Annotated in this window: 55 protein-coding genes (2 of these 55 cut by a window edge); 19 read left to right on the top strand and 36 right to left on the bottom strand. The window is 33.5% G+C overall.

The features are described from left to right. Positions 1-751, top strand: partial view of an integrase core domain-containing protein gene (locus QLQ95_RS18790; RefSeq protein ID WP_320493490.1) — the 3' portion only. 224 nt of this gene lie to the left of the window's left edge; only the last 751 of its 975 coding nucleotides appear in the window; its start codon lies beyond the left edge, outside the window; it ends in the stop codon at positions 749-751. A gap of 113 nt (positions 752-864) precedes the next feature. Here the strand turns inward: QLQ95_RS18790 and QLQ95_RS18785 are convergent, their stop codons facing one another. The 6 genes from QLQ95_RS18785 to aspA all read right to left on the bottom strand — a co-directional run bounded on the left by QLQ95_RS18785 (position 865) and on the right by aspA (position 7,799). Beyond that, positions 865-1,812 carry a bestrophin family protein gene (locus tag QLQ95_RS18785; RefSeq protein WP_095927631.1) on the bottom strand — a complete coding sequence of 316 codons (948 nt, stop codon included), beginning with the start codon at positions 1,810-1,812 and terminating at the stop codon, positions 865-867. A 106-nt stretch (positions 1,813-1,918) separates the two neighbouring features. Next, on the bottom strand, positions 1,919-2,641 hold the full coding sequence (locus QLQ95_RS18780; protein WP_095927632.1) for a hypothetical protein: 723 nt from the start codon (positions 2,639-2,641) through the stop codon (positions 1,919-1,921). 82 nt (positions 2,642-2,723) lie between these two features. Continuing rightward, complete coding sequence (locus QLQ95_RS18775; RefSeq protein WP_482501090.1) at positions 2,724-4,106, bottom strand: HAMP domain-containing sensor histidine kinase; 1,383 nt, start codon at positions 4,104-4,106, stop codon at positions 2,724-2,726. 1 nt (position 4,107) lies between these two features. Next, on the bottom strand, positions 4,108-4,782 hold the full coding sequence (locus QLQ95_RS18770; RefSeq protein ID WP_250835739.1) for a response regulator transcription factor: 675 nt from the start codon (positions 4,780-4,782) through the stop codon (positions 4,108-4,110). Positions 4,783-4,946: 164 nt separating this feature from the next. Beyond that, positions 4,947-6,233, bottom strand: coding sequence for a BamA/TamA family outer membrane protein (locus tag QLQ95_RS18765; RefSeq protein WP_095927635.1), 1,287 nt, complete (start codon positions 6,231-6,233; stop codon positions 4,947-4,949). Between the two features lie 156 nt (positions 6,234-6,389). After that, entirely contained in the window at positions 6,390-7,799 is a 1,410-nt protein-coding gene (aspA, locus tag QLQ95_RS18760; protein ID WP_482501089.1) for an aspartate ammonia-lyase, read from the bottom strand. A gap of 158 nt (positions 7,800-7,957) precedes the next feature. On the opposite strand from aspA, the gene QLQ95_RS18755 reads away from it, so the two are divergent. Further along, complete coding sequence (locus QLQ95_RS18755; protein ID WP_095927637.1) at positions 7,958-8,536, top strand: pentapeptide repeat-containing protein; 579 nt, start codon at positions 7,958-7,960, stop codon at positions 8,534-8,536. Positions 8,537-8,555: 19 nt separating this feature from the next. Here the strand turns inward: QLQ95_RS18755 and QLQ95_RS18750 are convergent, their stop codons facing one another. The 6 genes from QLQ95_RS18750 to glyA form a co-directional block, all read right to left on the bottom strand. Continuing rightward, on the bottom strand, positions 8,556-9,965 hold the full coding sequence (locus QLQ95_RS18750) for an MFS transporter (protein WP_482501087.1): 1,410 nt from the start codon (positions 9,963-9,965) through the stop codon (positions 8,556-8,558). 40 nt (positions 9,966-10,005) lie between these two features. After that, positions 10,006-10,572 carry a TetR/AcrR family transcriptional regulator gene (locus QLQ95_RS18745; protein ID WP_482501085.1) on the bottom strand — a complete coding sequence of 189 codons (567 nt, stop codon included), beginning with the start codon at positions 10,570-10,572 and terminating at the stop codon, positions 10,006-10,008. A 106-nt stretch (positions 10,573-10,678) separates the two neighbouring features. Further along, positions 10,679-11,176 (bottom strand): GNAT family N-acetyltransferase, encoded by a 498-nt coding sequence (locus QLQ95_RS18740; protein ID WP_482501084.1) that lies wholly within the window; start codon positions 11,174-11,176, stop codon positions 10,679-10,681. A gap of 2 nt (positions 11,177-11,178) precedes the next feature. Continuing rightward, a complete protein-coding gene (locus tag QLQ95_RS18735; RefSeq protein ID WP_482501082.1) occupies positions 11,179-12,219 on the bottom strand; it encodes a GMP reductase in 1,041 nt (346 codons plus the stop codon). A 171-nt stretch (positions 12,220-12,390) separates the two neighbouring features. Continuing rightward, a complete protein-coding gene (locus QLQ95_RS18730) occupies positions 12,391-12,984 on the bottom strand; it encodes a MiaE family protein (RefSeq protein WP_338838960.1) in 594 nt (197 codons plus the stop codon). A 135-nt stretch (positions 12,985-13,119) separates the two neighbouring features. Then, a complete protein-coding gene (gene glyA, locus QLQ95_RS18725; protein ID WP_248726427.1) occupies positions 13,120-14,394 on the bottom strand; it encodes a serine hydroxymethyltransferase in 1,275 nt (424 codons plus the stop codon). 109 nt (positions 14,395-14,503) lie between these two features. On the opposite strand from glyA, the gene fahA reads away from it, so the two are divergent. Further along, positions 14,504-15,790: a fumarylacetoacetase gene (gene fahA / locus QLQ95_RS18720; RefSeq protein WP_095927644.1), complete on the top strand. Its 1,287-nt coding sequence runs from the start codon at positions 14,504-14,506 to the stop codon at positions 15,788-15,790. Between the two features lie 101 nt (positions 15,791-15,891). Here the strand turns inward: fahA and QLQ95_RS18715 are convergent, their stop codons facing one another. Then, the gene (locus tag QLQ95_RS18715) at positions 15,892-17,076 is read right to left on the bottom strand and encodes an endonuclease/exonuclease/phosphatase family protein (RefSeq protein WP_482501079.1); all 1,185 of its coding nucleotides are present in this window, start codon (positions 17,074-17,076) and stop codon (positions 15,892-15,894) included. 214 nt (positions 17,077-17,290) lie between these two features. Beyond that, positions 17,291-18,331, bottom strand: coding sequence for an agmatine deiminase family protein (locus QLQ95_RS18710; RefSeq protein ID WP_482501077.1), 1,041 nt, complete (start codon positions 18,329-18,331; stop codon positions 17,291-17,293). Between the two features lie 184 nt (positions 18,332-18,515). Between QLQ95_RS18710 and QLQ95_RS18705 the strand changes: the two genes are divergently transcribed. After that, a complete protein-coding gene (locus QLQ95_RS18705) occupies positions 18,516-20,033 on the top strand; it encodes a choice-of-anchor I family protein (RefSeq protein WP_482501075.1) in 1,518 nt (505 codons plus the stop codon). A 202-nt stretch (positions 20,034-20,235) separates the two neighbouring features. Next, positions 20,236-21,495 (top strand): OmpA family protein, encoded by a 1,260-nt coding sequence (locus QLQ95_RS18700; RefSeq protein WP_428238857.1) that lies wholly within the window; start codon positions 20,236-20,238, stop codon positions 21,493-21,495. 276 nt (positions 21,496-21,771) lie between these two features. On the opposite strand, the gene QLQ95_RS18695 is transcribed toward QLQ95_RS18700, so the two are convergent. The 6 genes from QLQ95_RS18695 to clpB form a co-directional block, all read right to left on the bottom strand. After that, positions 21,772-22,662: a carbon-nitrogen hydrolase gene (locus QLQ95_RS18695; RefSeq protein ID WP_095927649.1), complete on the bottom strand. Its 891-nt coding sequence runs from the start codon at positions 22,660-22,662 to the stop codon at positions 21,772-21,774. A gap of 232 nt (positions 22,663-22,894) precedes the next feature. Next, on the bottom strand, positions 22,895-23,305 hold the full coding sequence (locus QLQ95_RS18690) for a hypothetical protein (protein WP_482501072.1): 411 nt from the start codon (positions 23,303-23,305) through the stop codon (positions 22,895-22,897). A 352-nt stretch (positions 23,306-23,657) separates the two neighbouring features. Further along, positions 23,658-24,542 carry a DUF808 domain-containing protein gene (locus tag QLQ95_RS18685; RefSeq protein WP_320492670.1) on the bottom strand — a complete coding sequence of 295 codons (885 nt, stop codon included), beginning with the start codon at positions 24,540-24,542 and terminating at the stop codon, positions 23,658-23,660. A gap of 397 nt (positions 24,543-24,939) precedes the next feature. Next, the gene (locus tag QLQ95_RS18680; RefSeq protein ID WP_482501070.1) at positions 24,940-25,980 is read right to left on the bottom strand and encodes a hypothetical protein; all 1,041 of its coding nucleotides are present in this window, start codon (positions 25,978-25,980) and stop codon (positions 24,940-24,942) included. A 23-nt stretch (positions 25,981-26,003) separates the two neighbouring features. After that, complete coding sequence (locus QLQ95_RS18675) at positions 26,004-26,495, bottom strand: T9SS type A sorting domain-containing protein (protein ID WP_482501069.1); 492 nt, start codon at positions 26,493-26,495, stop codon at positions 26,004-26,006. Positions 26,496-26,638: 143 nt separating this feature from the next. Then, positions 26,639-29,236 (bottom strand): ATP-dependent chaperone ClpB, encoded by a 2,598-nt coding sequence (clpB, locus tag QLQ95_RS18670; protein WP_320492669.1) that lies wholly within the window; start codon positions 29,234-29,236, stop codon positions 26,639-26,641. 203 nt (positions 29,237-29,439) lie between these two features. On the opposite strand from clpB, the gene ytxJ reads away from it, so the two are divergent. Continuing rightward, a complete protein-coding gene (gene ytxJ / locus QLQ95_RS18665; RefSeq protein ID WP_250835720.1) occupies positions 29,440-29,829 on the top strand; it encodes a bacillithiol system redox-active protein YtxJ in 390 nt (129 codons plus the stop codon). A 133-nt stretch (positions 29,830-29,962) separates the two neighbouring features. Here the strand turns inward: ytxJ and QLQ95_RS18660 are convergent, their stop codons facing one another. Further along, entirely contained in the window at positions 29,963-31,126 is a 1,164-nt protein-coding gene (locus QLQ95_RS18660) for a hypothetical protein (RefSeq protein WP_482501066.1), read from the bottom strand. Further along, positions 31,123-32,124, bottom strand: coding sequence for a DUF2157 domain-containing protein (locus tag QLQ95_RS18655; protein ID WP_482501064.1), 1,002 nt, complete (start codon positions 32,122-32,124; stop codon positions 31,123-31,125). The genes QLQ95_RS18660 and QLQ95_RS18655 overlap by 4 nt, the downstream gene beginning before the upstream one ends. A gap of 257 nt (positions 32,125-32,381) precedes the next feature. Here QLQ95_RS18655 and QLQ95_RS18650 point away from each other — a divergent pair, with 257 nt between their 5' ends. After that, the gene (locus QLQ95_RS18650) at positions 32,382-33,698 is read left to right on the top strand and encodes a T9SS type A sorting domain-containing protein (protein ID WP_482501062.1); all 1,317 of its coding nucleotides are present in this window, start codon (positions 32,382-32,384) and stop codon (positions 33,696-33,698) included. Between the two features lie 85 nt (positions 33,699-33,783). Here QLQ95_RS18650 and argH read toward each other — a convergent pair whose 3' ends face one another. The 10 genes from argH to QLQ95_RS18600 all read right to left on the bottom strand — a co-directional run bounded on the left by argH (position 33,784) and on the right by QLQ95_RS18600 (position 44,650). Further along, positions 33,784-35,064, bottom strand: coding sequence for an argininosuccinate lyase (gene argH, locus QLQ95_RS18645; RefSeq protein WP_482501061.1), 1,281 nt, complete (start codon positions 35,062-35,064; stop codon positions 33,784-33,786). Between the two features lie 91 nt (positions 35,065-35,155). After that, positions 35,156-36,226 (bottom strand): M20 family metallo-hydrolase, encoded by a 1,071-nt coding sequence (locus tag QLQ95_RS18640; protein WP_482501060.1) that lies wholly within the window; start codon positions 36,224-36,226, stop codon positions 35,156-35,158. A 284-nt stretch (positions 36,227-36,510) separates the two neighbouring features. Then, positions 36,511-37,284, bottom strand: coding sequence for an acetylglutamate kinase (argB, locus tag QLQ95_RS18635; RefSeq protein ID WP_482501058.1), 774 nt, complete (start codon positions 37,282-37,284; stop codon positions 36,511-36,513). Between the two features lie 103 nt (positions 37,285-37,387). Beyond that, complete coding sequence (locus QLQ95_RS18630; protein WP_095927663.1) at positions 37,388-38,335, bottom strand: N-acetylornithine carbamoyltransferase; 948 nt, start codon at positions 38,333-38,335, stop codon at positions 37,388-37,390. Positions 38,336-38,419: 84 nt separating this feature from the next. Then, positions 38,420-39,181, bottom strand: coding sequence for a glutamate 5-kinase (gene proB, locus QLQ95_RS18625; protein ID WP_320492661.1), 762 nt, complete (start codon positions 39,179-39,181; stop codon positions 38,420-38,422). Positions 39,182-39,278: 97 nt separating this feature from the next. Next, positions 39,279-40,472, bottom strand: coding sequence for a glutamate-5-semialdehyde dehydrogenase (locus QLQ95_RS18620; RefSeq protein WP_482501055.1), 1,194 nt, complete (start codon positions 40,470-40,472; stop codon positions 39,279-39,281). Between the two features lie 85 nt (positions 40,473-40,557). Continuing rightward, positions 40,558-41,697, bottom strand: a complete 1,140-nt coding sequence (locus QLQ95_RS18615; protein WP_320492659.1) for an aspartate aminotransferase family protein — start codon at positions 41,695-41,697, stop codon at positions 40,558-40,560. A gap of 86 nt (positions 41,698-41,783) precedes the next feature. Continuing rightward, on the bottom strand, positions 41,784-42,761 hold the full coding sequence (gene argC, locus QLQ95_RS18610; RefSeq protein WP_095927667.1) for an N-acetyl-gamma-glutamyl-phosphate reductase: 978 nt from the start codon (positions 42,759-42,761) through the stop codon (positions 41,784-41,786). Beyond that, positions 42,754-43,947 carry an argininosuccinate synthase gene (locus QLQ95_RS18605; RefSeq protein WP_095927668.1) on the bottom strand — a complete coding sequence of 398 codons (1,194 nt, stop codon included), beginning with the start codon at positions 43,945-43,947 and terminating at the stop codon, positions 42,754-42,756. The genes argC and QLQ95_RS18605 overlap by 8 nt, the downstream gene beginning before the upstream one ends. Positions 43,948-44,002: 55 nt before the next feature. After that, positions 44,003-44,650 (bottom strand): GNAT family N-acetyltransferase, encoded by a 648-nt coding sequence (locus tag QLQ95_RS18600; RefSeq protein ID WP_095927669.1) that lies wholly within the window; start codon positions 44,648-44,650, stop codon positions 44,003-44,005. Between the two features lie 201 nt (positions 44,651-44,851). Here QLQ95_RS18600 and QLQ95_RS18595 point away from each other — a divergent pair, with 201 nt between their 5' ends. Then, positions 44,852-45,019, top strand: a complete 168-nt coding sequence (locus QLQ95_RS18595; protein ID WP_162615021.1) for a hypothetical protein — start codon at positions 44,852-44,854, stop codon at positions 45,017-45,019. 102 nt (positions 45,020-45,121) lie between these two features. Here QLQ95_RS18595 and QLQ95_RS18590 read toward each other — a convergent pair whose 3' ends face one another. Then, positions 45,122-47,392 (bottom strand): M1 family metallopeptidase, encoded by a 2,271-nt coding sequence (locus QLQ95_RS18590; RefSeq protein WP_095927670.1) that lies wholly within the window; start codon positions 47,390-47,392, stop codon positions 45,122-45,124. Positions 47,393-47,577: 185 nt separating this feature from the next. Between QLQ95_RS18590 and QLQ95_RS18585 the strand changes: the two genes are divergently transcribed. The 3 genes from QLQ95_RS18585 to QLQ95_RS18575 all read left to right on the top strand — a co-directional run bounded on the left by QLQ95_RS18585 (position 47,578) and on the right by QLQ95_RS18575 (position 49,651). Next, entirely contained in the window at positions 47,578-48,429 is an 852-nt protein-coding gene (locus QLQ95_RS18585) for an aldose 1-epimerase family protein (RefSeq protein WP_482501052.1), read from the top strand. A gap of 8 nt (positions 48,430-48,437) precedes the next feature. Then, entirely contained in the window at positions 48,438-48,986 is a 549-nt protein-coding gene (locus QLQ95_RS18580) for a GNAT family N-acetyltransferase (protein ID WP_482501051.1), read from the top strand. A gap of 110 nt (positions 48,987-49,096) precedes the next feature. Further along, positions 49,097-49,651: a DUF3575 domain-containing protein gene (locus tag QLQ95_RS18575; protein ID WP_482501049.1), complete on the top strand. Its 555-nt coding sequence runs from the start codon at positions 49,097-49,099 to the stop codon at positions 49,649-49,651. Positions 49,652-49,653: 2 nt separating this feature from the next. Here the strand turns inward: QLQ95_RS18575 and QLQ95_RS18570 are convergent, their stop codons facing one another. Both QLQ95_RS18570 and QLQ95_RS18565 read right to left on the bottom strand, forming a co-directional pair. Beyond that, a complete protein-coding gene (locus tag QLQ95_RS18570) occupies positions 49,654-49,878 on the bottom strand; it encodes a VF530 family protein (RefSeq protein ID WP_482501047.1) in 225 nt (74 codons plus the stop codon). A gap of 110 nt (positions 49,879-49,988) precedes the next feature. Then, positions 49,989-50,627 carry a hypothetical protein gene (locus tag QLQ95_RS18565; protein WP_482501045.1) on the bottom strand — a complete coding sequence of 213 codons (639 nt, stop codon included), beginning with the start codon at positions 50,625-50,627 and terminating at the stop codon, positions 49,989-49,991. A 141-nt stretch (positions 50,628-50,768) separates the two neighbouring features. Here QLQ95_RS18565 and smpB point away from each other — a divergent pair, with 141 nt between their 5' ends. The 3 genes from smpB to QLQ95_RS18550 all read left to right on the top strand — a co-directional run bounded on the left by smpB (position 50,769) and on the right by QLQ95_RS18550 (position 53,038). Next, positions 50,769-51,224, top strand: coding sequence for an SsrA-binding protein SmpB (gene smpB, locus QLQ95_RS18560; protein ID WP_095927676.1), 456 nt, complete (start codon positions 50,769-50,771; stop codon positions 51,222-51,224). Positions 51,225-51,306: 82 nt separating this feature from the next. Beyond that, complete coding sequence (locus QLQ95_RS18555) at positions 51,307-51,945, top strand: hypothetical protein (RefSeq protein WP_095927677.1); 639 nt, start codon at positions 51,307-51,309, stop codon at positions 51,943-51,945. An 85-nt stretch (positions 51,946-52,030) separates the two neighbouring features. Then, positions 52,031-53,038: a helix-turn-helix domain-containing protein gene (locus QLQ95_RS18550; protein WP_095927678.1), complete on the top strand. Its 1,008-nt coding sequence runs from the start codon at positions 52,031-52,033 to the stop codon at positions 53,036-53,038. A 28-nt stretch (positions 53,039-53,066) separates the two neighbouring features. Here the strand turns inward: QLQ95_RS18550 and QLQ95_RS18545 are convergent, their stop codons facing one another. Further along, on the bottom strand, positions 53,067-53,708 hold the full coding sequence (locus QLQ95_RS18545) for a protein-L-isoaspartate(D-aspartate) O-methyltransferase (protein ID WP_095927679.1): 642 nt from the start codon (positions 53,706-53,708) through the stop codon (positions 53,067-53,069). 246 nt (positions 53,709-53,954) lie between these two features. On the opposite strand from QLQ95_RS18545, the gene QLQ95_RS18540 reads away from it, so the two are divergent. The 5 genes from QLQ95_RS18540 to QLQ95_RS18520 all read left to right on the top strand — a co-directional run. Next, on the top strand, positions 53,955-54,920 hold the full coding sequence (locus QLQ95_RS18540) for a Gfo/Idh/MocA family protein (RefSeq protein ID WP_095927680.1): 966 nt from the start codon (positions 53,955-53,957) through the stop codon (positions 54,918-54,920). A gap of 93 nt (positions 54,921-55,013) precedes the next feature. After that, complete coding sequence (locus QLQ95_RS18535; protein WP_482501043.1) at positions 55,014-55,901, top strand: 3-hydroxyacyl-CoA dehydrogenase family protein; 888 nt, start codon at positions 55,014-55,016, stop codon at positions 55,899-55,901. Between the two features lie 15 nt (positions 55,902-55,916). Continuing rightward, complete coding sequence (locus tag QLQ95_RS18530; protein ID WP_095927682.1) at positions 55,917-56,411, top strand: hypothetical protein; 495 nt, start codon at positions 55,917-55,919, stop codon at positions 56,409-56,411. 5 nt (positions 56,412-56,416) lie between these two features. Further along, entirely contained in the window at positions 56,417-57,070 is a 654-nt protein-coding gene (locus QLQ95_RS18525; RefSeq protein ID WP_095927683.1) for a YggS family pyridoxal phosphate-dependent enzyme, read from the top strand. An 82-nt stretch (positions 57,071-57,152) separates the two neighbouring features. After that, positions 57,153-57,671, top strand: the 5' end (the start) of a protein-coding gene (locus QLQ95_RS18520) for an exonuclease domain-containing protein (protein ID WP_095927684.1). The gene runs 843 nt beyond the window's last position; the window shows 519 of its 1,362 coding nt (coding positions 1-519); its start codon is at positions 57,153-57,155; its stop codon lies beyond the right edge, outside the window.

Raw genomic sequence — 57,671 nt, 5'->3', positions numbered from 1 at the left:
TCCAAAATACAAGACAAGACGTCCTGTGCCATTTATAGAGCGAAAAGTAATTGAATTAAGAGAAAAAGGAAACAACAAATATGAAATTGTTAGTATCTTAAAGCCCAAATTAGGAAGGAGCACTCCTTCATATTCTGGAGTTTATAATATTTTAAAACGCAATAATATAAATAGGCTAACTCCGAAGATTAAAAAGAATCATCAAAAAATAATCAAGGAAAGAATGGGTCAGCTTGGTCACATTGATTGTCATCACTTAAGCAAGAGCATCATAAAAGGAGAGAATCGAAGATTGTACCTAGTGTGCATAATTGATGATTACAGTAGGATTGCCTGGGCGGAATTAATTCCCGACATTACTAGTTTAACAGTTATGTTTGCAGCATTAAAATGCTTAAACATCTTAAGTGATCATTATGAAATAAAATTTGAAGAGATTTTATCTGACAATGGGCCTGAATTTGGAATCAAAACCAGCCAGCAGAAATATAACCATCCTTTTGAGAGAATGCTTATGGAATTAGGGATTATCCATAGACACACCAAACCTTACAGACCACAGACAAACGGAAAGGTTGAACGCTTCTGGAGAACTCTTGAAGATGATCTGCTTAGAGAAACTGATTTTGATTCTTTGGAAGAGCTAAAAGAAGAATTATTACAATATTTATATTACTATAATCACGAAAGGCCACATCAGGGAATTGATGGAAAAAAGCCAATCGAAATGATAAATCCGTTACCGAAATAAGTGACTTTTACAGAAATGACAAGACTGTAAGAATATTTTTTTTACAAAAAAAACTGGACAGCGCAACTACACACTGTCCATCCAACAATTAAAAGCAGACCAAAATTAATTAGTTATAAGACAAAATAAGCGTCTTTTTCGACTTTCTTAGGTTCGTCTTTCAAATCAAATTCTTTCAGGATATCAAATTCGCTTTGATATTCGTTTAGCATTTGTTTAATATTTTTTTCAATTGTATTTGCAATTGCGGTAACTGGAGTATCTGTTGGTCTGTTTTCAAACGGATCTTGCAAATGAATCGCCATTCTTTCGATCAAAAAGAAAGCAGCGCCAATAGCAGTAATCAACGGAATTGCAAACCAGCTTAGAACGCTCGTTAATCCGAAAGGCAATAGAAAAATGAACAAACACAAAGTCAATCTAATGTACATACTGTATGTTGTTGGGAAAATTGTATTTTTAATTCGCTCACATTTCCCCATTTCATCACATAATCTAGACAGAGTGTTATCGATTTCAACCTGCTGATACATGTTGATTTTCTTTTCGTTTTTAGCAGTTCGTAAATCTCTTGCATGCAGCATCAAAATTGCATTTGGAACGTTTTGATGATTTTTGATATATCTGATTTCTTCTTCGCTAATTAAGCCTTCAATCGGTTTTATCGCATCTCTATTTCTAAGCGACTGACCTAAACTGTAACACCAAGCAATTTGTCTTTTAGCAAAATTTTCTTTGAATTCGCTTGCTTCAACAGAGAAATCTGGATCTTCGTAAAACGTTAAAACCTGACGAATCAAAGTTCTTGAGTCGTTTACAACAGCTCCCCAAACAATTCGTGCTTCCCACCATCTGTCATAAGCCTGATTTGATTTAAAAGCTAACAGTAAGGAAATTATGGTTCCGATCATGGTCGGAATGGCAATCGGGATATCTACAGGAAGATTGATGAAATAATGATGAAAAATCTCAAATAGTATGGTATATGCTAATACCAATACAATTTCTACTTTAATTTTCCCGAGAACGTACTTCATTGGTATTCTTTTCTTTAATAACATATTTTCGGTTTTAAATTAATATTTTTTAAGAGGCTAAGGGTCTAAGGGCTAAAAAATTAAAAAAACTTAGAGACTTAGTACCTTAGAATCTTAGAACCTAAGATTCTCAAACCATCTCTTCGTACAATGAAAGAACAGGAAGGCCTAATTTTTCATTGACATTTTCTTTTTTCGATTTTTTAAATTTGATTTTTTCGCCTTTTCTGGTTTCTACCAACATATCAATATTATGTTTTGAAATGGCTTCAGATAAGAATGGAGCAACTTTTTCATAGTCGTCTTCAAAACTGGCAGTTTGACTTACAATTTCAAAAGAGAAATTGGCGCTCAAAAAATCTTGAACATCTTTTACATGAATGTTCATACTAGAATTTTCTACGTAAAGTGCTTTATGGAAAACTTCTTTATTGATCTCTGTGCTTAAATGTAGAATTGGGCATTTTTGATTTCCTGCCAATTGCACCAAATACTGATGAATTCTTTTGGTTTCTTGTTTATAAGAATGGGTAAGAATGACCAATTTGACTGAAAAAGCTTCAATTAGCCTTTTAAAAATCGGTGCTGAAAGTCCGTATTGGTTGTGAACTTTTAATTTTATGTTTGAAGTGTGTTCAACAATATATCGGCAGGTTTCTAGAACTTCTTCCTGACTTCTGGTAAGTCCAGATTTCATTTCTCTCAAAAAACCAGAAGAAGAAAACGTATCGGGCGCTTCTGAAACTAATACTAAAATAATTTCTGATTCCGTATTTTTGGACTGATTCACCGCAGATTTAACAGCAGAGATTGTATCATCTTTTAAAGTCGTAGGTATAAGAAAGTTTTTCATAAGTACATCTTTTAGTTTATACTTACAAAATAACTGTCCGCAAATTAGACCTTAATTAATCTAAAATTAGAATTTTCTAAAATTAAACATTAGATTTTTTAATGTTGCCTTTTTTAAAGATAATTGTGACAATTGTTCCTTTATTTTGCTCCGATTGCACTTGAAGTTCGCCATCATGCATTCTAATGATTTTAGAAGCTAATGGAAGTCCCAAACCATATCCTATATACTTGGCAGCGATTTTACCCCTAAAGAAAGGCTCGTACAAATGCGGAATATCCTCAGGCGGAATTCCGATTCCGATATCATTAATCGATATTTTAATCATTTCTTTATTAGCAGAAAGACTCACAAAGACTTCATTGTTATCAGAATACTTTACTCCGTTGGTAATAATATTATTAATTGCCAATTCTAAAAGTGGTTTATTGCATGGCAGCAATAATAGATTAGAATCTTCTGGAGCAAAATTAAGTCTAATGCTTACGCGATTGTCTGGATAAATTTTATCTAAATCTGATTTTACATCCAATAACAATTCGTCCATTCGAGCAATATCAGACACTTGCTTTTGTCCGTCATAACCCGTTTGAGTCAATTTCAGCAAGCTTTCCGTTAAGTTTCCTAATCTTGAAGCCTGACTGTAGATATTTTGTAGCGATTCTATATATTCTTGTTGCTCTCTTTCCTTCAGCAGCATGATTTCTGCTTCGGCAATAATAGTTGTAATTGGCGTTTTTAATTCGTGAGATGCATTATTAATAAAGTTGGCTTGGATCTCGAAAGACGTTTCCAAACGATCCAGCATATTATTAAAAGTATTGGTCAAATCTGAAATTTCATCAGAATTTTTAACCTCTGGCAAACGATTATGAAGATTAGAAGCACTAATTCTTTTTACTTCTTTTGTAATTCTTGCCACTGGATCGACAACACGTTTTGCTAAAAATCGCCCTAAAAGAAAAGCCAGAATCACAAAACCGATTCCGCCAAAAAGCATAATTTTAACAATATAAACGGTCGTATCTTTTCCTTTTCGATCTCTCGCGCCAACAATTACAATATATTTTTGATTGTTTTCTTGAAAAATCTGTCCCAAATAATATTTGTTATCTCTTTCAAAAGAATCCCTTCCTGTTCTTAAAATATTGGTATAAAAAGAATTTGGAAGATTTAGATTGGTATTATAATCAAAACTATTGTGACTGTTTATTTTCAATACATATTCTTCTTCCTCGATCAATTCTTCAAGACCATTCTTTTTAAGGTTCTTGTAATATTTGATCTTTTCTGGGTCTTTTTGAAAATGAATAGAAGAAACAATTTTTGCTCTATCGTCCAGACGCTTCAAAAAATGGTATCGATTGTTTTCTCTAAACAAGAAAAACACAATGATACACAATAGCGAAGTACTAAAGGTAGAAAGGGCAACGTAATTAAAAGTAATTTTTTTTCTAATATCCATATTATGGTTTTATAACATACCCCAAACCTTTCATAGTATGAATAAGTTTAGACGAATAAGGCTTATCTATCTTTCTTCTTAAGTATGTAATATAGACATCAACAACGTTGGTATTCATATCAAAATTAATATCCCAAACATTATCCAAAATCTGATCGCGCGATACGATTCTACCTGTGTTTTTAGCCAAATAATATAAAAGTTTAAATTCTTTGGCGGTTAAAATGATGTTTTCTCCATCTCTTTTAACGGTTTTGGCGCGTCCGTTTATTTCTAAATCAGCAATTGTGATCGTATCAATTTTTTCTGTTTCCTGTTGCGATCTTCTGTAAAGCGCATTTACTCTGGCATCTAATTCGCCAAATTTAAAAGGCTTAACCAAATAATCATCGGCACCAGCATTTAATCCTGTTACAATGTTTTCTGAAGTTCCTAAAGCTGTTAAAAGCAAAATTGGCACAAAGTTTTTTGCTGCGCGAAGTCTTCTGCAAATTTCAATTCCATTAACATCAGGAAGCATAACATCCAAAATCACTACATCGAAGGTATAATTATGAATCATCTCCATAGCCGTTTTACCGTCCATTGCAACGCTTACTTCATTATTATTTTCTGCAAATCCTTTTCTTAATATTGATAATAGATTTGGTTCGTCTTCAACTATAAGTAATTTCATCTTAAGAAGTTTGTATATACAACAAAAATAAGAATACAATTTAACATAATTTGGCACATCAATACAAATTATGATTTAATTATGAAGAATCAAAAAAGCAGACACGATAGCCTGCTTTTTGATATTATTTTGCACGTAAAGTTTCTGATTCCTAATTTTTGAGATTAAAAAGTCTCTCCAGCATTCAAATAGAATCCTTTAGAATTGTTCCCCCACGCATAATCCAAAATCAGATTTGTTTTGGAAGCTTTATCAATTAAAATTCTCAAACCAACACCAGCCGCTGGTTGTATTGATTTAAATAATTTTAAATCATTATCAGAATTACTGGCGGTTACAAAATTGGTAAAAACCGTACCGCTTAACAATTGATTGCATGTAATGGGAAACCTAAATTCTGTAGACAAATAAACCAACCCATTTCCTCTAAATAATCCCTGTGTATACCCTTCTCCGCTCCTGCTGCGCTGATCCCAGCCAATTGCAGGAAGATTTAAATACGGAACTTTTCCTCTAGTCACAAATTGCCCGTAGGTCCAAATAGCTAAAATATAATGCGGATTTTTATGAGAAACAGGAATAAAATGGCGGTATTCTGCAAATAGAACATTGCTATAATCCTGATTATTAAACAGAACAGGATTAAATCTATAATTTATATTGGCAAACCAACCTTTTGACGCATTTACTTGATTATCACGAGAATCATGAACCAGATTCAGGCTAACTCCATTTAAAAAATATTCAGAATTATCAAATCCGTATTTTTGGCTGTAATTGTAATGATAGGTATATTTTCCGTTTGCAACATCCAATTCCTCATCTTGTATCCTTGAGTACCAGTCAATATTAATACCCCCTCCGACATAGTAGTTCTCTTTAACCTCAAAAGAAACCGTTTGATGGAACTTCAAATAATTATAGTCCATTGCCTGAGCAAGAGAATCTACACTAAACCCTGGTGGACGGTCACGTCTGGGCGGAATAATATCGGTTCCTAAACCATAATTAGGTTGCGAAAACAAATATAATCGATAATCTCCACTCAAAAAGATTTTATTATTTTTCAGCAGAATATTATTTTTAATGTTAACCAGCCACTGATTTTTTACCGTATAAGTAATCCCTATGTTGGCAATTGAGTATTTATCTTTTTCTTCTTTTCCTTTAAAGGTATACTGAGCCACAGCACCAAAAAAGAAACCCGTTGCAGGCTGTGAACCAATTGCGGGAATTAATAAAAAGAAATTGTTCTTTGTGGGTTTAACAACCAAAGCATCGTCTTTTTTCTTAAAAAGATCAAATAATGTTTTAGGAGGACAGATTGTTGGAGTTTCAATTTCAGAATTTTTAATTTCCTCTTGAGCAGATAAATTAAAAGAAATAAGAAGTAATAATCCTAAGATTTTAGACTTGTACTTAACGGCATTATTTTGAAAAAAAAGTACCATTTACAAAGTTTTGTTTTAAAAATAAAATCAAGCTCATTGTAAATATAAGTCTTATTTTCAACATCTTAAGCAATGAAACAAAATAATTTAAAAAACATTTTAACAAAAAAAGCCGTCAAAAAAAATTGACGGCTTTAATTTATACTATTGTTATTTTTATTTAGTGATAAATTTTGGATGAATTAGATTTTCTAAAGAATAAATCTCATCCCATTTTTCCTGTGTAATTAGTTTTCGTTCTAAAACAGCAATTTGATGCACGCTTTTACCCGTTTTTAACGCTTCTCCAGCAATACTTGCACTTTCTTCGTAACCAATAATCGGATTCAATTGGGTTACAATTCCGATACTATTCATAACCATATTATAGCAATGATCAACGTTTGCAGTGATTCCGTTGATACATTTATCAATTAAAGTCTGAATGGCATTTGAAAGATAATCTAACGAAGTAAACATCGCAAAAGCAATAACAGGCTCCATTACATTCAATTGCAATTGTCCTGCTTCTGCTGCCATTGTAACCGTTAAATCTTGCCCAATCACATAAAAACAAGTCTGATTGACCACTTCTGGAATTACCGGATTTACTTTTCCTGGCATAATAGACGAGCCGGGTTGACGGGCAGGAAGATTAATCTCGTTTAAACCCGTTCTTGGGCCTGAACTTAATAAACGTAAATCATTACAGATTTTAGAAATCTTAACCGCAGAACGTTTTAATGTTCCCATAATCTGAACGTAAGCCCCTGTGTCTACCGTTGCTTCAATCAAATCTGGCGAAAGCGTTAAAGGAATTCCAACCTCATCTGCCAAATATTTTACACAGATTTCTGGATAACCTTCTGGAGCATTTACTTTTGTTCCAATCGCCGTTGCGCCCATATTAATTTCCAACAATAATTCCTGAGCATTTTTCAAACGCTGAATATCTTCGCCAATTGTTGTCGCGTAAGCTTTAAACTCTTGGCCTAAAGTCATTGGAACCGCATCTTGAAGCTGCGTTCTTCCCATTTTTAAAACTTCTTTAAACTCCTCGCCTTTTTTAGCGAAAGCAACTTCTAGACCCGCTAAAGTTTTAATGAAAGTTTCCATCTTCAGGTACAACGCAATTCTAAACGCCGATGGATATGCATCGTTTGTAGACTGAGAACAGTTTACATGATTATTGGGATGAAGGAAATTGTATTCTCCTTTTTTATGACCTAAATATTCTAGTCCGATATTGGCAATAACTTCGTTCGCATTCATGTTTACAGAAGTTCCCGCGCCACCCTGAATTAAATCACTCACAAATTCCTGATCAAATTTACCAGCAATAACTTGATCGCTTCCGTAACAAATTGCTTCTGCTATTTTTGCATCAATAGCACCACAATCTTTGTTGGCTAAAGCTGCCGCTTTTTTTACATAACCTAAAGCTTTGATAAATAAAGGTTCTTTTGAAATTGGAATGCCTGTAATATTAAAATTCTCTACAGCTCTAAAAGTCTGGATTCCGTAGTATAAATGATTCGGAATTTCTAATTCCCCTAAAAAATCATGTTCCTTTCTTGTTGGTTCCATATAATAAAAATTGATATGTTTTAACTTAAAAAATAAGTGTAAAGCTACAGCATTTTATGGATTAAAAATGGGAATGGAATCAAAATCATTTATAATTTGTTCGCATTTTTCTATGGTAAATTATTACCTTTTCACCTTCAAATAATTATCGAAAAAGGTTGAAAAAAGAAAGCGAATATTTTCTTGATAAAGAATACAATACGATTGTTTACGCCAAAGATGATCTTAATTTTAAAGACTTCGAATGCTGTGTTTTTAACAATTGCAACTTCTCTGCTTGCACTTTTTTGGCTGTTACTTTTATCGATTGTGTTTTTAATGACTGTATTTTTAGTGAAGCAAAAATTAATTATGTCGCTTTTAGAACCGTAACTTTTAATCGTTGCGAAATTAAAGAAGTGAATTTTGCCATGTGTGACAAGCTTATTTTTGAAGTTCGCTTTAATGATTGCATCCTTGACTTTTCTAAGTTTTATACTTTAAAATTAAAAGGAACTCCGTTTTCCAATTGCAGTTTAATAGCGGTAGATTTTATGGCCGCTGATTTAACCAGCGTAATTTTCGATAATTGCGATTTATATCGTTCTGAATTCAACAAAGCCATTGCCAACAAAGCCGATTTTAAAACGAGTTATAATTATACTATCGATCCTTCTAAAACTAAATTGAAAAAAGCTGTTTTTTCTTTGAATGAAGTGAAAGGATTATTATTTAAGCATGATGTGATTGTGAGTTAATCATAACCCTATTTATTTTTCACTTTTCTTTTCTTTTTTTTGGAAGAGCCGATTTTGGCAGCAAAAATAAAATCAGAAGTACACTTATTAAACAAAACAAATGAATAAATGTGCCATAGAAAAAAGCGTTATAAAAATGCTTGAAATCTGTATTTCCTTTTACAAAATAGTAGAATACACTTCCTGTCAATGTAATTCCTAATGCACCAAACAATTGTTGTACCGTAGAATAAACACCTGATGCATTTCCAATCATATTTTGAGGCAGATCTTTCAAGGCAATATTAGCGAATGAGGGTAAAACCAGCGCTACGCCAATACCATGCAGAAACATTATTAAATATCCTCTAAAATTAACTATTGGATAATAAAAAAGAAAAAGCTGCAAAATGATTGCTGAAATGAGAAGCAGCACACCAAAAATCAATACCGATTTACCAAAACGCAGTACTAGTCTAGCTGATAAAAATGACGCCATAATAAATCCGCTTCCCTGAAATACAATAAAATATCCTGCCTGCATGGGAGAAAGCTGAATCCCTTCTTGTAAAAAAACAGCAAGTACAAAAAAGTAGGCATCAAGCATTAACATAAAAAGAGCAGACGCTGAAACCGCCATATTGAAATTCCGGTTCTTAAACAGCTCAAGGTTTAATAAAGGTTCTCTTTTATTTGATTTCCTTTTTATCTGCCTGAATATAAAAACACAAATAAATACGATTGATACTGGCAATGTAATTTTAACGAAACCGTTTTGTTCTAAACCAACAGCCATGGAAAAAACCAATAATGCTAGTCCAATACATAATATAAAAGCACTCAAATAATCCATTTGTAAAGAAGAATAATCTCGGGACGGATTAAGATAACGAATGGCCAGCAAAATCCCTGAAGCACAAATAGGAATATTAATAAGAAATATATACCTCCAGGATTGATCAATTAAAAACGGTTTGAGTTCTACCAGAAAACCACCCAGAAACTGTCCCAGCATAGTGCCAATTCCAATCGCAATTCCATACCAGCCCATCGCATAAGTGCGCTCTTTATGATCTTTAAAAAGAACTTGTATATAAGACAAAACCTGAGGAGACATCAATCCTGCGCTTATTCCCTGAAAAAACCTCAAAATAATAAGCTGGTCAGTTGAATATGCAAAACCACAGCCTGCAGAGCTAATCATAAATAAGAGCATTCCTAAAACAAAAATTTTCTTTCTGCCGAAATAATCTCCAGTCTTACCACCAATTATAAGGAAAGAAGCAAATCCAACCATATACATGGCTACAACTAACTGAATTTTTCCATTACTTGAACCAAGCCCACGTTGTATTGACGGAATAGCAACGTTTACAATAAATATATCTAAAATGGTAAGCAAATGTGCAAGTAGCAATATAAGGAGCGAAATGTATTTTCTATTTTTCATAATATATAGAATAGTCTATCTATTTTTAGTTAAAAAAAAATCAGAAAAACTGATTTATGGCTTTTTTTACTTCTTTTAGATCATTAGTATTACCGTTTATACTTGCCGAAACTACAGCTCCTTCTATCATTAAAAAAATACTGTTTTGCAGTGCATTTTTTTCTATTAAAAGCGTTTTTACTGTACTAATTTCGTCAACTAATCCATTAATGTACTCACGCTGGCGCTCTTTATGTGCCAGAACAAACTGTTCTATTTTTTTATCTTCTCTACCTATTTCAGCATTTATTTTTATGAAATGGCATCCGGAAAAATTTGATTCTTCCTGAAGTTTAATACGGTAATCTATCAATTTTAAAAGCTTTTTTAACGGCTGTTTCTCGTCTTTCAAATAGTCATCTAGATTGGCAAAATATTCTGTTTCCTGCTGCTCCAAATAATGGTATAATAAATCACTTTTAGATTGATAATGCTTATAGAGCGAACCAATAGCAATATCTGCCTCAGCAATAATCTGGTTAATTCCTGTACTATTAAATCCCTGATGATAAAACAGACGAGACGCTGTATCAAGTATTCGTTCTTTTACACTGCTTTTCTGTTTCATTTTTTTTATCAAAGATAAAATAAAAATAGATAGAGTTATCTATTTTATTTCAAAATAAAAAAAATCACAAAAGTTGTGATTTTAAATTTCATTGATTATGAATTATTTACAGAGCTTTCCCCATCACATAATCTTCCATTAAATATCCATTCCCAATTTCTATATCAACCGTTTCTTTGATATCAAAACCTAGCTTTTTATAGAAATTTAATGCAGTATTAAAGCGATTTACGTTTAATAAAAGCTCTTTTGAATTATTCTCTAAAGCCATTTTTGCAATTTCTTCAAAAACAATTTTACCATAACCTTTTCCTTGTGTTTCTGGTAAAAGGTAAATTTTATGAATTTTGGTAATCGCTTCGCTTTTATAATTATGCTCAATTCCAATAAATCCGATTACAGCATTAGAATCTGAAATCAAATAAAAAAGCTGTTCTTTATTCTGGATTTGTTTTGATAATGCTTCATCAGAATAAATCAAATCCAACATATAATCCAGCTGCTCTTTTGTTAAAATTTCGCCATACGTAATCGGCCAAGTTATGTGCGCTATTTCTTGAATTTTAGCAATATCTTCAACAAATGCTTCGGTAATTTTAATCATATTTATTTTGTAAAAACTTGATTTTCTTGCTCGCTTACGAGGATGAAAGTCGTTCGTTTAGTCAATTCTTTTAATCTTGAAGCTCCTACATAAGTGCAAGTACTTCTTATTCCGCCTAATATATCTAAAACAGTGTGAATCACATCTCCTTTAAACGGAACCTGAACTGTTTTTCCTTCGCTTGCTCTGTATTCTGCAACACCTCCAGAATGTTTATCCATGGCAGTTTTAGAACTCATTCCGTAAAATTGTTTGAATTTCTCTCCTTTGACTTCTATTAGTTCACCGCCGCTTTCTGTGTGTCCTGCGAGCATTCCACCCAACATTACAAAGTCTGCTCCAGCACCAAAAGCTTTGGCAACATCACCCGGAGTTGAACAGCCGCCATCGCTGATAATATGGCCGCCTAAACCGTGAGCGGCATCGGCACATTCGATAATTGCAGATAATTGCGGATAACCAACGCCTGTTTTAACGCGAGTTGTACAAACAGAACCAGGACCAATTCCAACTTTTACGATATCAGCACCAGCTAATAGAAGTTCTTCGGTCATTTCGCCAGTAACTACGTTTCCTGCAATAATGATTTTATCTGGATATTGTTTTCTAGTTTTCTTTAAAAATTGAACAAAATGTTCCGAATAACCGTTGGCAACATCAATGCAGATAAATTTCAGCAACGGATTTGCAGAAATTATTGCACCTATTTTATCAAAATCTTCTTTTCCTGTTCCTGTGCTTACAGCAATATAATCGTAAAAATCAAGAGTTACGTTCTTTAGAAATGCATTCCATTCTTCTAAAGTGTAATGTTTATGAATGGCCGTAAAGAGTTTTTCTTTTGCTAAAACTTTCGCTATTTCAAAAGTTCCAACCGTATCCATATTGGCAGCCATTATTGGAATTCCTGTCCAGCTTGCTGTACTGTGCAAAAATTTGAAATTTTGTTCTAGTGAAACTTCAGATCTGCTTTTGAGCGTTGATCTCTTAGGTCTAAACATTACATCCTTGAATCCTAATTTCAGGTCCATTTCTATTCTCATAGTTCGAGATTTTGGTTACTCTCAAATGTAAGGAATTTTATATTGGGGACTTTAGATTTTAGATTAACAAAAACTTGAACTTTTGAACAATTGATTTACTTTGCGTGGGCTTCGACTTCACTCAGCCTGACAAACGTGAAAACTGAAAACTGCGACTGAAAACTTAAAAAACTACCCGTGAATCGTTTCTCCTTTTCCGTAATTGGTAATGATTGATTCTTCAAATTCTAACCATTCTCTCCAGCGCTTTTCAACGTCTATTCCTTTGCCGTATTTACGAGCGTATGTGATAAAAGTGGTATAATGTCCTGCTTCGCTTTCCATTAATTCTCTGTAGAAAATAGCTAATTCTTCATCTTTAATATTCTCAGAAAGCACTTTAAAGCGTTCACAGCTTCTAGCTTCGATCATTGCTGAGAATAATAATCTTTCTACAAGTCCAGAAACACGACTTCCGTCACCGCTTCTTTTCATGTATTGATATAGTTCGTTTACATAATCATCTTTACGCTCACGCCCTAGTTTTAGTCCTCTTTTGATGATGATATTATGAACCTGTTCAAAATGATCTATTTCTTCTTTAGCTAAAGCCAATAAATCTTTTACTAAATCTTGATGCTCCGAATTATTCGTAATAATCGTAATCGCGTTTGTTGCTGCTTTCTGTTCGCACCAAGCGTGATCTGTCAAGATTTCTTCAATGTTTTTCTCAACAATATTTACCCATCTTGGGTCGGTTGGCAATTGTAATCTTAATACGCCCATTTCTTTTAATTTGTTTCAGGTTTATTTTGTTTCAGGTTTCAAGTTTATTTATAAACGAAAAAAGTTTAAAGTTTCATAATGCGCTTATTCACGCATTACAAAACTTTAAACTTGAAACCTTAAACTTTAAACTAATTAATACGCAAAAATTGGTCTTTCGCTCATTAATTCATTTACTTCTTCAGCAACTTCTTCGATAACATCCTCATTTGTATGATCAGTAAGAACTTTATCGATTAAAGCTACGATAGTTTCCATATCTTTTTCAACTAAACCACGAGTTGTGATTGCAGCTGTTCCAACACGAATTCCAGACGTGATAAATGGAGATTTATCGTCAAAAGGAACCATATTTTTGTTTACTGTAATTTCAGCTTTCACTAATGCGTTTTCAGCTTCTTTACCAGAAATATTTTTATTTCTTAAGTCAATAAGCATCATATGGTTGTCAGTTCCACCAGAGATAATGTTGTAACCTCTTTTTACGAAAGCATCAGCCATTGCATTTGCATTTTTTTGCAATTGCATTGCATAAGTAAAGAACTCATCTTTAAGAGCTTCACCAAAAGCAACCGCTTTAGCAGCGATAATGTGCATTAAAGGTCCACCTTGATTTCCTGGGAAAACAGCTAGATCCAATAATGAAGACATCATTCTGATTTCTCCTTTTGGAGTTGTTAACCCTTGTGGATTTGGGAAATCTTTCCCCATTAAAATAAGACCTCCACGTGGTCCTCTTAATGTTTTGTGAGTTGTTGTAGAAACAATATGACAATGTGGAATTGGATCGTTTAATAATCCTTTTGCGATAAGACCAGCTGGGTGAGAAATATCAGCAAATAAGATCGCTCCTACGCTGTCAGCAATTTGTCTGAAACGAGCAAAATCCATATCACGAGAATAAGCCGAAGCTCCAGCGATGATTAATTTTGGCTGTTCTTTGGTTGCAATTTCTTGAATTTTATCATAATCTAAACGACCAGTTTCAGCATCTACACCGTAGAAAACTGGACGGTATAAACGTCCTGAGAAGTTTACTGGAGAACCATGAGTTAAGTGACCACCATGAGATAAGTCAAAACCTAAAATAGTATCACCAGGATTTAAACAAGCGTGATAAACAGCTGTGTTTGCTTGAGAACCTGAGTGAGGCTGTACGTTTGCATATTCAGCGCCAAATAATTCTTTAGCTCTGTCAATAGCAATTTGCTCAATAACGTCAACTACTTCACAACCGCCGTAGTATCTTTTACCAGGATAACCCTCTGCATATTTATTAGTTAAAACAGACCCTGCTGCTGCCATTACTTCATCACTTACAAAATTCTCAGAAGCAATAAGCTCTAGTCCGTGAATTTGTCTTTCTTTCTCCTCTTGGATAAGATCAAAAATTTGTTCGTCGCGTTGCATTTTTTTGTTTTTCGTTAATTTCACGCAAAAATACAAAAAAACGTTTGTCAAACTGCTAGATTATGATATATTTGACAAGTAATTTTTCAACAAATAATTAACATTAAACATGCCAATAACTGCCAACGATACCAGTAGAAAATCATGGTTAGAAGTGCCAGAAAATAGCGACTTCCCCATTCAGAATATTCCTTTCGGTGTATTTCTTACTAAAGAAAATGTCGTTACCGTAGGAACGCGAATTGGCGATTACGCCATAGATTTAGGTGCTTTACAGCAATTAAACTATTTTGAAGGAATAGAATTAACCGATGATATGTTTATGCAGGATACGCTAAATGATTTTATTTCTGACGGAAAAAAAACATGGCGTTTAGTTCGAAATCGTATTGCAGATATATTCGACGAAACTAATCCACAATTAAGAGATTCAACAAAACATAGAGATATTGTTATATTTAAAATTGAAGATGTAGAGATGCAACTTCCTGTTTTAATTGGTGATTACACCGACTTTTATTCTAGTAGAGAGCACGCTACAAACGTGGGTAAAATGTTCCGAGATCCAGACAATGCTTTGTTGCCCAACTGGCTTCATATTCCGGTTGGATATCATGGAAGAAGTTCTACCATTGTACCATCTGGAATTCCAGTTCACAGACCGATGGGACAAACTTTGCCAGCTGGACACGACACGCCTGTTTTCGGTGCTTCACGTTTAGTAGATTTTGAATTAGAGACTGCTTTTATTACAACAGATGTAAATGTAATGGGCGAAAATATTTCAACTTATGAAGCTGAAGATTATATTTTCGGAATGGTTTTACTAAATGACTGGAGTGCTCGCGACATTCAGAAATGGGAATATGTGCCACTTGGGCCATTCTTAGCTAAGAACTTTGCGACTTCTATTTCACCTTGGATTGTGACTATGGATGCCTTGGAACCTTTTAGAACAAAGGGCCCTAAACAAGATCCAACACCACTTCCGTATTTGCAGACCAAAGGAAAAAAAGCTTTTGACATTCATTTGGAAGTTTCTTTAAAACCTGAAAATCAAGAAGAAGAAACTATTATTTCAAGATCTAACTTCAAATATTTATACTGGTCAATGAGTCAGCAATTAGCACATCACACTTCTAATGGATGCCGTGTAAACTCTGGCGACATGATGGGTTCTGGAACAATTTCTGGTCCAACTCCTGATAGTTTTGGTTCTATGCTAGAATTAACTTGGGGAGGAAAAAATCCATTGAAGTTAAAAGACGGAAGCGAACGTAAATTTATTGAAGATAATGATACTGTAATTATTCGTGGGTTCTGTGAAAATACGGAAGTAAGAATTGGTTTTGGAGAAGTTTCTAGCCAATTGCTACCTCCTTTCATTAAACAATGAAGAGCAGATAAAACTGAAGAGATATAAAACAAAAAACCTTGGTTATCCCAAGGTTTTTTTATGCTTTATTTAATCTCGTAAATTAAAAGGCAAAGTTTTATTTATTCCAAAACCACCTTTACCCAAACCAAACGATGATCTGAACTTGATTCGCGTTTTTCAACCAATTCCGACATTAATTCGCCTTTGGCAGGCCAGAATACACCGCTGTTGAGAACCCTAAATCCAAGTCTGGATGGCAATACATAATCTGCACGCATTCTCCAAAAGGCTGTATGATTAACTCCAAAAGGATTTTCAGGACTAAATTCAGCACCACCTTTACTAGCAGGCGTAAAGTCGTTATTAATTTTCGGACTCTCAACTAAAGATTTTATACCTTCTCTAATAGCATCCCCTTCAACTGGTGAAGCGTTTTGATCACCCATTATAACAAATCGAGAATCTGGAGACAAACCTCCTTTTACCCCTTTATCATCATAAATATACGAGGCCGAATTATCTGAAATATAATCTCTCCAAAATCGGATTTCATCATGATTTCTTTTCCCATTGCGATCTTCAGCACCGTCAAAAGTAGGAGGAGTTGGATGACTGACTAAAACATGAACTGTTTTATTGCCAATCTCTACAGGAACATCCCAGTGAGATTTTGAAGATAATGGAAATTCCTTCCATGCTTTTTTGCTATACCAATCCGATCCATCTGTTTTTTTGGTAAGCAATGCTCCTGGCATATCTTTCCATTTAAAATGTTGAAAAGTACGAACCGCCTTAACATCAATAGGATATTTAGACAAAAGCATCATTCCATATTGACCAGGATACATGCCAAATGCCCATGCATCATTTCCAAAACTATCCAACTTTCCATCATTGTTCAAATCGTAAGGACTTGGCTGACCCGTATTCACTGTCGAATAATAGTAATAAGGATAATCAATAGCTGTTGCTCCGCCTTGGCTCACATTCAAATAATTTTTAATAAACGCCTTTACACCAAGTTCAGGATCTTTAATATAATCAAATTCGTTTAGCAGAATAACGTCTGGCCTAACGGTCTGAATAATTTGAGCAATATTTCTGATTTGAGTATTATGCCCTGAATTAAGCTGATAAATCAATATCTGCTCCGATTTTCCCATTGCGCCTTTCGGAGAATAATTATCAGATTCCATACTCACATTGTAGGTCGCAAATGTAAGTTCTGGTTTTTCCTGCGACTCAGACTGTGAAAAAAGAACTCCGGAAGAAAGCACGGAAAGGATAAAAAATATTTTCTTCATATAAAATTAAATCTGCATTTCTGCATTATTGAACATACGAATATAAGAAGGATACGGGGACACACGGCAAATCTGTCTGTTAAATATACAACAAAAAAAAGCTGCCACTTTTGGTGACAGCTCAAATAATATAAGAAAGTCTCTGTATATCTGATAATTTTATCACAGATTAAAAAGATCAAAAGTGATTTTTTTTAATCTATGGCTACAATTTTTATGCAGGAATCTGCTGACTTAAACAATGCAAAGTTCCGAATCCCCAAATAAAATCAATACAACTTATACCGATTACTTCGCGATCAGGGAAACATTCTGACAATATATTTAAAGCTACGCGATCATTACTGTCATTGAATGTCGGCACTAAAACACAATTATTCAAAATCAAGAAGTTTGCATAACTTGCTGGTAAACGTAAATCTTCAAAATCTACACGTTTTGGCATTGGTAACGCTACAATTACTGGCGCATTTCCGTTTTCTAATTTTGCATTTTGCAAACGTTTCAAATTATCCTGCAAAGGTTTATAGTTTGAATCGTTTTTATCTGTTTCTACAATCGTAACAATGGTATCTTCATTTACAAATCGGCATAAATCGTCAATATGACCATGTGTATCATCGCCTTCAATTCCATCTCCTAACCAAATTACATTGGTAACTCCAAGATATTCTTTAAAAACGGCTTCATAATCTTCTTTGGTAAAACCAGGATTTCTCACCTGAATGGTTGGATGCATTAGACACTCTTCAGAAGTTAGTAAAGTTCCTTTTCCGTTTACATCAATTGCTCCTCCCTCAACAATTACAGGTTTTCCTTTGTACATCACCTGAGTTAAAGGAACATCAATAAAATCTGCCACTTTACCAGGAACAAACTTATCTAACTGATAGTTTTTATATTTTGCCCAGCCGTTAAAATTAAAATTCAATGCTTCTCTTTTCGAACCGTTTTTTACGATAATTGGTCCCGAGTCACGCATCCAGCTTCTATTGGTTTTATGAATAATATAAGAAACGTTGTTAAGGTTTACACGAGCTCTTTCAAGCATATCGGCTACTTTTTCTTTTAGCTTTTCATCGGCAACCACTAAAAAAACAGTTTCAAAAGCCGCTACTTTTTTAATAAACTCTACAAAAGCCCATTGAACAGCTTCGTATTTTCCTGGCCAATCGTTACCATTGTGCGGAAAACACAATACAATTCCTTGTTGCTTTTCCCATTCTGCTGGAAATCTTCTATTATCTGTTGACATAAATACGTTCTAATTTAGAAAGTGCAAAGATAAGCATTCGTTAGGATTTTAAAACATTTGAACCAAAATCGTGTGTTATTTCACAAAAAATATCCTGCAAAAATTAAGTTAAAGATTAAATAATACAGCCTTAATATTTAACAGAGAGGCCAGAATTACTTTTGCAAAAACTAAAAACTAACACATGAAAAATTTATCAATCTCATTATTAGCTGTTCTTTTTATATTAGCAAGCTGTAACAATGATGAAAATTCGAACAACGAACCAGAAGTTGTTGTAAACGAAAACCCTGGAACTTTTAAAGAAATTGGCTCTATTACAATTGGCGGAGAAGCTGCTGCAGAAATCTCTGCTTACTGCGAGAAAACAAAAAGACTTTTTACTGTAAACAACAGCGGTGTAAACCAAATTGACGTTATCGATATCGCTGATCCAACAAAACCTCTTAAAGTCGGAAAAATTGATTTAGTTGCTTATGAAGGCGCTGCAAACAGTGTTTCTGTTTTTGACGGAAAATTGGCTGTTGCTTTAGAATCTACTGCAAACAAACAAGGAAACGGGAAAGTAGTAGTCTTTAATACTTCTGATTACAGTTTAATCAAACAAGTTACAGTTGGTGCATTGCCAGATATGATTACTTTTTCTCCAGATGGAAAATATATCATGACAGCTAACGAAGGCGAGCCAAATACCGATTATTCTCAAGATCCAAACGGAACAATTTCTATTATTGAAACTAACACTTACAATGTCACAACTTTAGATTTTAGCTCGTTTGCGGGTCAAGCAGAAGCATTAAAGAAAGACGGATTTAGAGTTTCAAAATTTGCTAAGAGTTTCGCTCAAGATATCGAACCAGAATACATTACTATTTCTGACGATTCTAAAACTGCTTGGGTGACGCTACAAGAAAATAATGGCGTTGCAAAAGTAGATTTAACTTCAAAAACTATTACAGCCATTTATCCTTTAGGTTTAAAAGATTACAATATTGCTGAAAATGCAATCGATGTAAGCGATAGCGATAATAAAATTGCCTTTAACCCATGGAAAGTAAAAGGTCTTTATATGCCAGATGCTATCAGTCATTATACGGTAAATAATATTCCTTATTTTGTTACTGCTAATGAAGGTGATGCAAGAGAATACGCAGCTTACACTGATGTTAAACGTATGAAAAGCATGACACTTGACGCAACCGCTTTTCCAGATGCTGCTACTTTAAAATTAGATACTAATTTAGGAAGATTAAACCTTGTTACAGATATGGGAGACACTGACGGAGATGGAGATCTAGATCAAATGGTAAGTTTTGGAGGAAGATCATTCTCTATTTGGAATGGAAACACTGGAAAAATCGTTTTTGACAGTAAAAATGATGTTGACAAAAAAACGAATGAAATTGGCACATACGACGATAAAAGAAGTGATGACAAAGGTTCTGAGCCAGAAGCTGTAGTTGTAGCAAAAATGGGAACTCAAAACATTTTATTTGTTGGTTTAGAAAGATCTGATGCGTTTATGGTTTATGATGCTTCAAATCCAACTTCTCCACAATATTTACAAACTGTAAAAACAGGAGACGCACCAGAAGGCTTATTATTCATTCCGGCTTCAAAAAGTCCTACAAAAAGAAGTTTGCTGGTAGCAAGCAGCGAAGGAGACGGATCTGTTAAAATTTATCAGCCAGATTTGAAATAATTAATACTTTTTCAGGATAGCAAAAGGACAAAATGTGAATTTTGTCCTTTTTTTATACTTTCTATTGTACTTATTTTAACGTATTTACATAATTAAATGCCAAAAGATGGGAATTATGTAAGGGTATATACAACGCATTCTAAGATTCGACTTCTAATTTTGTTCATGAGTTTAAAATAAAAACAATTTAATTTTTGATATCATGAAAAAGAAATTAGTATCAGCATCCTTATTATTACTATCATTTGCTGCAGGCGCTCAAAATATGGCTACCACTTCTACCAAACCTAATGTAGATCAAGAATACAACAAATGGTCGATCGAACTAAATGGTGGTGTTAACAAACCAACCAGAACAATGACTCCAGGTTATACTACTGAATCATTGAACTTTTTTCACGGAGATTTAGGTGTAAGATATATGTTTAATCCAAAATTTGGGGTAAAATTAGACGTTGGTTACGACCAATTTAAAGAGAAAAAAGACACTCCAGATTTTGAAAGCCGTTATGTTAGAGCAAGTTTACAAGGGGTTGTTAATGTTGGACGTGCTTTAAATTTTGAAACTTGGACAAATACAATCGGTCTTTTGGCGCATGGTGGTTTTGGGGTTTCTCAAATTAGTACCGAAACAGGATTTGGAGGACAAGATTACATGGCTCACGGAATTGCCGGTTTAACTGGACAAATTAGATTAAGCGATCGTGTAGCTTTAACAGGAGATCTTACTGGAATTGTAAACGGAAGACAGAATTGGAACTTTGACGGAATGGGCAATACAACAACTGGTTCTTTTGACGGCGTTTTATTGAATGCTTCTGTTGGTTTGACTTTCTACTTAGGAAAAAATCAGAAACATGCTGACTGGGTTGGTGAAGAAGATAGAATTGGTGAATTGGAAAAAAGAGTGGACTTAATCGAAACTGGTCTTATCGATTCAGACAAAGATGGAGTTGCTGATTTATACGATTTAGAACCAAATAGCATTGCAGGAGTTGCTGTTAACACAAAAGGACAATCTATTGACACGAATCAAAATGGTGTGCCAGATGAGTTAGAAAGCTATTTAGACAAAACTTACGAAAAGAAAGGCGCTGGAACGGCTACAAACAATACTGTTGAAGAATTAATTAACGGTGGTTATGTAAACGTTTACTTCGATTTTAATTCGTCTAAACCTACAAACGCATCTTTATCAGGCGTAGATTTCTTAGTGAAATACTTGAAAAACAATCCAGGAAAATCAGCCGATATTATTGGTTATGCTGACGAAATTGGAAATTCAAACTACAACACTGAATTATCTAGAAAAAGAGCTGAGGCTGTTAAAAAAGTAGCCGTAAATGCAGGAATTGACGCATCAAGATTGAATGTAATTGCTAACGGAGAAGATACTTCTGTTAACAAAAATTCTAAAGAGGCACGTCAGATCGTGAGAAGAGTTACTTTCCAAGTGAAGTAATACATATAAAGCTAAAAACAAGAAAAGGAGCTGTTTCATTTTTGAGACAGCTCTTTTTCATTATTTTAGAAGAACTCCTTACAAAGTTTTTTATAACATATTTTTTTACAATTTAGTACATGTCGCTCCGCTGGAGCTTTTTTATGGGTCGTAGTGAAATTCTATAAATGTTTTGCTCCTCCGGAGCTCATTCTTTAATATTTCGCTTCTCCGATGCTCACAAAAAAAAGGGCAAAATGATATTTTGCCCTTTTTATATATTTAAAAAAAATCTAATTATTTATCAATTGCTCTTTTGGTAATATCTCCAAAAGCATCGATTCTTCTGTCTCTAAAGAATGGCCAGTTTTGACGAACGTTTTCTTGCAAATCCAAATCAACTTCAGCAATTAAAATTTCTTCTTTATCATGAGAAGCTTGAGCTAAAATTTCTCCTTGTGGTCCTGCAATGAAAGAAGCTCCCCAGAACTGAATTCCTTCTGTTCCTTCAAGATATTTTTCTAAACCAATTCGGTTTGCTGCTGCCACGAAAACACCATTTGCTACTGCATGTCCTTTCATAACGTTCATCCAAGCACCATATTGGTTTTCTCCGTATTGTTCTTTTTCTTTAGGATGCCACCCAATTGCTGTTGGGTAAAATAAAACCTCAGCACCTTTAAGAGCTGTAATACGAGCTGCTTCTGGATACCATTGATCCCAGCAAATTAAAGTTCCAACAGTACCTTTTTTAGTTTCGATTGCTTGGAAACCTAAATCACCTGGAGTGAAATAGAATTTTTCGTAAAAATGAGGATCATCTGGAATATGCATTTTACGATACAAACCAGCTTCTGTTCCATCAGTATCAATGATGTAAGCACTGTTATGATAGATCCCTGCCATTCTTTTCTCAAAGAAAGGAACAATAATTACTACTCCTAATTCTTTTGCCAATTCGCTGAATGCAATAAATGAAGTACTGTAAAGTGGCTCTGCTAATGCAAAATTATCTACATCTTCGCTTTGGCAGAAATAATGACTGCTATATAATTCAGGAAGTAAGATTACCTCAGCACCTTGACTTGCAGCATCTCTTACCCAGCTGATACATTTTTTAAGATTGTTTTCGGCAACATCATTCAGATTTAACTGAATAACCGATATTTTATACTTTCTTTTCGCCATGACATAAAATTTAGAGTGCAAAAATAATACTTTTTAAAGGAATGGCAAAATGAAGCAATCAAGGGTAACATGAAATTAAAATCATCATAAATATGCCAGTTTTTAAGATTATAAAATAATAAATTACAACATAATACTACGTCTAATACTGCATTAAAAAAAAAGCCATTTACAAAAAACTAAATCTTTGCAAAATGGCTTTCAACCTAAAAAAATTCAACTAAGCTTGTTGTTATTCAATCACTACTTTTTGAGTAAGGAATTCTGTTTCTGATTTTTTAAATTTGATTTCGAAAGTTCCTTTTACTTTAGATGAAAATTTGTAAACTGTTTTCTTAGAATCTGGAACTTGTTGCGTGCAAACTTCTGATGGGTATTTTGCAATTACTTGAAGACCTTTTTCAGATCCGATAGTTACTTCCGAGATCTTATCAAATTCAGCACAAGCGTTATCTACTACATACGTTACATCGTAGCTTAATTCATCGTTTACTTTCCCTGTTGCCGGCCCTTTAATTTCGGTTACCAAAGCTGCTTTTGTTCTTGGAGCTGGTGTGTTGTTATCATCATCGTTACTGCATGAAACAAATCCAATTGATAAAAATAATACTACTAAAACTGATTTTAATCTAGAACTTTTCATATAAAATAATAATTAATTGTTAATTACTATGAAGACGTGCCAAGGTTGCTTTGGTTGCTTTGATAAAATGTTAAAAATTCTCAACAAAACATTAAAACATTGTAAATCAAAAAATTATTCATCTAAAAAAGATTAAAAAAAAAACGTTATTTCTTATGAAAATAAAAATCCCTAGGATAGTTATGCACAATCAAAGCGATATCATTTTTCCTGCTAGTAGTTGCAGAAAAGATAGTCCCGATTGCTATCGGGCGGACAAAATATTCTTCAGAAATGATTTGATCTGCCCCTAAAAATAAAAAAAACACCAGTGCTAACTGATGTTTCCTTTAATGTATGTTCTTGATTTTTATTAAGCTGTTTTCTTCTTAAAAATCTTTTTGAATAGATTTACAAAAACTAAAACAACAAACCCTAGAGTTAATCCCACTGTAAATTCTTTAATGATAGAAGGGATTTTAATTTCTTCTGACAGATGATGAAAAAATGGAATATAATGCACAAATATTCCTCCTGCCACTAAAAGCAATGCAATTGTACCAATTACAGTTAGACCTTTTATAACAAGCGGTAACGCTTTTACTAATAAATTTCCAATAAATCGTGATGGACTTTTTTCGCTTTTGCTATATTTTATAAGCTTATAACCTGCTTCGTCCATACGAACAATAAGCGCTACAATTCCGTACACTCCTATTGTCGCAACTAATGCGATTATCGAAGTTACAATTATCTGCTGTGTCAGCGGTTCTTCTATTACAGTTCCCAATGCTATAATTACTATTTCTACAGATAATATAAAATCGGTAATGATTGCTGATTTTATTTTTCCTTTTTCAATTACTAGAATTTGTTCTTCTGTTAAATCCTCATTGGTAATTCCTTCTGATTCATCGTGCTTGTGAGGAAAGACAAATTCGTAAATTTTTTCGGCTCCTTCGTAAGCTAAAAACAATCCTCCAAGTACCAAAATTATTATAATTGCAATTGGCAAAAAAGCACTTAGTAAAAATGCAATTGGAAGAATAATAATTTTATTCAATAAAGAGCCTTTACTTATTGCCCATAAAACCGGTAATTCTCTTGAAGACGCAAATCCAGAAGCTTTTTCGGCATTTACTGCCAAATCATCTCCTAGAATTCCAGCTGTTTTTTTTGCAGCAACTTTACTCATTACTGCAACATCATCCATAATTGCTGCGATATCATCTAATAGAACAAAAAAACCTGAAGCCATTTTTAAATTTATTTTTATTTTTAGTGATGCGAATCTAGACATTTTGACTTAATCTGCCCAATAATCTTACACCAAAATTTGTGTTTTTATTCGTAATTTTCTGTATTGTGGTTTTAGTTACATTGTCCTAAAAGAACCCACAAAATAATAAAAACGATAATTGTTCCAAAACATCCTCCACCAAGCTTTTTAGCTCCGTAACCTGCCAATAATCCTCTAAATATATTGTTCATAATTTCTAATTTTAATTAATAATTTGCTGATTTTTATTTGTTTAAAATTCATCCTTTTTTGAGAATATCTTGTTATATGAAATAAGTTAAAAGTTTCAAAATTTTGGGCAAAAAAAAGCACCAGCTAAAAAACTGATGCTTTATTATAATTACTTTTTTTTAAATTAATCGGTAGAAATACTGTAACCTCTGTTTATTAAAGTTGCTTTATCAAGAATTCCTTGCCCTGTAGGAGGAGCTGGAGGATTTTGACCTTGCAACTGAACATAGCTTTTTGCATTAGGAGAAAGGTTAAGAAGTCGCTGTAAAATTAAATTAACTTGTGAACTAGAAAGCGCATTTTTATTAAAATTAAGCGATAAACTTTCATCTGTAATCTTTGTTAACAATGGCAAGTCAATGGAAGTAAGAATTGAATTATTTTGAAAATAAAGCCCTTTGCTTGACGTCAAAATAGGAAATGAAATCGATGTTAAAGATGGATTATTTAAGATTCCAGTGTCGTATGAATGCAATATTTTCAATGCAGAAAATGCAACAGAAGCTAATACTTCATTGTTTCCAACATCTAAATCATTATATACTTCAATAAGATTACTTAAATTAAAGTTTACTAATTTTAAATTATTTTGAATCTTTAAGTTTACCAGCTTTTTTATTGCGCTTAAGTCTATAGTTGTAAGATTTGTTGTACTGGTAATGTAGATATTTTCTGTATAAGGACCAAATTCGGCGGTTATTTGTGCCGCTGCCTGTGCATCTGTAATATCTCCTGTTATTATAATGCTCGTTTTTCCTTGACTTTGACTACTTCCGGCGTACAAAGCATAAGGCACACTTAAAAGCTGACTTGTTCCGCTAATTGTATAATTGGTTCCTCCTTCTGGATCAATTTCTGTTTTAATAAAATGAGTACCCGCGCCCCAATCTATTCCCGCAAAAGTTCCTGTAACTGGCGTTCCTCCACCAATTACTATTGTTGCTAATCCGTTAGGGTTTGTTGTGGTAGTTTGAGTTTCGACATAAGATGCTGTTCCTGTTTCAGAGCCGAATAAAACACTTGTTCTGATCCCAATTAAGGTATTGGAGAGCAATGTTCCATCTGTTTTACGAATCACAGATTGATAATTCATTTTCTGTGGTGCTTGCGCAAATAAAATGGTAAAAGAACTTAATAATAAAAACGCTAGAGTAATTTTTCTCATATATTTTTCTGCTGTTTAAAATTTTATTTTTTAATGATTTTAAAAGTTTTGATTGCTTTCGAATTGTTATTTACTGAAAGAAAATAAACTCCTTGCGCCAATCCCTGCATAGGTACTTTCGTTTCTGAAGAAGTTATATTAGAAGCTTTTGATAGTATTCGCCCGTTAATATCAAATAAATTATAAGACAAGTCTTCAAATTTATTGTTTACAACTATAAGATTTAGTTCATCAATAACAGGATTCGGAAAGGCTGTCATGACTAAACTAATTTCATCGAATTTGTCATTACTTAGAGTGGCTATTTCGTAAGGTTGCTGAATGCCCTGTTGTGCAGAGCCGCCACTTCCTCTCAATTGTATATCCGCAATTTGCCCAACCGAATAACTTGCTGCTCCCCCAGAGCCAGTGCCTTTGCCTCCAGTAACAACAATGCTTTCCTGTGCGTACGAATTAGTTACAAATGAAAAACTGGCAAGAAATAGAATTAGAAATGCCCTTTGGTTTCTTTTCATATATTTGGTTTTAATAGTTGCGAATCAAATATATACTATTTCTTACATAGAATAAAAGCCAAAAAGGATTAAAACCAATTAAATATTAACAAAAAAAGCACCAGTTAAAAACTGATGCTTTTTTAAGATTAACATTAAAAAAATTAATTAGCGGTCTGGTTTCTAAAAACCAATTGGCCATCGAAAGCATCTAACAAAATGATGCTATCTGTTGTTATATTTCCTGCCAGAATTTCTTTTGACAGTTGATTTAAAACCTCTCGCTGCACGACACGCTTTACAGGTCTTGCTCCAAAATGAGGATCATAACCTTTGTCTGCCAAATAAGCAATTGCTTCTGGTGTTGCATCCATTGTAATACCTTGCAATGCCAGCATTTTTGTAACGCTTTTTAACTGCAGGCCTACAATTCTTGAGATGTTCTCTACCGTAAGGGGCGTAAACATTACAATTTCGTCAATACGGTTGATAAACTCTGGACGGACAGTTTGTTTCAACAATCCTAAAACTTCGTTTTTTGCCGCTTCTGTTGCTGCTTCTACTCCACCTTTTAGATTTTCAAATTTCTCCTGAATAATATTACTTCCCATATTTGAGGTCATAATAATAATTGTATTTCTAAAATCAGCCAAACGTCCTTTGTTATCCGTCAATCGCCCTTCGTCTAAAACCTGTAATAAGATATTAAACGTATCTGGATGTGCTTTTTCGATCTCATCTAACAGCACAACAGAATATGGTTTTCTACGAACAGCTTCTGTTAACTGACCTCCTTCATCATAACCTACATATCCTGGAGGTGCACCAACTAGACGGCTCACACTGTGACGTTCTTGATACTCACTCATATCAATACGCGTCATTGCATTTTCGTCATCAAAAAGATATTCGGCCAAAGCTTTTGCCAATTCGGTTTTACCAACTCCGGTTGTTCCTAAGAATAAGAATGATCCAACAGGTTTCTTCATATCCTGCAAACCGGCACGGCTTCGACGAACAGCATCACTCACGGCTTCTATCGCTTCTTCCTGACCTACTACACGTTTGTGCAGTTCATCTTCTAAATGCAATAGTTTTTCTCTTTCTGTCTGAAGCATTTTGGTTACTGGAATTCCAGTCCATTTCGCTACAACTTCTGCAATGTCTTCTCTAGTAACTTCTTCTTTAATTAAAGAATTTCCAGATTGGAATTCCTGCAATTGTTTTTGCAAAGTTTCCTGACGTTCCTGCGCTTCTTTTATTTTTCCGTAACGTATCTCAGCTACTTTTCCGTAATCACCATCACGTTCTGCACGTTCTGCTTCGTATTTAAAATCTTCTATTTCATGTTTTACAGCCTGAATTCCGTCAACGATATCTTTTTCTTGTTTCCATTTCGCATAGATTTCGTTTCGTTCTTCTTTCAGGTTGGCCAATTCCATACCCAAAATTTTCAGCTTGCTTTCTTCTTTTTCACGTTTAATAGCTTCAATCTCAATTTCTAACTGCATGATTTTACGATCCAAAACATCTAATTCTTCAGGTTTTGAATTGATCTCCATACGCAATTTAGAAGCCGCTTCGTCCATTAAGTCAATCGCTTTATCTGGTAAGAAACGATTGGTAATGTAACGTTGTGAAAGTTCAACCGCTGCAATAATTGCCTCATCTTTAATTTGAACTTTATGATGCGTTTCATATTTTTCTTTAATTCCACGAAGAATCGAAACCGCACTTTCTGTATCTGGTTCATCAATAAGAACTTTTTGGAAACGTCTTTCAAGTGCTTTATCCTTTTCGAAATATTTTTGATATTCATCCAAAGTCGTAGCACCAATTGCTCTCAATTCTCCACGAGCCAAAGCTGGTTTCAAGATATTCGCCGCATCCATTGCGCCCTCACCTCCACCTGCTCCTACAAGCGTATGAATTTCATCAATAAACAAAACAATATCTCCGTCTGCAGCTGTAACTTCTTTCACAACCGATTTTAAACGTTCTTCAAATTCTCCTTTATACTTCGCCCCGGCAATCAAAGCTCCCATATCAAGAGAGAAAACGATTTTATCTTTTAAGTTTTCTGGAACGTCTCCGTCCACAATTCTATGCGCTAAACCTTCTGCAATAGCCGTTTTACCAACTCCAGGTTCACCAATAAGCATTGGGTTGTTTTTGGTTCTACGAGTTAGAATCTGCAATACACGACGAATTTCTTCATCACGCCCAATAACTGGATCTAATTTTCCTGTACGGGCTAATTCGTTTAAGTTTTTAGCAAATTTATTTAATGAGTTATAGGTTTCTTCTGCCGAAGCCGAAGTTACTCTTTCGCCTTTTCTTAGTTCCTCAATAGCCGCTTTCAGACCTTTTCCTGTAACTCCCTGATCTTTTAAAATCTGAGAGACTTTACTTTTTGAGTCAAAAATGGCTAAAATTAAATGCTCGATCGAAACGTATTCGTCGTTCATTTTTTGTGCAATGATTTCTGCTTCATTCAAAGCTTTGTTTGCGTCTCTAGAAAGCATAACATCTCCTCCAGAAACTTTTGGAAAACTTTGAATTGTGCTATCTAAAATTTGTAAAAACAACGGCACATTTACATTTAATTTTTTCAAAATAAATGGCGCTACATTTTCGTCAACTTCAAAAATAGCTTTAAAAATATGCTCATTTTCAATTTGTTGCTGACCATTTCGTTGCGCTAATTGCTGCGACAACTGAATGGCTTCCTGCGATTTGATTGTAAATTTATTTATATTCATATCTTTTGATTTTGATTGATTTAACTGTTTAAAATATATAGGATTAAAGTTACGATTTATTGAGGTAAATAGTTCGCTCAAATAATTTAACTTTGTATTCGAATAGACAAATTATATTCCACAGTAAAAAAACAGACAAAAAGACAGTTAAAATCAGTTTTTAACGCTTTTAACACGTCAAAAAGTCATAAAACAAGCCAAATATGAGTTTTTTTAATTCAATCTTCGGAAGTTCAGAGAACTCAGAAGCAGCAAAAAGTAAAGTAAACTGGACTGAATTAACAGATATGCTTCAATTAATGGAAATAGAAGCAATCTCAAATGAAAAACCAGTTGTCATTTTTAAGCATAGCACAAGATGCAGCATCAGCCGAATGGCTCTAAAACAATTTGAAAGAGAATATGATCTTGAAGGTGTTGTTGACGCTTATTTTTTAGACTTAATAGCACACAGAGATATCTCAAATGAAATTGCAAGCAAATTTGGAGTTTATCATGAATCGCCTCAATTGATATTGATCAAAAACGGAAAAGCAGTTTACGATGTTTCGCACAGCGATATTGATGCAGAAGCATTGAAGAGTAAGATCTGAGTTATGGGTCAACTTAGACTACAACAAAAATTAAAAGCCTGAAATTATTTGTATAATTTCAGGCTTTTAATTTTTTATGTCAACTCTAAATTTTAATCCCAATTAGCGCTCAACTCATAATTCATAATTAAACTTAAAAACTTCCGTCTGACCCTCCACCACTGAAACCTCCTCCTCCAAATTCCATTGGAGAAGCTGTCTTAACTTCTGGTTTCATTCCAAAAGTTGAGGCTACAACTAAAGCTTCTGCATTTAATAAACTGTCTGAATGGCTTATTCTATCTGGTTTAAAAGTCAGACCGCTTTCTTTTTCCTTTAATTTTCTAATTGAAAAATATGCTATTGCAAATAAAACTACACCACCAAGCGTAAGCGCTACTTCGATTGGTAAAACCGAATGGTAAAATCGAATGGTATAGATTGAAAATGCAATTGCCAAAAAGCTCAACCAAAGCATTATTCTGTCTTTTGCTTTTAAAGCTTGCACCAAATAAACAATCGGCACAATAAAAGTAAACCCATAAAAGAAAAATGCAAACGGAATATCTGTTCCAGGTTTTACTTCTGTTCCTAAAAGTTCTGCAGAAAGTTCTCTTACAACCAAATAATTACAAGAAAGATAAAATAAAACTAAGCAAAAACTATTTGCCAATAATAATCCGTTGTAATAATAACTTTTACTTAGATGATTTATCCTCTTTTTGGTCAAAAAATAAAACAATCCTGCAAAAATCATTGCTACAAATGGCAAAATAGCTTTTCCAATATCTCCAAATTTAAACATTCCGAAAAACAAAAAGGCGGTTGCCGAAATGCAAAATACAAGCATTGACAATACGTGTAGATACCTCAAAAACATAAAAAGTGATCCAATTGCTACAAAAAAAGCAATTACTATTTCATGACCTTCAGTTGTTATTGCTATTGCTACGCCCAAACATAAAAGCGCATTTAATATAAAAGCATCATCTAAGCCATGATTATGATAATTTTGATTTGCAAGCAATTCTACTCCTGCAAATCCAACTATAGTAAAAATATAGCAGCAGATTTGAAAAAACACATTTTCTGCGCTTAATCCAAATAAAGAAATTGCTCCACAAATTGAACCATACAACAAGCAACCAAGCAAAAAGAAGCCTATTCTAACCAGAATATTACTCTGACTTTTTAAAACGAGCAGTTCTTTTTCTATAAATTTCTTCTGTTCTTTACTAATAAAACCTCCTTTGTATAAAGAATCTGCTTCATCGACCAAAATTTCATTATCTAATAATTGTTTGCTGTATACTATCATTCTGTTATCTCTTTATGAAATTTTTTAATCAATTTAATGAACATTACAATCGAACCAACAAAATAAGCTGGCAGTAAGAAAACTAATAATTCCCAAATATCAGAGAAATCAACATTTTCAAAAATTCTAAACAAAACAATATTTCCACCGATATAAGCATAAACAATCATAAATACATATAGCGACATTGCTTTATATTGGTAGCTCGCTTTATAAAAATAATAGGTTGAACCAGCTAAAACTAAAGCAAATATTACCCATATTAAGGTATCATAACCTGTTAAGTTACTAATTGCGGCGATACTTACAATGTGCAATGCAAAAGTGAGAAAAACTAAACCAAAATGGGTTTTAAGCGAAATTCGACTACTGTAGATCGTCCATAAAATCAGTAAAACTCCCAACATTACTGCTGAGTAGCTTAAATTTTGGCTTGCATACAAATTATTGCTGTCATTAAATATATCTTGTGGCGTAACAGAAAGTCCCACATAAGCGGCCAGACCCGTAATTGCAATCGTTAAAACACTTCTATTATCAAAATAGTAAGCACAAAAGAAACTTACAACAGTGGGCACTAAAGTCGCTAATCCGTAATGTTCTCCAAAAGGTTTATATTGAAACTGAAGATATCCGATAAAAATACAAGTCAAGATATTGCCCGCCAAAACCAGATATTCTAAAACAGGATGCTCAAAAGTTGTTTCTGCTTTCTGAAAACCTTTAGAATGCTTGAAACAATAAAAAAAGCAGACTGCAATCACAATTAAAAGCAACGATAGAATAGCGATGTGTCCTATAGTATCAATATTTTCATAAATCAAAACTCCAATTCCTGAAGTAAATAATAATACTGATAAATAAAGGAATAGCTTTAATTCTGCATTTAACGAAAAGATATTTTGGCTTCGATAGGTTTTCACTTCTTCCAGCTGGTTTTGTGTAATTAAACCCTTCTCGAAAAGATGAAGCGTAGATTGATCTTTAAATTTTTCCATTGGTACGTTTTAAACTGGTACATCAAATATATGTATTTAGCATGAATTTTCTCCTTTTACTTTAAAACCTTTACTGTTTTCTGAAAAATATCTCCAGATCGTGTCACAATTAAATAGTGTAAAAACAACATTTACAAATCTATAAATCAAAACTTTAAAACATAAATATTTGAAAAATTAATTTGAAATTATTTTAATTCTTTTACATTTGTGCAATCGATTACATTGACTATTAAACCACAAAAAACCACACTTAAATGAAAACAAAACTTATTGCATTGGCATTACTTTTGCCTTGCTCCTTTCTGTTTGCACAAAACTATTTTATGAGTGCACCAGAAGGATTTGGAGCTTCAGCAACTGGAGGCGGAAATACAGCTCCTGTAACTGTGACTACTTTAACCGACTTAACAGCAAAATTAAAGCTGACTACTCCGCAGGTTATTTTAGTTTCTGGAATTATAAATTGTACCTACACTAGTCTGCTTGTGAATGACAAAACCATTATCGGTCTTCCTGGTGCTAGATTAGTCAATCTGGATCAAACTGCTACGGGTTCTGGAATTTTAAGTTTAAAACCTGGCTCCAATAATATTATTATTAGAAATCTAATTTTTGAAGGCCCTGGTGCGTATGATGTGGACGGACGTGACAATCTTACCTCAGAAGCTACTAATCTTTGGGTAGATCATTGCGAATTTCAAGACGGAATGGATGGAAATTTTGATAATAAAGGCGCAGCAGATAATATAACGGTTTCTTGGTGTAAATTTATTTATTTGAAAGCACCGAAAGCTGGAGGCTCTGGCGGAGCAGATGATCACCGTTTTTCTGATTTAGTTGGTTCTTCTAAAACTGATGCTCCTTCTGACGGACATTATAGTCTCACTTTTAAAAACTGTTATTGGGCTGAAGGTTGTAAAGAAAGAATGCCAAGAGCAAGAAATGCCGAACTTCATATTTTAAACTGTTACTACAACACATCCGTTTCGGGTTCACTTGCAATTGGTTTAGGCGGCGGAAGCAACAACACAACATGTTATGTAGAAGGAACTGATTTTGCCAAAATCGGAACGGCTTTTAAAAACTATGTGAGCACAGATGGCGGAACAATTGGAATTGCTTTTACAGATTGCTTAAATGCGTCTGCAAATTCAGGAACTACGGCATCAAAACCTTCCTACACCTATAGTGTTTTGCCAATTGCAAATGTTGCTGGATTTATTTCAAACACTTCTTGTGGAGCTGGCGCAACACTTCAGGTTAATGCTCAAGGCGCTGTATCTACGAGCTGCAACAATTTGGGCTTAAATGATAATGTAAACAATCTGGATTTAAAATATTACCCATCGGTTATCAATCGTCTTTTGAATATTGATTTTTCAAGTTCGGACAATGGTTTAGCGGAAGTAGATTTATTTTCTTCAAATGGATCAAAAGTATATTCTCATTCTAAAAATGTTTCTCCAGATGAAAAATTAGAATTAAACGTTGGAAATCTTTCAAAAGGTATTTATGTATGCAAAGTTCAAATCGAAAATCGAAGCAAAACTTTTAAACTGGTAAAAAACTAAATTTACTCCATAAAAAAAGGTCATTGAAACAAATCAATGACCTTTTTTACTTTTTATTGCTCACTTTTCACATTTAACAAAGAAATTAAAAAGCAGCTTTCATTTTATCTTTAATTGCATCAAGACATAAATTATTGATACTTCCTTCGTGCGTGTGTTTTGTTTCTTTTGGAGATTTGTACGTTCCCGCTTCCAATTGTTCTGCAACCGCTTTGTAAGCATCTCTAAACGGCATTCCAGCTACCACCATTTCGTTTAAAGTATCTACAGTAAACAAATAATCGTATTTTTTATCTTCTAAAATATGATCTTTCACCGTAATATCTTTGATTGAAAAAATCGCAATATCCAAACAAGATTTTAAAGTTTGAATCGCTGGAAATAAACCTTCTTTTAAAAGCTGCAAATCTCTGTGATAACCGCTTGGAAGATTATTGGTAATTAAAGTGATTTCGTATGGAAGCGCCTGAATCTTATTGCATTTTCCTCTGATCAATTCGAAAACATCTGGATTCTTTTTATGAGGCATAATGCTAGAACCTGTTGTAAGATGCGCCGGAAGACCAATAAAGTCAAAGTTTTGGCTCATATACAAACAAACATCCATGGCAAATTTTGATAAAGTTCCCGCTACGCTTGTCATGGCAAAAGCAACTGTTTTCTCTGCTTTTCCACGGCTCATTTGTGCTGCTACAGCATTGTATTTTAAGGTTTCAAAACCTAATTCCTGTGTTGTAAATGTTCTATTGATTGGGAATGAACTTCCGTAACCTGCAGCAGAACCTAACGGATTCTGATCTACAATTTTAGAAGCGGCGTTCAACATTGTGATATCATCAATCAAACTTTCGGCGTAAGCCGAAAACCACATTCCGAATGACGATGGCATGGCAATTTGCAAATGCGTATAACCTGGTAATAAAACGTTCTGATGTTTCTCTGCCGATTCCATCAATAAATCAAACAATGTTTTTACTTGCTCTTTTATTGCTTTTAATTCGTCTTTTAAATACAAATGAACATCTACCAAAACCTGATCGTTACGAGAACGTGCGGTATGGATCTTCTTTCCTGCATCGCCTAGTTTTACGGTTAGAAGATATTCGATTTTAGAATGTACATCTTCAAAACTGTCTTCGATTTCGAAATTTCCAACTACAATATCTGCAATGATTTCGTTTAAGGCATCAACCAAAGAAGTTGTTTCTTCCTGAGTTAATAAACCAATCTGTCCCAACATTTTGGCGTGAGCAATTGAACCTAAAGCATCGTATTTTGCTAAAACTAAATCCAGTTCACGATCGTTTCCAACGGTAAATTGTTCGATTTGTTTATCTGTTGGTATTCCTTTTTCCCAAAGTTTCATAGGTCATGTTTTTTTTCGCCGCTAATTCACGAATTATTTTTGATAATCTTTGAACATACAAATTCGTGAATTCGTGGCGGTTTTTCTTTTCTTATAATTTAAAGAAATCTGTTAGTATTTTGATATACAGGTCAACTCCTTCTTCAATTTCATTTACAAAAATAAATTCGTCTGCTGAATGCGAACGCAACGTTTCTCCTGGTCCTAGTTTTAAAGACTGACAGCTTAAAACAGATTGATCTGAAAGTGTTGGCGAACCATAGGTTGTTCTTCCTAACGCAATTCCAGCCTGAACCAAACCGTGTTCGATTGGAATAGACGATGCGTTTAAATGCATTGATCTTGGCGTTACTTCGGCATTTACATTTGCTTTAACAACTTCCAAAATTTCAGCGTTTGTATAACGGTCTGTTACACGAATGTCTACAACCAAATCACATTCTGATGGTACAACATTATGTTGTTTCCCTGCGTTGATTTGTGTTACAGTCATTTTTACTGGACCTAGAACGTCTGAGATTTTATCGAATTTATAGTTTTTAAACCATTCCATTACTGGAATTGATTTGTATAATGCGTTATCGTCATTTTGATGTGCAGCGTGGCTTGCGGTTCCTTTTACTTTTACATCCAAAACTAGTAAACCTTTTTCTGCAACCGCTAATTGCATTAATGTTGGTTCTCCAACAATGGCGCAATCTAATTCTGGCAAGCTTTTTAAAACGCTGTTTAATCCATTTTTTCCGCTGCTTTCTTCTTCGGCTGAAGCCACAATTACGATATTATGTGACAGATTTTGATTTTCGTAAAAATGAACAAAAGTTGCTAATAACGAAACCAAGCATCCACCTGCGTCATTACTTCCTAAACCAAATAGTTTTCCGTCTTTTTCTATTGCTTTAAACGGATCGTTTGTATATGCCTGATTGGGACGTACCGTATCGTGATGTGAGTTAAGTAAAAGTGTTGGTTTATTTTCGTCGAAATATTTGTTGAAAGCCCACACATTATTGTTTTCTCTTTTAAAAGGAATCTCGTTTTGATTGAACCAATTTTCGATTAAAAGAGCCGCCTGATCTTCTTCACTTGAAAATGAAGGGGTTTCGATTAGGCTTTTTAATAAACTAATTGCTTCTTGGGTAAGCGTATCTATATTTTTCATTTTTGTTAGGTTCTGAGGCTATCCCGATAGCTATCGGGACTGAGATTCTAAGTTTTTTTAAGCAATGACTTTACTAAATCTTAGCCAGAAAATTAATTGGCGCAAATTTCTTAAATTATTATTTAAAAGCACTGCGCAGTCCTGTTTTTTTGCCACTAATTGCACGAATTTTCACAAATTATCTTTTTGTGAGAGAATTAAAATCAAAATAAACTTTTTGATGTACGTCTAAAATTATTTTCTCTTTTAACAGAAAAAATAGAGTCAATTCGTGGCAACATTTTTTATAATGTAATCGTTGTATGCGGAATATCTGAATTTTGAAGCATTTTATGGTGTCCAATTTTGATTTTCTGTACACCTCTTGATAAACTATTGAAGCAATTGTCCAATTTTGGAATCATTCCGGAATGGATTACTTTTTCTTCTTTTAACTTATTGTATAATGTTTTGTTGATCTCAGTTATCACAGATGAATCGTCTTCTGAATCTTGCAAAACACCTTGTTTTTCAAAACAATAGGTCAGCGTCACATCAAAAACTTCAGATAATGCAATTGATAATTCGCTTGCAATAGTATCGGCATTTGTGTTTAGTAATTGTCCGTTTTTATCGTGTGTGATGGCACAGAAAACAGGAACAACTCCAGCTTCTAATAAAGTTGCCAGTAATTTGGTGTTGACTTGTTTTACATCGCCTACAAATCCGTAATCAATTGTTGGATGATTTCTTTTTACCGATTGAATTAAATTCCCATCAGCTCCCGAAAAACCAATTGCGTTATTATCTTTTGCCTGCAATTGCGCTACAATATGTTTATTAATTTGTCCGGCATAAATCATTACAACAACGTCCAACATTGGAGCATCTGTAATTCGACGTCCGTCAATCATCTGCGGAACTAAACCAATACTCTGTGCCATTTTTGTAGCCGATTTTCCACCGCCGTGAACTAAAACTTTATAGCCTTCAATTTTAGAGAAATCGCTTAAGAATTGTTCTAATTCTGCTGGATTATCGATGATGTTTCCACCTATTTTTATTACTGATACGTTCATTATTTTTAAGGTTCAGAGAGACAAAGTGACAAAGTTTCAAAGTTTTTTTTAGCAAGGTTGCAGCCTCTGTCACTTTGTAACTTTGTTTCTTAGTCACTTAAATTTACATTTTCTTCAAAATCTTCTGTAAAACTAATTGTGCTGAATACGTTCTGTTATTCGCTTGTTCGATTACGATTGAATTTTCTCCGTCTAAAACTTCGTCGCTTACAATTACATTACGACGAACAGGAAGACAGTGCATGAATTTTCCGTTGTTGGTTAAAGCCATTTTTTCGGCTGTCACAGTCCAGTTTGGATCGCTATTGGTTACTTTTCCGTAATCGTTAAAATTACTCCAGTTTTTTACGTAAACAAAATCAGCATTTTCAAAAGCCTTATCTTGGTTGTATTCGATTGTGCAGTCTTTTGTAATTTCTGGGCTTAATTCGTAACCTTCTGGATGTGTGATTACAAAATCCATATCTTTTTGCATCTGCATCATTTCTACGAATGAATTGGCAACTGCCTGAGGCAACGCTTTTGGATGTGGCGCCCATGAAAGCACTACTTTTGGTTTGTGTTTGGTTTTGAACTCTTCCATTGTAATCGCATCTGCCAAAGACTGTAACGGGTGACGCACAGCACTTTCCATGTTTACAATTGGAACAGTTGCATACTTCAAAAATCCTGAAATTACAGTTTCCTGATAATCTTTTTCTTTATCTGCTAAACCTGCAAAAGCACGAATTGCGATAATATCACAATATTGAGAAACTACTTCTGCAGCTTCTTTAATATGTTCTGAAGCACCAGAATTCATAACGGCTCCGTCTTCAAATTCTAAAGTCCATCCTTCGTTAGTAAAATTCATTACCATAACGTTCATTCCTAAATTTAAAGCCGCTTTTTGTGTGCTTAAACGCGTTCTTAAACTTGGATTGAAGAATAACATTCCAAGAGTTTTATTTTTTCCTAAACTTTGATTTTTAAGCGGATTCTTTTTGATTTTAATCGCTTGTTTTACCCATTTTGATAATGAGTTGATGTCTTTTATTGAGATATAGTTCATTTGTTTTTTTAATTTAGATAATGTGATAATTAGAAAATTTGATAATTGTGCTTTATCTAATTAACTAATTTTCTAATTAATTCATTAGATTATTTTAGTAAACGGAATTTCGTCTTTTAATGCCTTTAAAATAAAATTATCGTTTAATCCATTTACAATCCAAGTTTCTATGTTAGCTGCTTTTGAAATTGCTGCTGCTTCTATTTTAGATTGCATTCCTCCTGTTCCGTGTGATGATTTCGATTCTCCGATTTCCTTTTCTAACGATTTCAAATCATTTACCAATTTGATTGTTTCTGGATTTTCATCGTGAATAGAATCTTTCGTATAAATTCCATTTGTATTAGTGGCAATTATCAGAATATCAACATTTAAAAGAACGGCTGTCAAAGCTGCTAATTTATCATTATCTCCAAATCGAATCTCATCTGTTGCAACGGTATCATTTTCATTGATAATCGGAATGTAATTGTTTTTAACTAATACATTAATGGTATTTACAATATTCTTTTTGGTCTGTTCTTTTTCGAAATCAGAATAAGAAAGTAAACACTGTGAGGTATTTAATCCTAAATCTTTGAAATTTTCATTGTAAATCCGCATTAAATGAGGCTGTCCTATGGAGGCTAAAGCTTGTTTTACAAAAACATCTTTATCTTGATTATCCAGCTTCACAAACTGCTTTGCCGCCGCAATTGCTCCAGAACTCACTATGATAAATTCATACTCGTCATTTAAAGCCGCAATCTGTATTCCGAGGTCTTCAATCTTTCCCCGCGAAATATGATTGGTTTCTTTGGTTAAAGTATTACTTCCTATTTTTAATAAAATCCGTTTTTTTGTCATTTTATTTAAAGATACTAAGGTTCTAAGATGCTGAGATTCTAAGTTTTTTTTAGAATTATCTAATTATCTAATTGCCTCAATTTTCATATTATCTCAATTACCTAATTTGTCCTTCTCCATACACGTACCATTTGTTTGTTACGAGATGTTGAAGACCAATTGGACCTCTTTGGTGAAGTTTATCGGTACTTATTGCTAATTCGCCACCAAGTCCGAATTGTCCTCCGTCTGTAAAACGGGTTGAAGCATTTTGATATACTGCTGCAACATCTATTGCTTCCATAAATTGTTGTGCCGTTTCGTCGTCTCTTGTTATAATTGCTGCAGAATGTCCTCCACAGTATTTATTAATCATATCGATTGCATGATTCTGAGAATCGATGGTTCCAATTACAATTTTATAATCTAAAAACTCTTCGTACCAAATATCTTCGTTTTGAAGTGTTTTCGTGTTTTCGAAATTCTCTAATGATTTATCTACAATAACTTCTACTTTTGCTTCTATTAAAGCCTCAATCAGCATTGCTGTGAAGCCTTCAAAATTAGGAAGTTTCGAATCTATTAAAACTTTATCTAAAGCATTACAAGCCGAAATTTTAGCTGTTTTAGCATTTAAAATTACTTTTAAAGCCAAATCTGTATCTGCTTTTTCATTAACGTAAACAAAATTATTTCCGCGTCCGCTTACGATTACGGGACAAGTTGCATGCGCTTTTACAAACTCAATTAGTTTTTCTCCTCCTCTTGGAACAATTAAATCAACTTTTTGAGTTGGTTTTTCTAAAAACGCCTGAGTTTCTGTTCTGTTGTAATTCAAATATTCTACCCAGTCTTTCGAAACTCCGTTTTCTTCTAAAGCTTTGTGCCAAAGACTTACAATTTTCAAATTTGATTTTAAAGACTCTTTTCCTCCTTTTAATAAAATTTTATTTCCGGATTTAAACGCAATTCCGCCCGCTTCTATTGTAACATCTGGACGAGATTCGTAAATGATTAAAATCGTTCCGAAAGCAGCGGTTTTATTTATGACTTTTATTCCATTATCATGAGTAAAATGAAAACGCTCAACGCCAACGGGATCTTCTTGAGAAGCCAATTGGTTTAATGATAAAATCATTTCGTCAACTTTTTTATCATCTACTTTTAGGCGTTCTTCCATCGCTAAATCTGAACCGTCATAATCGGCAAGATCTTCCTGATTGGTCAAGATTATCTCATTCCGCTCCTGCTCGACCAGCTTTGCCATAGACCGCAAAACCGCATTGCGTGTTTCAATTGATAATGGTTTCATTTTTTTGGTTTAATTGGTTAATCGTTAATTCGTTTAATCGATTAACCAGTTAAACGATTAAACGAGTTAACAGTTATAGGCAAACTTATTTTTTAAGTTCTTCTAAACTTTCTTTTAAAGCTTTTACAAACGTATCAATATCAGCTTTTTTCACAGTTAATGGCGGTAAAATTCTTAATAGATTTTTATTGTTGGCACTTCCTGTAAAAATGTGTTTTTCGATGATTAATTTCTTTCTTAAAGCAGCTACATCAAAATCAAACTCAACTCCAAGCATTAATCCTTTTCCTTTTACTTGTTTGATGCCTTCAACTTCTTTGATTTTCTCTAAGAAATATTCATAAACTTCGTTTACATTTTTCTGTAAATCTAGTTTTTCGATTACATCTAAAACCGCAATTCCCGCTGCACAAGACAAATGGCTTCCGCCGAAAGTCGTCCCTAATAATCCGAAACTTGCTTCGAATTTTGGAGAAATTAAAATCGCTCCAACTGGAAATCCGTTCCCCATTCCTTTTGCTACTGAAATAATATCAGCGTTAATTCCGTGGTGTTGAAAAGCGAAGAATTTCCCGCTTCTTCCGTATCCTGACTGCACTTCATCTAAAATTAAAACAACATCGTGTTTTTTACAAGCTTTTTCTAAAGCCTGAAAAAACTCAGTCGTTCCTTGGTCTAAACCTCCAACTCCTTGAATTCCTTCAATAATCACTGCTGTAACATCTCCTTTAGCCAATTCAGCTTCAACTAATTCGATTTGATTAAGAGGTAAAAAAGTAACAACTTGCTGGGCATTTATTGGCGCAACAATTTTCTTATTATCAGTAACCGCAACTGCTGCAGAAGTTCTTCCGTGGAAAGAATTATCAAAAGCCACAACTCTCGATTTTCCGTTGTGGAAAGAAGCTAGTTTTAAAGCATTTTCATTGGCTTCAGCACCAGAACTGCATAAAAACAATTCGTAATCTTCAAGACCAGAAAGTTTTCCTAATTTCTGAGCCAATTCCACCTGTAAAGGGTTCTGAATCGCATTCGAATAAAATCCTAAATGATCTAATTGATTCTTCAATTTTTCTACATAATCAGGCTGTGTGTGTCCGATAGAAATCACACCATGTCCGCTGTATAAATCTAAATATTCTACTCCTTTGTCGTCAATAATTGTACAATCTACTGCTTTTACTGGAGTTATGTCGTATAATGGGTAAACGTTGAATAAGTTCATTTTTGTTTTGTTTATTTTGTTTCAGGTTTCATGTTTCAAGTTGTCTACAGAACGTGCAACTTGAAACATGAAACTTGAAACTATTATTAAAATCCGCTTGGTTTCAAATGTAAACCTGTGGTTTCTTCTAATCCGAACATTAAATTCATGTTTTGAATTGCTTGTCCTGAAGCACCTTTGGTTAAGTTATCGATAATTGATGTTATGAGAACCCGGTTTCCTTTTTTCAATAAACTGATGATACATTTATTCGTTTGCACCACTTGTTTCATGTTGATGTTTGTTGTGGTAACGGTTACGAAAGGCTCATTTTTATAGAATTCTTCGTATTTAGCCACCAATTGTTCCAAACTATCGTCGCATAATGTATATAAAGTTGCAAAAATTCCTCTTGGAAAATCTCCTCTGTTCGGAATAAAAAGCAATTCGCTGTCAAAATCATCTTGCAACTGAACCAAACTTTCTGAAATCTCACCTAAATGCTGGTGTTCAAAAGCTTTATAATGTGACATATTATTGTTTCTCCAACTGAAATGAGAAGTTTCTGAAAGACTTACTCCTGCTCCAGTACTTCCGGTTGTGGCATTAATATGAACATCATTATTCAATAAATTATGTTCTGCTAAAGGTAATAAAGCCAATTGAATAGCAGTTGCGAAACAACCTGGATTTGCGATATAATTTGCTTTTTTGATTTCGGCTTTATTGATTTCAGGCAATCCGTAAACAAAATCTTTTCCTTCAAAATGAGCGTCTTTATTTAATCTGAAATCATTTCCTAAATCGATGATTTTGGTATGGCTTGCAAACTGATTTTCTTTCAAAAATGAAATCGATTTTCCGTGACCTAAACACAAGAAAACAACGTTCACATTTGGATTGATTTCATTCGTGAAATTCATTTCGATATCGCCCATCAAATCTTGGTGCGCCACAGAAAGCGGCTTTCCAGCGTTTGTTGTGCTGTAAACAAAATCGATGTTTACTTTGGGGTGATACATTAAAATTCTGATGAGTTCTCCGGCCGTGTAGCCCGAACCACCAATAATTCCGACATTAATCATGATCTAATTTGTTTACAGATGAGAAAATATTTTGTGCATTTCCTAAAATCTTAATAAATCCTTTTGCATCGTCAGATGTCCAAGCATTGTTCATTTCGCCATATTGACCGAAACCTGTGTTCATTAAATCATTTTCAGATTCAATTCCATCAAGTGAGAAATGATATGGTTTTAAAGAAACTGTTACCGTTCCGTTTACTGTTTTTTGCGTGTCTTGCAAGAACGTTTCAATGTTTCTCATCACTGGATCTAAGAACTGACCTTCGTGGAATAACATTCCGTACCAGTTTCCTAATTGTTCTTTCCAGTATTGCTGCCATTTTCCAAGAGTATGTTTCTCTAATAAATGGTGCGCTTTGATGATAATTAACGGAGCTGCAGCTTCAAAACCAACTCTTCCTTTAATTCCAATAATCGTATCTCCAACGTGAATATCTCTACCAATTGCGTAAGCACTTGCCAGTTTTTCTAGAGCTACAATATTATTTGATGGTTTGTCCGTTTTTCCGTTTAAACCAACTAATTCTCCTTGCTCAAAATGAAGCGTTACTTTCTCTTCTCCTTCTTTTTGCAATTGAGAAGGATACGCTTCACTTGGCAACGGTTGTCCTGAAGTTAAAGTTTCTTTTCCTCCAACACTTGTTCCCCAAAGTCCTTTATTGATAGAATATTGTGCTTTTTCCCAAGAATAGTGAACTCCGTTTTGAGCTAGATAATCCACTTCTTCTTGTCTTGACAATTTTAAATCTCTAATCGGCGTAATGATTTCGATTTCTGGAGCAATAGTCTGGAAAATCAAATCAAAACGAATTTGGTCGTTTCCTGCACCAGTACTTCCGTGAGCGATTGCAGTTGCTCCTACTTTTTTCGCATATTTTATAGCTTCAATTGCCTGAAAAACACGCTCAGCACTAACTGATAACGGATAAGTATTGTTTTTTAATACGTTTCCAAAAATCAAGTATTTTATAGCTTTATCGTAATATTTATCTAAAATTGTTAAGTTGGCATGTTGTGCACTTCCTAATTCGTAAGCTCTTTTTTCTATTGCTGATAATTCTTCTGCGCTAAATCCTCCTGTATCAACAAGAACGGTATGAACCTCATAACCTTTTTCGTTCTTTAAATATTTCAAACAATACGAGGTATCTAATCCTCCGCTATAAGCTAATACTACTTTTTTCATTTTTTATAATTTAGGCTAATACTTTCGTATATAGCAGTTTGAGATTTCTTTTTAATTAAATTTTAAATAAAAAAACAAATGACAATATTTTGTTTAAAAATAAAGCTTGTTTGATTTTTTTAAGTCTGCTTAAAACAGCCTCATTAAAAGGATGTCTTGGCGGTGTTTTTTGTTTTTCTTTTGGATCGTACAACATTCCAGTGCAAAGACACATTTTGTTTTCTTTGCTCTGTAAAATTGGGAAGTTAGTACAGGTTTTACAGCCCGCCCAGAAACTTGGATCGGTTGTCAATTCTGAGAAAGGAACTGGTTTATAGCCTAATTCAGAGTTAATTTTCATAACAGCTAAACCTGTAGTAATTCCAAATATCTTAGCATCTGGAAATCTTTTCAAAGAATAATCAAAAACTTTGGATTTTATTTTTTTTGCCAAACCATGACTTCTATAATCTGGATGTACAATTAATCCTGAATGAGCGACAAATTTTCCGTGCTGCCAGCTTTCTATATAGCAAAAACCTGCAAATTTTCCGTCTGCCAAAGCAATCATCGCATCACCATTTGCCATTTTTTTCTGAATGTACTCAGGAGTCCTTTTAGCAATCCCCGTACCTCTTAATAAGGCAGACGATTCTATCGTATCGCAGATTTCCTGCGCATACTTAAAGTGTTCTTCTTGAGTTACAACAATAGAGATCTTCATTTCAATTATTGAAGTTAGAGTTAAAAATTAAAGCATATTGATTCGCTTGAAATCCAGAATTGAATCCAATAAAATTAAGCATAAAAGAAGTAACTTCCTCAAAACCAAAACATTGATTAAGAAAATTTACAAAATAATAAATACTTTTAGGATGCGTTTGTCCAATGGACAAATTATGTGATTTCAAAATGAAAAATGGATATGAATAAATATACGGCTATAAAACTCAGTGAACACTATAGAGATAGTGTCCGTACTTCGGGAGAAGTAATCGGTGAGTTTGTCCGTGACAAAGAAGTTATATGTAAACTTATTTTATTCATCGGTGCAAAAGTACATTATTTTTTTATTTACAAAACAAAAAATTAAAATTCTAACATTTTTTTTAGTTTTTGTTAATATATGCAAAAATAAAAACCCGATAATTATTTCTAATTATCGGGTTTTAAATAGGTTATATCTCTATAATTTTTACTTCTTAGTAAACTGCATTATTTGTCCATTATCTAAAATTGTCATGTCAAACGCATTTTTAGCTTCATTAAATTTAAATTTTAATCCCGCTCTTTTCGATTCAAATGTGTCTTTTTCGCCTGCTACAGGTTCTAATGTAAACTTAGGATAATTTGGAAGTTCGGCAACTAAAGCACTATTTTTTTCTGTCAGTTCAATAGTTAAAGGAGATTTTGCTGTAGCATATTTACCTAAATATCCATCTAAAATAATATCTTTTTCCAATTTACCTTTTGCTGCTGTCCAAACATTATTTGAGTCGTTATTATCTGGAAAAACATGATCAGGATCTAACGTAATACTTTCAATTTCTTCTGTAGAATTGTGTTTGAAAGACCAGCTTTTATTACGCTGCCATACTTCTACCGGAAGATTAACTCTAGTCACTTTTCCGCCTTTTGTTTTCACATCTAAAACAATTGGCATTGGCATTTTATCAAAATTTTCAACTGTAATTATGGCACCTTTAGCAGGATCGTTTTTCACATATTTTACAGAATTAACACCTTGATCAAAACGCCAATTATTTACGTACCAGCTTCTCCAGAACCAGCTTAAGTCTTCACCAGCCACATTTTCCATAGATCTAAAGAAATCATCTGGTTGTGGATGTTTATATGCCCAACGCTGAATATAGGTTCTAAAAGCAGTATCAAAACGCTCTTTTCCTAAAATCTGTTCTCTTAAAATCACTAAACCTGCGCTTGGTTTAAAGTAGCATAACATACCAATATTAGCTTCCTTCATGTTATCAGGAGAACTCATAATCGTTTCTAAGTCGGGTCTAGTAAACGGTTCTGCTTGTTCGTGCAAATCTGTTGGCTGTTCTTTGTACTCTCCATTATTAAATGCAGCAGTGCTTAACGAGTTAATAAAAGTGTTAAATCCTTCATCCATCCAAGCAAACAATCTTTCATTAGAACCAACAATCATTGGAAACCAAATATGTCCAAATTCGTGATCTGTAACTCCCCATAAATCTGCTCCTTTAGATTTCCATCCGCAGAAAACAATTCCAGGATATTCCATTCCTCCTTCATTACCTGCAACGTTTGTAGCTGCTGGATAAGGATATTCGAACCATTGTTTAGAATAATGTTCGATTGAAGCTTTCACATATTCTGTAGAACGTCCATAAGCACCTTGCCCATCACTTTCAACTGGATAAGCAGACAATGCTAATGATTTTTTACCGCTTGGAAGGTTAATTTTAGCGCCGTCTAAGATAAAAGCCGGAGAAGATGCCCAAGAAAAATCACGTGCATTTTTGATTTTATAATGCCATGTTTTTTCAGTTCCTGAATTGCTATTTGCTGTTGCGTTAACTTCATCAGCAGTACGGATCATAACTGTTTTATCACTGTTTGAAGCGTCTTTATATCTTTTTAATTGCTCAGCAGAAAATACTTCCTGACCGTTTAGCAATTCTCCTGAAGCTACAACGTAGTGATTTCCTGGAACTGTAAGTTTCACATCAAAATCTCCATATTCTAAGTAAAACTCAGACGCACCTAAATAAGGAGCTGTATTCCATCCTCTAACATCATCATACACACACATACGTGGGTACCATTGTGCAATTGTGAAGATTTTTCCGTTTTTAGTTTCCAAAACTCCCATTCTATCAGACCCCTCGAAAGGCGCGATGAAAGAAAATTCGATTTTAACTTTTACAGAGCCTCCTTTTGCAGCTAATTCTTGTGGAAGGAAAATCTGCATTCTTGTGTCTGTAACTATATATTTAGCAACTGTTTCTGTTTTAGTTTTTCCACCAGTAATTACTTTTACAGATTTAATTTTATTTCCACCATCAAAAACTTGTCCTTGGGCTCCGTTACGGCTTCCTGTCAAAGGCACGATAGCGTTTCCTCTAGAATCTTCTTTAAATAAGTTCTGATCTAAATTCAGCCAAAGAAATGATAATTTATTAGGGCTATTATTAGTATAAGTAATTTCATCTGTCCCTACAATCTCATTTGTAGTTCCGTTTAATTTTGCCGTAATCTGATAATCGGCTCTATTCTGCCAATACTCAACTCCTGGCTCACCACTTGCAGTACGAGTTGATGTAGCATTTTTGGTGTAAAAATGAGGTCCAAAGGCATCATGATAATTGTAATTGTTTACCGGATTTGCTGCTGTCGCTGACGGGGTTTGTTGCGCCCATACTGAAGAAATCCCAAAAAATAAAGCCGCGGTTAAAATGGCTTTTGCAGATTGCTTTTTCATATTTTTTAGCTGTTTATGTAGCAAATTAATGAAAAAAAAAGCTATTTACAGAGAAACTTTAAAACATAAATTCAATTTTAGCAAAATTTTATCAATAAAATAATTTAAGCCTTTTTCTTAAAAAACTAAATTTTATAAAATATATTTACATCTCTATAAAAAATATTCATTTTATATTTAACATTGTGACTACAACTATTTCAAATTCAATATTAAAAGCTTCCATTAAACATGCTGGAGCTGAATTATTATCATTAAAAGACAATCAAGAAAACGAATATATCTGGGAAGGCAATCCAGATTTTTGGGGCAAACATTCTCCCGTACTTTTTCCAATTGTAGGAACTTTAAAAAATAACACTTACACAATCAACGAAAAAGAATACCATCTGCCACGCCATGGTTTTGCTCGTGACATGGACTTTGAATTGATTGAAAAAACGGAAAACAAAGCTGTTTTCTCTCTTCAATCTTCTGAAGAAACATTACAGAAATATCCTTTTGAATTTGAATTGCAGCTTATTTATACGCTTAATGAAAACGCATTGGAGCTTGAATACAAAGTCATTAATAAAGGAAAAGAAAAAATGCCTTTTTCTATTGGAGCGCACCCAGCAATTGCTCTTCCTGATCATTTTGAAAATTATGTCCTTCAATTTGAAAAAGAAGAAAGTTTAAAATACTACCTTCTTGAAAACGATTTGATTTCGTCTAAAACTAAAATTCTAGAAACAAAAAACAATTTAGTTCCTTTAAATTACGAGCTTTTTAAGAACGATGCTTTAATCTTTAAAACATTAGAATCAAAATCTTTAATCATTTTAAACAATTCAAAACCTTATATAAAAGTTGATTATAAAGATTTTCCAAGTTTAGGAATCTGGACAAAAGAAAACGCTCCTTTTATCTGTATTGAACCGTGGCTTGGATATTCTGATACTGATGAAAACACAGGAGATTTATACCAAAAAGAAGGAATTTTGACATTGGAAGCAAACAAAGATTGCAGTGCAAAATTTACTATAACAACATTATAATAAAGAAAATGTTAGATTTTAACTTTACTCCATTTCCTGTAATAGAAACAGAACGCATAATTCTAGACAGACTTAATCACAAAGACGTACAGGAAGTATTTGAACTACGTTCTAATCCTGAAATCATGAAATTTATTCCAAGACCTTTGGCAAAAAATCATGAAGATGCTTTGGAGCACATCAAAATAATCAATGATAAAATTGACGATAACAGTGGAATAAATTGGAGTATCAGACTAAAAGGCAATCCTAAGTTGCTTGGAATTATTGGTTTTTACAGATTGCAACCTGAAAATTACCGAGCAGAAATAGGCTATATGCTTTCATCTGATTATCATGGAAAAGGAATTATTCCAGAGGCTGTAAACCGACTAATTAAATTTGGTTTTGAAGATTTAAAACTTCATTCTATAGAAGCTGTAATTGATCCAGAAAATTATGCTTCAGAAAAAGTATTACAAAAATGTGGATTTGTTAAAGAAGCGCATTTAAAAGAATCAGAATTTTGGGAAGGAAAATTTCTTGATAAGGTAATCTATTCATTATTAGAAAAGTAGATTTTTATTCTTGTTAAAATAATCTTATAGCCAATTGTTCTCTAGCATTATACGTTATATTTGCGCTCGAAATCAGCAAAAAAAAGCTGTTTTGAATCCAAAACATTTTTATGAAAAAAATACCCGCCCTACTTGTTCTTTTATTTTGTATACAATTACAAAGTCAGACATTTGTAAAATTTAACGGAGCAACTGCTTTATTAGCGATCCCAAATATTGGTATAGAAACCAGTATAGGAGAGAAAACAACTTTTAGTGCCGATATAATGGCTTCTTTCTGGGAATCGTTTAACGGACATAATCCGATGAAATTTATTACTGTTACTCCAGAAATTCGCTACCATTTTAAAGAAAAATACAATGGTTTTTATGTAGGAGGACATATTGGAGCTGATAAATACGAATTGCAAAAATGGAATTATTGGGACAGTAACCGTTATGAAGATGGTTTTGGATATAGACTTGGTGCTACTGTGGGTTACAACCTAAAATTAAGCGATAAGTTTTTACTTGACTTTTTTGTAGGTGGTGGATGGCATCAGGGGTTTTACCATGGATATTATAATGACGGAACTCCAGGAAGGTATGAAAAAGCTCCGAACTATAACAAAAGTGGTGAATGGCTTCCGTACCGTGGAGGAGTTATGATTTCATACAAATTATAAAATCAGCTTAACTTAGGAAGCGTTTTTACATAAAGCTCTTCTACTTTTTTACGAGCCCAATCTGTTTTTCTCAAGAATGTAAGACTCGATTTTACACTCGGATTTGAAGTAAAGCATTTTACTGGAATTAATTCTCCTAAAGTATCAAAACCATAATAATTGACTAAAGTTTCGACAATTTTTTGAAGCGTGATTCCGTGAAGAGGATCTTTAGATTGATTTTGCATTTTGTTCTTTTTAGATAATAAATCAAAAAGACCGTACTAGGAAAAGTACGGTCTTTTCTTTTTGCAAAATTACTAAAATAGAATTTTACGATAATCAAATAAAGAATAAATTAGAATACGAATTTAAATCCTACAGAAACAGGAGAAGTCAAATTTGGATTACTTCCTGCTAAAGCTGTATTGTAAAAAGGATCTACATTTGCAACATGCGCTAAACCAAAATTGGTAACTGTAGTTTTGTCTCCAGTTTTAGGATCAAGTGTTGTTGATGTAAAGTTTGCCAAATCATAGGAAAACTCCACAGAGAAATTCTTAGTCACGAAATAATCAAATCCGCCTGATAGAGACAACCCAACTTGATTTACTTTTAACTCACTTTCTTTTTCTTTACCAGTAATAATAGGCACTGCTAATTGTCCGAAGAAATAAAGTGAACCAGCAACATTCCAATATTTTCTAACTAAAGGCTGCGCTACAAATAGATTTGTTTTTGCTGCAGTTCCAGCATCAGAATCTGCTTTAATGTTGATAAAACCAATTCCTGCACCTACAGCAACAGATGGCGTTACAAATGTTCCAACAATTGGCAGCACAGATAATGTAGTATTTTTTTCATCTGCCGTTTTAGTTTGTTGATAACCGAATTGAGAGGTTGCAAACCATGCACCTTTTAGTCCTTGAGTTGAATCCTGAGCTTTAGCGGTTAAACCCATAATTACAACGCCGACTAGCGTTACAATTTTTTTCATTATTAAATTTGTTTTAGAAATTATGAGACAAACTTAAAAGGAAGCGTTTTTGCTCTAGATGATTAAAATCATAGATTAAAAAAAAACTTTAATTATCTTAGCCCTCATGAAATTTTTCAATTTTGTCTTACATTTGCAGCTATGATAAAATCAGTCAATATATTAAACAAAAGAGCCCGATTCGATTACGAAATAATCGATACGTACACTGCTGGAATTGTTTTGGCAGGAACAGAAATTAAATCTATACGTTTAGGGAAAGCAAACATTACAGAAAGTTTTTGTGAATTCAGTGGTATGGAACTTTTTGCCATTAATACTTATATTGAAGAATATTCTTTTGGAAATCAATTCAATCATAAATCTAGAAGTGAGCGAAAATTACTTTTAAACAAAAAGGAGTTAAAAACGCTACATAAAAGTGTTCAGGCAAAAGGACTTACTATTATCCCTTTGAAATTGTTTACAAATGAAAAAGGTTTAGCCAAATTACAGATCGGTCTTTGCAAAGGAAAAAAGAACTATGACAAACGTGAATCTCTAAAAGAGCAAGACACTAAACGAGATTTAGACCGTATTAAAAAAGCTTACAACTAGTAAGCTTTTTTATTTTCACACAAAACACTTATAATTAACATTTTATAGTTATTTTTACTTATAACCAATTTAACTGTAAAATATGAAAAAGTACTTAGTTTTGTTTTTCGCTATTGCAGCGTTTTCAAGTTGTGGCAGTAATACTTCTATTGTAAACAGCTGGAGAGATCCTGATGTAACGATTGCTCAGGAACAATTTAAAAAAGTTTTGGTTGTCGCTTTAGTCAAAGATGAAGCTTCGAGACGAATTACAGAAAACAGAATTGCTGCAAGCAATCCAGTATTTAAAACTTCGTATCAATACTTAAATGCAACTTCACAATTATCACAAGAACAAAAACTAAAGGTTTTACAAGACGAAAATTTTGACGGAGTAATCAGTATGCGATTAGTCAGCAAAGAAAAAGAAGTTAATTATGTTCCTGGCACTTATACAGGAATGTACTATGGCGGTTTTGACGGAATGTATACAGGAATGTACGGTTATGGTTTTGGAAACTGGTACGGAATGTATTCTCCAAACTTTTACGATCCTGGATATTACCAAGAAACCACATCTTATATGGTAGAAACCAATGTGTTTTCACTAAAACAAAACAAATTAATCTGGACAGGAACTACAGAATCGCAATATGTTACCGATTTAGGACAAACCGTTGATGCGATAATGCAAGCTGTTGTAAAAGAAATGAGAAAGGACGGATCGCTTCCTCCCAAATAAAACATCAAGAGCAGTATTTCAAAAATGCTGCTTTTCTTTTGCCTAAAAAATTGACTAATTTTGTCAAGACTAAATCTTTCATAGAATGAAATCACTTTTAAAAAACGCTAGAGAACAGAAAGGTTTAAAAACTCGTGAGTTAGCTCAGCTTGCTGATATTGATCAAGCTTTGATTAGTAAATTTGAATCTGGAACTCGAAAACCAACAAAAGAGCAAGTAACCAAATTATCTCAACTTTTAGAGATTGATTATGAGACTTTAATGGTTGCTTGGCTTAAAGAGAAAATTCTTTATGAAATTGGCAATGAAGAATTTGCATTGAAAGCCTTAATTTTAGCCGAACAAGAAATTCAAAACAATAGAAAAGAAATCAACTCAGCATTACTATCTTCTATTCAAAATATCTTGGATGAAATTGAAATCTTAAAAAGTAAAATCCATTCTTTTAATCATTTTGAGTACCGTCAAATTTCAAAAACTTTAGAAATAGAATTTATTTTTAAAAGTATTCATTTAAACAAGAATCCACTAACCTTGGAAGAAACTAAACTAGTCTTAAATGAAGGATTGACCATTTCTGGAAAAAGTATGCAAAATCATCTTGAAGCCATTAATTTTCAAGAAGCAACATTTTACATTAAAGATCTAACTCAAAAGAAAACATCATTTAATGAAAAAGATTTTCTTTTGCTTCATACTTTTATTTTTAAAGGATTTGAATCTGAAAGTTCTGGAAAATATATCAATGATAAACTTATTATACGCGAAATGAATTTATTTTTTAATTGGTACGAATCGCAAAAAAACAATCTTCATACCTTAATTCTCGCATCTGAAGCTCATCTAAAAATAGCTGAAATTAAGCCTTTTGAAAATGGAAATCTTCAAATGGCAAATCTAGCATTAAACTGGATTTTAATCCAACATAATTATACATATGTCACAATTGATGAAAATCAAAAGAGTATAGATGAGTATTTTTCTGTTTTGGAGGAAAGTCAGATTCAGAATGATAAATCAATTTTTATTAATTATATAATTAGTATCGAAAAAGAAAATCTAAAAAGAGCGATACAATTAATCGAAAAATAAAAAAGCCCAGCTAAAACTGGGCTTCGTATTAATTTTTATCTTCTAATAAAGGAACAAATCTAAACTCTCCAAACTCATGTTTTTCAAATTGAGTTTCATTCTTTCTAATTAATAAAGTCATAATCTGAACATCTTCTCCTAAAGGAATAACAAGCCTTCCCCCTATTTTCAACTGAGCCATTAAAGGCTGCGGAATAAAAGGCGCACCTGCTGTAACTATAATACTATCAAACGGAGCAAAATTTGGCAATCCTTTATATCCATCTCCAAAAGAAACATGCTTTGGACGAATGTTTAATTTTGGAAATAAGTTAGAAGTTGCTTTAAACAATTCACTTTGTCTTTCAACGGTAAATACTTTAGCGCCTAACATAAATAAAACGGCAGTCTGATAACCAGAACCCGTTCCTATTTCCAAAACTTTATGATCTTTCTTAACTTCAAGCAATTGCGACTGAAAAGCCACCGTATAAGGTTGAGAAATGGTTTGCCCTGCACCAATAGGAAATGCCTTGTCTTGATAAGCGAAATCTTCAAAACTTGAATTTAAAAAAAGGTGTCTTGGGATTTTTTTAATGGCATCCAAAACCGCTCTATCAGTAATTCCTTTTTGTTCTAAGGTGGTTACTAATTGATTGCGAAGTCCTTGATGTTTGGCAGTATCTTTCAAAATGGGTAGGTTTTATTTTCGCAAAAATAAGAAACAAAACAGGATTTCAAATATTGATTTTTAAATATTAAATTAATAAAGCTAAAAGTTGAAATGTGAATTGCGAAATATAAACCGTAAAACGTAAAATGTCGACCGTTAAATACCGAAAGTCATAACTCATATTTACATTTCACATTTCACAATTCGATAAATTCATTTTCAGGTTAAACAAATAAATTATATTTTTGTTTAAAATACATTCTCATGTTAAAAGTAGGAGTTTTAGGTGCTGGTCATCTTGGTAAAATACATTTACGCTTATTACAACAATCTGACAAATACGAATTAGTTGGATTTTACGACGAAAATCAAGAAAATGCCGAAAGAATCTCTAAAGAGTTTGGCTATAAAAACTTCAGCACAATTGCAAAACTTATTCACGCTGTCGACGTGATTGACATTGTAACTCCAACACTTTCACACTATAAATGTGCAAAAGTTGCCATCAAATCAGGAAAACATATCTTTATTGAAAAACCAATCGCTAATACAGTTGAAGAAGCCGAAGAAATTATTGCTTTGGCAAAAGAGTACAATGTAAAAGGGCAAGTTGGTCACGTAGAGCGTTTTAATCCCGCTTTTATCGCTACAAAAAACATGATCGAAAACCCGATGTTTATTGAAACGCATCGTTTGGCCGAATTTAATCCGCGCGGTACAGACGTTCCTGTGGTTTTAGATTTAATGATTCATGATATTGATGCCATTTTAAGTGTAGTAAATTCAAAAGTAAAAGATATTCACGCCAGTGGAGTATCTGTAATTAGCGATACTCCAGATATTGCCAATGCCAGAATTGAATTCGAAAATGGTTGTGTAGCCAACTTAACAGCAAGCAGAATCTCATTAAAAAACATGCGTAAGTCACGTTTCTTCCAAAAAGATGCTTACATTTCTGTTGACTTCTTAGAAAAGAAATGCGAAGTAGTACGTATGAAAGATGCGCCAGAAGTTCCTGGAGATTTTGACATGATTCTTCAAAACGCTGAAGGTGTAAAAAAACAAATCTATTTCACCAATCCAGATGTGGAGCAAAACAATGCAATTCTGGACGAATTAGAATCTTTTGCAAATGCAATCAATACAGATACTACACCAGTTGTAACATTGGAGCAAGCTACAGATGCTTTGCGCGTGGCTTATCAAATTATTGATTGTTTCGATAAATAATTAAAATAATTTTAAAAATAAATTAGCCACGAAATTCGCGATCAAGTTGCGAATTCGTGGCTAAATCGTAAAATATAATATACTAAAGGTAATATGAAAACAATAGCTGTAATTGGAGCAGGAACAATGGGTAACGGAATTGCACATACTTTTGCGCAAAGCGGATTTACTGTAAAATTAATCGACGTTTCTGAAAAATCATTAGATAAAGGAATGGCAACCATTGCTGCTAACCTAAATCGTATGCTTTCTAAAGGAACAATTACTCAAGAAGATGTTGCTAAAACTATCACCAATATTATTACTTACACAGATATAAAGGACGGTGTTGTTGGTGTGGATTTAGTAGTTGAAGCAGCAACTGAAAACGTTGAATTAAAACTAAATATCTTCAAACAATTAAACGAATATTGCTCGCACAATACCATTTTAGCAACCAATACTTCTTCTATTTCAATTACACAGATTGGAGCTGTTGTAGCACATCCTGAACGTGTTATCGGAATGCACTTTATGAATCCGGTGCCGATTATGAAATTAGTCGAAATCATCCGCGGATACAATACAAGCGATGAAGTAACTAAAATCATCATGACTTTATCTGAAAAATTAGGTAAAGTTCCTGTTGAAGTAAATGATTATCCAGGTTTTGTAGCAAACAGAATCTTAATGCCAATGCTAAATGAAGCAATAGAAACGTTATACAACAAAGTCGCAGGAGTTTACGAAATTGATACCGTAATGAAATTAGGAATGGGACACCCAATGGGACCTCTTCAATTAGCTGATTTTATTGGTCTTGACGTTTGTCTAGCAATCTTAAATGTAATGTACGACGGATTCAAAAATCCAAAATATGCTCCTTGTCCATTATTAGTAAACATGGTGAGAGCTGGTAAACTTGGAGTAAAATCTGGAGAAGGTTTTTACGATTACAGCGAAAGTAAAAAAGCAGAGAAAATCTCCAAGCAATTTTTGTAAAATCTGATTTGTTCAATGAAAAAAATAATCTTTCTAGTCATTCTAATAATTTTTAGTTTAATTACTCTTTATTATTACAAACCAGTGACTATTGATTATTTATTTGGAATAACTAGAACTTTAAAGCAAGAAAATGGATATCAACTGAATATCAACAACAAAAGGTATGACAATTGTGTCTTTAAAAGTACCGAGAGTTTTGATAAAAAGCGAAAACACAATTTTGTAATTTTATATTTAAGGGATTTAAATATAAAATCAGACTTTGAAATAATCGTTGTAAATCTTGATGATAAAGTAGTAGGCTATTTTTGTGGTTCTGATAAGTGCTATGACAAAGTATTTGGCACTCTTTTTCAAAGTGATATGGGTTCTTTTTATACTCCTTTAGAGGATGATGCAAAAGGGCCTGGATTCGATACTAAATTAAAAATGGAAAATGAAAAGATCGATTTTTACATTCCATCAGAAAGAAATGAAAGCTTACACATTCAGCTTTCAAAAAAATAAATAAAATGTCAATAGCATCAAACTTACATACAATCAAAGCAACTTTACCTGAACAGGTAACTCTTGTTGCCGTTTCTAAAACAAAACCTGTTTCAGACTTAATGCAAGCGTACGAAGCAGGCCAACGCATTTTTGGAGAAAACAAAATTCAGGAAATGACCGAAAAATGGGAACAAATGCCAAAAGACATTCAATGGCATATGATTGGTCATGTTCAGTCCAATAAAGTCAAATTTATGGCGCCTTATGTGACTTTAATTCATGGTGTTGACAGTTTAAAATTATTACAGGAAATCAATAAACAAGCTTTAAAAAATAAAAGAATTATAGATTGCCTTCTTCAAATTTATATTGCAGAAGAAGAATCTAAATTTGGTTTGGATGAAAACGAATTAAATGAACTTTTAACTTCTCCAGAGTTTAAAGAGTTAAAAAATATTCGTATCTTAGGTTTAATGGGAATGGCAACTTTCACAGACAATCAAAACCAGATTAAAAAAGAATTTACCCATTTAAAATCCATTTTTGATTCTATCCAAAAACTGCAGATTGTTGATTTAAAAACAATTTCAATGGGAATGTCTGGAGATTATCAATTGGCAATAGAATGTGGAAGCACAATGGTTAGAATTGGAAGCAGCATTTTTGGAGGCAGATAATTTCAAAACCAAGACTGTAAGTGTGCAGCGATACGCCTACACAGCAAACTGAATACTAAAAACTGAACACTGATTACTGAATTTGTACGCAATACTAGACATAGAAACTACAGGAGGACAATTTAATGAAGAGGGAATTACTGAAATCGCCATCTATAAATTTGATGGGCATGAAGTAGTAGACCAATTCATCAGTCTTGTCAATCCTGAAATTCCGATTCAGCCCTTTGTGGTAAAACTGACAGGAATCAATAATGCGATGTTGCGTTCTGCTCCAAAGTTTTACGAAATCGCCAAACGCATTATCGAAATTACTTCAGACTCTGTAATTGTGGCTCACAATGCTTCTTTTGATTATAGAATCCTTAGAACAGAATTTCGTCGTTTAGGCTACGATTTCGAAGCCAGAACACTTTGTACAGTAGAATTAGCCAAAAAACTAATTCCAGAACAACCTTCATACAGTCTAGGGAAGCTAGTGCGCGCGCTCGGAATTCCTATGGCAGACAGGCATCGTGCAAGTGGAGATGCTATGGCAACGACAAAGCTGTTTAAAATGCTTTTGGAAAAAGACACTGAGAAAACAATTGTAAAAGATTTT

Source organism: Flavobacterium sp. B330r (assembly GCF_056824325.1).
Note: the sequence above shows the minus strand (reverse complement) of the source record. Positions and strands in the feature narration are given on the sequence as shown.

Excerpts from the sequence above, each read along its gene's own strand:
- QLQ95_RS18785 (WP_095927631.1), bottom strand. The coding sequence starts at position 1,812 with ATGTTATTAAAGAAAAGAATACCAATGAAGTACGTTCTCGGGAAAATT.
- QLQ95_RS18780 (WP_095927632.1), bottom strand. The coding sequence starts at position 2,641 with ATGAAAAACTTTCTTATACCTACGACTTTAAAAGATGATACAATCTCT.
- QLQ95_RS18775 (WP_482501090.1), bottom strand. The coding sequence starts at position 4,106 with ATGGATATTAGAAAAAAAATTACTTTTAATTACGTTGCCCTTTCTACC.
- QLQ95_RS18770 (WP_250835739.1), bottom strand. The coding sequence starts at position 4,782 with ATGAAATTACTTATAGTTGAAGACGAACCAAATCTATTATCAATATTA.
- QLQ95_RS18765 (WP_095927635.1), bottom strand. The coding sequence starts at position 6,233 with ATGGTACTTTTTTTTCAAAATAATGCCGTTAAGTACAAGTCTAAAATC.
- aspA (WP_482501089.1), bottom strand. The coding sequence starts at position 7,799 with ATGGAACCAACAAGAAAGGAACATGATTTTTTAGGGGAATTAGAAATT.
- QLQ95_RS18750 (WP_482501087.1), bottom strand. The coding sequence starts at position 9,965 with ATGAAAAATAGAAAATACATTTCGCTCCTTATATTGCTACTTGCACAT.
- QLQ95_RS18745 (WP_482501085.1), bottom strand. The coding sequence starts at position 10,572 with ATGAAACAGAAAAGCAGTGTAAAAGAACGAATACTTGATACAGCGTCT.
- QLQ95_RS18740 (WP_482501084.1), bottom strand. The coding sequence starts at position 11,176 with ATGATTAAAATTACCGAAGCATTTGTTGAAGATATTGCTAAAATTCAA.
- QLQ95_RS18735 (WP_482501082.1), bottom strand. The coding sequence starts at position 12,219 with ATGAGAATAGAAATGGACCTGAAATTAGGATTCAAGGATGTAATGTTT.
- QLQ95_RS18730 (WP_338838960.1), bottom strand. The coding sequence starts at position 12,984 with ATGGGCGTATTAAGATTACAATTGCCAACCGACCCAAGATGGGTAAAT.
- glyA (WP_248726427.1), bottom strand. The coding sequence starts at position 14,394 with ATGCAACGCGACGAACAAATTTTTGATCTTATCCAAGAGGAGAAAGAA.
- fahA (WP_095927644.1), top strand. The coding sequence starts at position 14,504 with ATGCCAATAACTGCCAACGATACCAGTAGAAAATCATGGTTAGAAGTG.
- QLQ95_RS18715 (WP_482501079.1), bottom strand. The coding sequence starts at position 17,076 with ATGAAGAAAATATTTTTTATCCTTTCCGTGCTTTCTTCCGGAGTTCTT.
- QLQ95_RS18710 (WP_482501077.1), bottom strand. The coding sequence starts at position 18,331 with ATGTCAACAGATAATAGAAGATTTCCAGCAGAATGGGAAAAGCAACAA.
- QLQ95_RS18705 (WP_482501075.1), top strand. The coding sequence starts at position 18,516 with ATGAAAAATTTATCAATCTCATTATTAGCTGTTCTTTTTATATTAGCA.
- QLQ95_RS18700 (WP_428238857.1), top strand. The coding sequence starts at position 20,236 with ATGAAAAAGAAATTAGTATCAGCATCCTTATTATTACTATCATTTGCT.
- QLQ95_RS18695 (WP_095927649.1), bottom strand. The coding sequence starts at position 22,662 with ATGGCGAAAAGAAAGTATAAAATATCGGTTATTCAGTTAAATCTGAAT.
- QLQ95_RS18690 (WP_482501072.1), bottom strand. The coding sequence starts at position 23,305 with ATGAAAAGTTCTAGATTAAAATCAGTTTTAGTAGTATTATTTTTATCA.
- QLQ95_RS18685 (WP_320492670.1), bottom strand. The coding sequence starts at position 24,542 with ATGGCTTCAGGTTTTTTTGTTCTATTAGATGATATCGCAGCAATTATG.
- QLQ95_RS18680 (WP_482501070.1), bottom strand. The coding sequence starts at position 25,980 with ATGAGAAAAATTACTCTAGCGTTTTTATTATTAAGTTCTTTTACCATT.
- QLQ95_RS18675 (WP_482501069.1), bottom strand. The coding sequence starts at position 26,495 with ATGAAAAGAAACCAAAGGGCATTTCTAATTCTATTTCTTGCCAGTTTT.
- clpB (WP_320492669.1), bottom strand. The coding sequence starts at position 29,236 with ATGAATATAAATAAATTTACAATCAAATCGCAGGAAGCCATTCAGTTG.
- ytxJ (WP_250835720.1), top strand. The coding sequence starts at position 29,440 with ATGAGTTTTTTTAATTCAATCTTCGGAAGTTCAGAGAACTCAGAAGCA.
- QLQ95_RS18660 (WP_482501066.1), bottom strand. The coding sequence starts at position 31,126 with ATGATAGTATACAGCAAACAATTATTAGATAATGAAATTTTGGTCGAT.
- QLQ95_RS18655 (WP_482501064.1), bottom strand. The coding sequence starts at position 32,124 with ATGGAAAAATTTAAAGATCAATCTACGCTTCATCTTTTCGAGAAGGGT.
- QLQ95_RS18650 (WP_482501062.1), top strand. The coding sequence starts at position 32,382 with ATGAAAACAAAACTTATTGCATTGGCATTACTTTTGCCTTGCTCCTTT.
- argH (WP_482501061.1), bottom strand. The coding sequence starts at position 35,064 with ATGAAACTTTGGGAAAAAGGAATACCAACAGATAAACAAATCGAACAA.
- QLQ95_RS18640 (WP_482501060.1), bottom strand. The coding sequence starts at position 36,226 with ATGAAAAATATAGATACGCTTACCCAAGAAGCAATTAGTTTATTAAAA.
- argB (WP_482501058.1), bottom strand. The coding sequence starts at position 37,284 with ATGAACGTATCAGTAATAAAAATAGGTGGAAACATCATCGATAATCCA.
- QLQ95_RS18630 (WP_095927663.1), bottom strand. The coding sequence starts at position 38,335 with ATGAACTATATCTCAATAAAAGACATCAACTCATTATCAAAATGGGTA.
- proB (WP_320492661.1), bottom strand. The coding sequence starts at position 39,181 with ATGACAAAAAAACGGATTTTATTAAAAATAGGAAGTAATACTTTAACC.
- QLQ95_RS18620 (WP_482501055.1), bottom strand. The coding sequence starts at position 40,472 with ATGAAACCATTATCAATTGAAACACGCAATGCGGTTTTGCGGTCTATG.
- QLQ95_RS18615 (WP_320492659.1), bottom strand. The coding sequence starts at position 41,697 with ATGAACTTATTCAACGTTTACCCATTATACGACATAACTCCAGTAAAA.
- argC (WP_095927667.1), bottom strand. The coding sequence starts at position 42,761 with ATGATTAATGTCGGAATTATTGGTGGTTCGGGCTACACGGCCGGAGAA.
- QLQ95_RS18605 (WP_095927668.1), bottom strand. The coding sequence starts at position 43,947 with ATGAAAAAAGTAGTATTAGCTTATAGCGGAGGATTAGATACCTCGTAT.
- QLQ95_RS18600 (WP_095927669.1), bottom strand. The coding sequence starts at position 44,650 with ATGAAGATCTCTATTGTTGTAACTCAAGAAGAACACTTTAAGTATGCG.
- QLQ95_RS18595 (WP_162615021.1), top strand. The coding sequence starts at position 44,852 with ATGAATAAATATACGGCTATAAAACTCAGTGAACACTATAGAGATAGT.
- QLQ95_RS18590 (WP_095927670.1), bottom strand. The coding sequence starts at position 47,392 with ATGAAAAAGCAATCTGCAAAAGCCATTTTAACCGCGGCTTTATTTTTT.
- QLQ95_RS18580 (WP_482501051.1), top strand. The coding sequence starts at position 48,438 with ATGTTAGATTTTAACTTTACTCCATTTCCTGTAATAGAAACAGAACGC.
- QLQ95_RS18575 (WP_482501049.1), top strand. The coding sequence starts at position 49,097 with ATGAAAAAAATACCCGCCCTACTTGTTCTTTTATTTTGTATACAATTA.
- QLQ95_RS18570 (WP_482501047.1), bottom strand. The coding sequence starts at position 49,878 with ATGCAAAATCAATCTAAAGATCCTCTTCACGGAATCACGCTTCAAAAA.
- QLQ95_RS18565 (WP_482501045.1), bottom strand. The coding sequence starts at position 50,627 with ATGAAAAAAATTGTAACGCTAGTCGGCGTTGTAATTATGGGTTTAACC.
- smpB (WP_095927676.1), top strand. The coding sequence starts at position 50,769 with ATGATAAAATCAGTCAATATATTAAACAAAAGAGCCCGATTCGATTAC.
- QLQ95_RS18555 (WP_095927677.1), top strand. The coding sequence starts at position 51,307 with ATGAAAAAGTACTTAGTTTTGTTTTTCGCTATTGCAGCGTTTTCAAGT.
- QLQ95_RS18550 (WP_095927678.1), top strand. The coding sequence starts at position 52,031 with ATGAAATCACTTTTAAAAAACGCTAGAGAACAGAAAGGTTTAAAAACT.
- QLQ95_RS18540 (WP_095927680.1), top strand. The coding sequence starts at position 53,955 with ATGTTAAAAGTAGGAGTTTTAGGTGCTGGTCATCTTGGTAAAATACAT.
- QLQ95_RS18535 (WP_482501043.1), top strand. The coding sequence starts at position 55,014 with ATGAAAACAATAGCTGTAATTGGAGCAGGAACAATGGGTAACGGAATT.
- QLQ95_RS18530 (WP_095927682.1), top strand. The coding sequence starts at position 55,917 with ATGAAAAAAATAATCTTTCTAGTCATTCTAATAATTTTTAGTTTAATT.
- QLQ95_RS18525 (WP_095927683.1), top strand. The coding sequence starts at position 56,417 with ATGTCAATAGCATCAAACTTACATACAATCAAAGCAACTTTACCTGAA.